Consider the following 57,671-nt stretch of genomic DNA (forward strand, 5'->3'; position numbering starts at 1 on the left):
GACGATCATATTCAATACCTTCGTGCTACTTATCCTAAAATAACTGATGACGATTGTATCTACTGCTGCCTGAAACTTTGTGAAATGGATGATCAGACTATTGCCTATTGTTTTGGCAATACAAGTAAGCAAATTGTGGTGCAGCGGCGTTTACGTTTAAAGAAAAAAATGAAAGAATCAAATGAATAAATCCTTTTTTTGAGATTTATAGAACATCAAAAGAGAAAAATGTTATCAGATGTGATCGCTTTATCTCTGTAAATTAGCTGTTTATAATAATATAAGTGTTATCTCTTTTCTCATTTTACTAAAGGGGAATAGAGTAACTTTGTCGTCAGAACAATAAACTTATATAACAATGAAAACAAAGATGATTGTATTGGGAGGATTACTATCTGCGCAAATAGTATTTCTGTCTAACAATGTTTATGGAGAGAATTCTATGATTGTAACTATTATGAAAAGTAGACATAGCGTGCATGTGATAACACATAAGAAGGAAAATCTGCAAAGAAGTACTTTACCTGTAGCTTGTGGCTATATCGAAGAGAACCAATTTGTCTTAAGTTTTAGTTTTTCTTTGGAGAATAGAAAGATACGGGTTGTTGACTCTGAAACCGGACAGCAAGTTTTTGATGATACGGTGACTGGTACTGCTGTCTCAATTCTTTTGGACAGAGATTCTAATAGTTTTGACGTTTATATTGGAAGTGAAAATTGATTTTAATTAAAAACTTAAAATAACACGAAATGAAAAGAATATTCAAATTAATATTGTTGTTATCTATATTTTGTGGATGTAATAAGAATGATGAAGAAACCATTGTGGATAACACAAATACAGAAGATATGTCTGAGTATAAAAGAGCTAAAGACTTGATATGCCAATTCAGTGAGAGGATAGATAAAGAGAAAGGTGGTACGAGAAGTAATACCTTGCAAATTACATTATCTTTAGCAGGTAAGAAAGCTATTGTCATTCCGAAAATGATTACAAGAGCTGGGGAGGTTAGTACAGATAGTGTGAATATGTTCGTATTTGATACAGAAAAGGATGGGAAATTGGGGTTTGCAATAGCCACCGGAAAAGCTGAAGTAGGAAGAGTCTATGCTTATGTGGAAAATGGAATGCTGTCAGATACTATAGAAAATGAAGGTATGGCTTATCTTGTTGGTCAGATTCCGGATATTATAAAACAGGATCAACTGAATTCTAGTCTGACAAGAAGCGGTGAACAGAGAACAACACATGTCTCTATACCATTGGTAAAGACCGAATGGAACCAGCATTATCCTTATAATGCTCAGATGCCTACGAATGGGAAGTGCTCTATGAGCTATTATTATGCAGGTTGTATTCCTATTGCAGTCGCTCAGGCAATTACTTATTATAGAAAATGTCCGATAGCTTATGATTGGGATGCATTTACTGTAAATACTGGGGTATACGATACTAATCTGATAGCTCCTGTATCTCAATTTGTGAGAAAGGTAGCGGATGGAATTAAGGTAAGCTATAGATGTGATGGGACAGGAACCAAAAACTTAGGCTCGACTAATGATTTTTTGAAAGGATGGGGATATAATGTCGAAAGACATAAGACGAATGATGTTGATAAGAATTTATTGTATCAATGTCTTATAACTAAAAACGTTGTTGTCTTTGTAGGAAAGAAAAAAAAGGGTACGGGACATGCTTGGTTGGTTGATGGTGGAGTTTTTGAATATTCAGGAAATGCCATGATTGGTTGTACTAATATACAGGTACAAGCGATTCATTGTAATTTTGGATGGAACACGTCTAATAATGGTTGGTATGCTATTAAAGACGGAGCTTATAATAGACCAGCTGATAATGCTTCTCAAGATGGTAATAATCCGACTAATGATAAAAATTCACCGAATGGTAATTATTACACAGATAATGATTATATTTATTTTCATGAAGCTATGGGGACTGAAATCTTATGGTAAAATATAAATTCATAATTATGAAAAAATTATTTTTTTTATGTTGTATATCTTTGGTGTGCATTTACGGATGCAATGATGATTCTGATAAATATTTTTCTAATTTTTTGAAGAGTAAAGAGGCGACTCTTGGTTCGGAGAGGGGGACCATTACGGTAGAAGGATGGGAGAAGTTTAAGCTGGTGCAGGCAAAGGAAATAGTAAATCAAGATACGATTTATACGGTAGATGAAATAAATGGCACTGATTATCAGGGAAGATGGTATCACGTAAAAGTCGATGAAAAACGGATGACTATAGATTGTGATAAGAATGAGACAGGGAATAAGAGAGTAGTTTCTTTACTTTTCCAGGGATCAGGTAATTCGTTTGATTGGTTTTCTCTGACCCAATCAGAATGATTCGGTTTATATATCATAGCTGAATGTATGTTACAATCGGATATTTTAGATATTTGGGATTACAGTTATATATTGAAAAATAAAAGATTAACCTAAAGCTGGATTTTAATTTAGGAGATAGAGTCAGCGTGTAAAAACTTATTCTATCTCCTTTTATCTTTTATTGTTTCCTTATAGCCAATGCCCTGTTTTCTGCCGCTTCCATGATTTCCCGCTCTCCGGGTCCCTTGTCATTAATGCCGCAAAGGTGGAGGATTCCATGAATGATGGTACGGTGTAATTCCTCGTCATAAGTCGTATTGAATTGCTCTGAGTTAGTCTTTACCGTTTCCAGGCTAATAAATAAATCTCCAGAAAGACGGTCACCCTGACAATAGTCGAAGGTGATGATGTCTGTATAGTAATCATGTTGCAAGTACTGGCGGTTTACTTCCAGTATTTTTTCATCCGAACAGAATATATAGGCGATTTCACCGATTCTTTTCCCATAAGTGGCAGCTACGGCTTTGATCCATTCGGTAGTCTCGCGTTTCTTGATATCGGGCATTTTGACACCCTCTGTTTGATAAGTTACGGCCATAATTGTTTTTATTTTAAAAGAAGAATAAATAACTGATTAGAATTGCTGCAATGATTCCGGCAAAATCGGCAATCAGTCCGCACGTCACCGCATTACGTGTTTTCGTGATGCCTACGCTGCCGAAGTAAACAGCCAGAATATAGAAAGTGGTATCGGAAGCTCCGCGAACCACACAGCTCACACGTCCGACAAATGAATCGGGTCCGAATTGCTTCATGGTATCGATCATCAAGCCATTGGCACCGCTTCCACTGAGTGATTTCATTAAGGCAGTCGGCAGTGCACCTACAAAACCGGTGTCAAGTCCACAGAATGCCACAATGGAGCCGATACCTCCAACGAGTATATCCATAGCCCCCGAAGTACGGAAAACCGCGATTCCAACGAGGAAGGCCACCAGGTAAGGAATGATGCGGACTGCTGTGGTGAAGCCTTCTTTGGCACCTTCTACAAAAGAATCGTATACGTTGATTTTTTTTCGAATGCCTGTGCCGATAAATAATATGATGACAGAAAACAGGATCACATTGGCTGTCAAGGTGGAATAAATTCCCATATCTTCGCGTGAAAGCGTAGCCGTCAGGTAAATGATTCCGCCAAAAAAAAGGCTCAGGCAACCCATAAGTGTCAATATCGCTTTGTTTATCAGATTGATGCGCTGGGAAATACTGACAGCGATGACTCCTACCAGTGTGGAGATAAAGGTACTTAGCAAGATGGGGATGAAAATATCCGTTGGCTGTGCAGCTCCCATCTGTGCCCGGTAGACCATAATGCTGATAGGGATGATGATCAATCCGGAAGTATTAATCACCAGGAACATAATCATGGGGTTACTGGCGGTGTCTTTCTTAGGGTTCAGTTCCTGTAACTCTTTCATGGCTTTCAGTCCCATGGGGGTAGCGGCATTGTCGAGTCCCAGCATATTGGCAGACATATTCATAAAAATAGAACCCATGACCGGATGTCCTTTCGGAATGTCCGGAAACAAGCGGCAGAAGACCGGACTCAGCCAGCGTGAAAGGGCATTGATCAGTCCGCTGTTTTCACCGATTTTCATTATTCCGAGCCAAAGGGACAAGACACCGGTGAGTCCGAGGGAAATCTCGAATGCTGTTTTAGAAGAGTCGAAAGTAGAATTGATAATCTCCGTGAATATTTGGGTATCGCCGAAGAACAGGAGTTTGCAGACGGCAACTACGAAAGCAATCACAAAGAACGCAATCCAGATATAATTTAGAACCATAAATATGCCCGTTAATTTTCCTACAAAATTAAGAATATGTTTCTATTCATTGTGGCTTTTTTGCCTATTTTTGTCAGGATGTAACTTTATAAACTCAATTGTCTCGATGAAATCGATAGAAATTCAAAAAGAACTGGAGACTTATGTTGATCCGGTGAAGCGGGAATATCTTCCCGGATTCTTTAAAACCGGAAAAGGGCAGTATGGCGAAGGTGACAAGTTTCTTGGGGTAGTAGTGCCCAATACTCGTATTGTGGCTAAAAGGCATAAGGACATCCCTTTTGAGGTAATGGCCGAATTGCTTCAGTCGGAGTGGCACGAATGCCGGTTGTGTGCATTGCTGATGATGGTGGAACGGTTTAAAAAGTCCGACGAGAAAGAGCGGGAGGCTATCTATCGTTTCTATCTGTCTCAAACGGAACGTATTAACAACTGGGATTTGGTAGACCTGTCGGCTCCTTATATTGTAGGCGAATATCTGAGAGATAAATCACGTGACGATCTTTATCGGCTGGCTGAGAGTAATCTGCTGTGGGAGCAGCGCATCGCGGTAGTGGCTACTGTTACTTTGATCAGAAATAACGATTTCACCGATATTCTTCGTCTGGCAGAGTTGTTGTTGCAGCATAAGCACGACCTGATGCAGAAGGCTATAGGCTGGATGCTCCGTGAGATGGGAAAGAAGGACCGGGACTTGCTGTTGCAATTCTTGGATAAATACAGGATGGTGATGCCACGAACTATGTTGCGTTATTCGATAGAAAAACTGACGGAAGCCGAACGAAAATATTACATGAAGCGTTAATTGGGGCATTGCAGGATTGGCTACAGGGATCCGGGGAACCGAGAGATTTAATCTCTTGCTTATAGGGATGTCATCCTCTGTGAACTCTGTGTCCTCTGTGGTGAACTTCTCGTTTCAAAGGAAAAACTCTGTGAAACGCTGTGCTACTCTGTGATGAAATCTATATCTTTGCTACCTATTTATAAAAAAGAAATGGAAGAAGATTTTAATATACGGGATCATCAACTGACCAGCAGAGAACGGGATTTCGAGAACGCCCTCCGTCCATTGAGCTTTGAAGACTTCAACGGGCAGGACAAGGTGGTCGATAATCTCCGCATTTTTGTCAAGGCGGCTCGCCTGAGGGGTGAAGCACTGGATCATGTATTGCTGCATGGACCTCCCGGATTGGGAAAGACTACTTTATCGAATATTATCGCTAACGAGTTGGGTGTGGGATTTAAGATAACTTCCGGACCAGTACTCGACAAACCGGGTGATCTGGCCGGGGTGCTGACCAGTCTTGAACCGAATGACGTGTTGTTTATCGACGAGATTCACCGTCTTTCACCGGTAGTGGAAGAATATCTCTATTCGGCCATGGAGGACTATCGTATCGATATCATGATCGATAAGGGGCCCTCGGCCCGTAGTATCCAGATTGATCTGAGCCCGTTTACACTGGTGGGGGCGACAACCCGCAGCGGTTTGCTGACGGCTCCTTTGCGTGCCCGTTTCGGTATCAACCTGCATTTGGAGTATTATGACGACGATATATTAAGTGGCATTATCCGCCGTTCGGCAGGTATACTTGACGTGCCTTGTTCGTCTCAGGCAGCCGGTGAAATAGCTTCAAGGAGTCGTGGAACCCCTCGTATAGCCAATGCGCTGCTGCGCAGGGTGCGCGACTTTGCACAGGTGAAAGGTTCGGGATCTATCGACACGGAGATTGCCAACTATGCGCTTGAAGCACTGAACATCGATAAATACGGACTGGATGAAATTGATAATAAGATTCTCTGCACCATTATTGACAAGTTTAAGGGTGGTCCGGTGGGATTGACAACGATTGCCACTGCCCTGGGTGAGGATGCCGGAACGATTGAGGAAGTATACGAGCCATTCCTTATCAAGGAGGGGTTCCTGAAGCGTACTCCCCGGGGACGTGAGGTGACGGAGCTGGCTTACAAACATCTTGGGCGCAGCCTTTACGATAGTCAGAAGACACTGTTTAATGATTAGATACACAAAAACAACATGGCCGGATTAAAGTCATTGGTAAAAGATACAGCCCTGTATGGGCTGAGTAGTATGGTTGGTAGGTTTCTGAACTATCTGTTGGTGCCGTTATATACAGCGGTCTTACCTGCCGCATCCGGCGGATATGGGGTTGTCACCAACGTATATGCCTGGGCGGGGTTGATTATGGTACTGTTGACGTTCGGGATGGAGACCGGTTTTTTCCGTTTTGCCAATAAGTCGGAAGAAGATCCGGCAAAAGTATATGCCAATTCACTGATCTCGGTAGGAGGTATTTCACTTATCTTTGCCGTCCTTTGTCTGACATTCCTTCAGCCTGTCTCTAATTTTCTGGACTATGGCGATCATCCTGACTTCATCGGGATGATGATAGTGGTCATGGCTCTCGATTCTTTCCTGTGCATCCCGTTCGCTTATCTGCGTTATAAAAAGCGTCCCATTAAATTTGTTGCCATTAAGTTCGTTTCCATCATTGCCAATATCGTTCTGAACCTGTTCTTCCTGTTGCTTTGCCCGTGGTTGCATGTGCATTTTCCCGCATCGGTGGATTGGTTCTATAATCCGACCTATCTGGTAGGGTACATCTTTGTCACCAATCTGATAACAACCTGTTTGCAACTTTTTTGCCTGATTCCCGAGCTTCGTGGCTTTGCCTATCGGGTGGACAAGGCACTGTTGAAGCGGATGCTTGTCTATTCTTTTCCGATATTGATTTTTGGCCTGGTAGGCATTTTGAACCAGACGGTGGATAAGATTATCTATCCTTTCCTCTTTACCGATCGTCAGGAAGGGCTGGTGCAACTCGGCATTTACGGTGCTGCCACCAAGATTGCCATGGTGATGGCTATGTTCACTCAAGCTTTTCGTTATGCCTATGAGCCGTTTGTATTTGGCAGGGAACGTGAAGGAGACAATCGCCGGATGTATGCCCAGGCGATGAAGTATTTCCTTATTTTTGCCTTGCTTGCCTTTCTGACAGTTATGTTCTATCTCGATATTTTGCGTTATATGGTGGCACCCGATTATTGGGCTGGACTTAGTGTGGTAGCCATCGTGATTGGCGCGGAAATATTCAAAGGCATCTATTTTAACCTCTCGTTCTGGTATAAGCTGATCGATGAAACTCGTTGGGGAGCTTATTTCTCCATGGTCGGATGTGCTATTATCGTGGGAATGAATGTACTGCTGGTTCCCACTTACGGATTCGTGGCCTCGGCATGGGCTTCGGTAGCCGGATATGGGGTAATTACGGTTCTGTCTTATTGGATCGGACAGAAAAAATACCCCATCCATTATGACTTGAAGCACCTCGGTATGTATGTGTTGCTTACAGCAGTGCTCTATGCGGCAGGAGAGCTGGTACCTATTCAAAATGTGGTACTTCGCCTGGCTTTCCGTACCGTTTTGTTACTGATATTTGTGGCTTATGTTATCCGGACGGATTTGCCATTGAGCCAGATTCCTGTGATTAACCGATTTATTAAGAAGAAATAGTTATGAAGGCAGACAATCGAAACATTTTTGCCGTTAAGGCATTTCTCAGAGAATATCTGGACCTGAGAAAGGACAAAGACAACGAACTGGCAACGGTTGATTCCATCCGGAAAGGTGTGGAGTTCAAAGGGGCTAACCTCTGGATTCTGATTTTTGCTATCTTCATGGCCTCACTCGGACTGAATGTCAATTCGACGGCCGTCATTATTGGTGCCATGTTGATTTCACCGTTGATGGGACCAATCATGGGAGTGGGGCTATCGGTAGGGCTGAATGACTTTGAGTTGATGAAACGCTCTCTGAAAAGCTTCCTGATTACTACGGCGTTCAGCGTGACGACGGCTACTATTTTTTTCCTGTTTACTCCCATTGCCGAAGCGCAGTCGGAGTTGCTGGCACGCACGTCACCGACAATTTATGACGTTTTCATCGCACTTTTCGGTGGACTTGCCGGAGTGGTTGCCCTTTCTACCAAAGAGAAAGGAAATGTAATTCCGGGTGTTGCCATTGCTACTGCATTGATGCCGCCTCTCTGTACGGCAGGTTATGGGTTGGCTTCCGGCAATCTGATCTATTTTCTGGGAGCATTCTACCTCTATTTCATCAATTCCGTATTTATCAGTCTTGCCACGTTTATCGGTGTACGGCTGATGCACTTCCAGCGGAAAGAGTTTGTAGACAAGAACCGTGAAAAGAAGGTACGTCAATATATCGTATTCATCGTGATTCTGACTATGTGTCCGGCTATTTATCTTACGATGGGAATTATCCGGAGTACCTTTTTCGAGACGGCGGCCAATCGTTTTGTCTCCGAACAACTCAACTTTGATAATACCCAGGTTCTGAATAAGAAGATCCATTACGAAGGAGATTCATGCGAGATCCGTGTCGTGCTGATCGGTCCGGAAGTGCCGGAAGCTTCCATCGCCATTGCCCGCAGCAAGATGAAAGACTATAAACTGGAAAATACGAAGCTGATTGTTTTGCAGGGAATGAACAATAACGATGCGATGGACCTCTCGTCAATTCGTGCCATGGTAATGGAAGATTTCTATAAGAATAGCGAGCAACGTTTGCAGGAACAACAAGTCAAGATAACCACACTCCAGAAGAGCCTTGAACGATATAAGTCTTACGATGAAATGAGCCGGAAAATCATTCCGGAACTGAAAGTACTTTATCCTTCGGTGACGGCTTTATCTATTTCGCATACGATTGAGACGACGGTCGATTCGATGAAAACAGATACAATTGCACTTGCCGTGCTGAAGTTTACCCGCCATCCGAAGAACGATGAAAAGGAGAAAATCAGTGCGTGGCTTCAGGCGCGGGTAGGAGCCAAGAAACTCCGGTTGATTGTTGAAGAATGACGGGAAGCATATGGCCGGAGAAAAGAAGATGAATAAACATGATTAATATAAATGAATAGAAACAAAGTAATTAACTCTTTCTGTAGCAGAAAGAGATGGGGGGAAGTTCTGTGTCTGGTTTTGCTTTTTCTCTACCCGGCTTCATTGCATGCCGATGAAGGTATGTGGATGCTGGGCAATCTGAATAAAGAAACCCGTAAAGCGATGAAAGAACTGGGATTGCAGATGCCTGCCGACCGGCTTTACAGTACGAAGCGTCCGTCGCTGAAAGACGCTGTGGTCAGTTTCGGAGGATTCTGCTCGGGAGTAGTCGTTTCCGAGGATGGCCTGGTATTTACCAATCATCACTGCGGGTTCAGCAGCATACAACAACATAGTTCGGTTGACCACGATTATCTGAAAGACGGGTTCGTGGCGCATAGCCGGGAAGAAGAGTTGCCCAATCCCGAGTTGTATGTCCGCTTCCTGCTACGTACAGAAGACGTTACCCGCCGGGTCCTGAAAGCTACAACACCCGGTATGACCGAAGCTGAACGAGGTTTAGCCATCGATTCGATGATGATATTAATAGGGGATGAAGTCTCGAAAAAGGACTCCACATTGGTTGGCATTGTAGATGCTTATTACGGAGGCAATGAGTTTTGGCTTTCCGTTTACCGCGATTTCAACGATGTGCGTCTGGTGTTTGCGCCACCGTCCTCTATCGGTAAGTTTGGATGGGACACGGACAACTGGATGTGGCCCCGTCATACAGGCGATTTCTGTGTCTTTCGCATTTATGCCGATAAGGAGAACCGCCCTGCGGACTATTCGCCCGATAACGTGCCCTATCACCCCGAATATGTAGCTCCGATTACGTTGGATGGATATAAAGAAGGTTCGTTTTGCATGACGTTGGGCTATCCCGGCAGTACAGAACGTTATCTTTCTTCGTTTGGTATCGAGGAAATGATGAACGGGATGAATCAGGCTATGATCGACGTCCGCGGAGTGAAACAGGCCATTTGGAAACGTGAGATGGACCGGAGAGATTCTATCCGTATCAAATATGCGTCGAAATATGACGAAAGCTCCAATTACTGGAAAAACAGTATCGGGACCAATAAAGCCATACGCAAACTAAAGGTGCTGGATAAGAAGCGCCAGGCGGAAGACGCGCTCCGAAAGTGGATTCAGAAGACTCCGTCAGAACGGGAGAAGTTGCTGCACCTGATGTCGTCGCTCGAACTGAACTACAAGGATCGTAAAGAGGTGAACCGGGCGATGGCCTATTTCGGAGAGTCGTTTATTAACGGTCCCGAATTGGTGCAATTTGCGCTGACCATCCTGAACTTCGACTTCGAAGCGGAACAGAAGCAGGTGGTGGCTCAGCTCCAGAAGTTGCTCGATAAATATGCAAACTATGATGTGACCATTGATAAAGAAGTGTTTGTAGCCATGTTGAAGGAGTATCGGAGCAAAGTGGACCGGGCATATCTGCCCGATCTTTACCAAACCATAGATACGCTTTACGGAGGCAATGAGCAGATGTATGTTGATTCATTGTATGCTCATTCTGAGATCACTTCTCCACGCGGCTTGAAGCGTTTCCTGGAACGCGATACTACTTTCCATATGGTCGATGACCCTGCAGTTTCGCTCGGCATTGATCTGATTGTGAAATTTTTCGATATGCGTAGTCAGATGGCTGAGGCTTCTGATAATATAGAAAAGGACGAACGCGAGTTTAATGCCGCCATGAGAAGGATGTATGCCGACCGCAATTTCTATCCGGATGCCAACTCGACAATGCGGCTGAGTTTCGGTACCATAGGCAGCTATTCACCTTACGACGGTGCCGACTATGACTATTATACCACGGTAAAGGGAATTTTCGAGAAGGTAAAGGAGCACAGTGGTGACCCCGACTTTGCTGTACAGCCGGAGGTCCTGTCCCTGCTGGCATCAGGTGATTTCGGACGTTATGCCGACGAAAAGGGAGATATGAATGTATGTTTCATCTCAAACAATGACATTACGGGTGGCAATTCCGGCAGTGCCATGTTCAACGGCAACGGTGAATTGCTGGGGTTGGCATTCGACGGGAATTGGGAAGCGATGAGTAGCGATATCGTTTTCGAACCCGAAGTACAACGCTGTATCGGGGTCGATGTACGATATATGCTCTTCATTATCGAAAAGTTCGGAAAAGCAAGCCAGCTGATACAAGAACTGAAAATAGAAGACCGAAAGAAGTAAGCCCTTACCCTAACGTCTCAGTATGATTACGATTACTGCTGAGATTATGAGCAGAATGCCGATTCCGATGCTCCGGGTAAAGGGTTCGCCGAACATAAAGATACCTACACAAACAGCTGTTACCGGCTCCATGGCTCCAAGTACGGAAGTGAGCGTGGAGCCGATGCTTTTTACGGCCTGTACTAATGCCAGGTTAGAGATTACGGTTGGAATCAATGCCAGCAGCAGCAGATTTCCTCCCGTATGCCAGTCGGGAATGGCTTGAATACCCGTGGTCGCGCCTATCCCCACCAGCAGGAAAAGCGTACCGAACAGAAAAACATAGAAAGTAAGCCTTAGCCCTTTCATCTGTCCGATCTTGAGTTGACTCACCGTAACCAGGTAAAGCGCATATCCCAAAGCCGACAGGAGAACGATGAACAATCCGATGGCAGTAATTCCACCGGAACTGTCGCCGTAAGAAAGGCAGGAGACACCGACTACGGCAAGAGCGATGGCGAAGAAGCGCCAGGCTGACTTCTTTTCGCGGAAAAAGATCATCATAATCAGCGTGGTCAGTACCGGATACATGAAATGGATGGTAGTGGCTACCCCGCTTGCCATGAATTTATACCCCCAGAACAAGAAGACTGCGGACATCAGATAGAGGAAGGCAAGTAGCGACAGCGAAGGGATTTCTTTGCGGCTGATACGGAAAGACTGTTTGTCGAGCAACAGGATACATCCCAAAGCTAAGCAGGCGAACAGGAACCGATAAAACAGGATGGATTCGAAGTGCATTCCCTCACGCATGGCAGGGATGGTGAAAAGAGGAATCAGCCCGAAGGAGGCCGATGAAAGCAGACCGTAAAGGAAACCATTAAATTTGTTCATACCCGAAAACTATTACCTGTTTTTTTTTAATTCACGCAAAGGTAGTGTTTTTGGGGACAATATAAATAAGAGAACCCTGACTTAATCTTTTCTTATCATTTTGACTTTTTGCTTTTCTGACCCTTCCAGAATCGTTTATTTCGGGCCTCTCTCCGGTTGGTGTGAAAAAAACGTCCGGAATTTGCATTAGGTTCGCAATGTGCTGTCTTTGATTCGCTTGATCTGCTTTCTATTTTTAGAGTATATCGGGTGATTGCAAACAAATAGTTGCTTAATCTCTTTGTTTGAGCTCTTTTGGGTAGTTTCCGGTTGCTGCTCTATTGAAATGAACCAGCTTGTGAACAGAAGCTTTTTCGGAAAAAGTGGGAATAAAGAAGGTCTCTTCCTCCGGTGGAGTAAGCATTTGCTCCGGATGGAGTAACCTTTCGGGGGAAATGCAGGTTGCATTTCGTCCGGAAGCCTGCTCTTCGGAGTGAGAAAGCCCGGCTCTTCACCCCGCTCAGACCGTTGCTAAGTGAAGTGAAGAGCCGGGCTTTCATCCGGCTTCTCTCCGAAAGAGAAATTTTATAAGAAAGGGAAGTAAGCAGGGAACGGCTAATCAAGTCTTTTTGAAAGTTGACAGGCCGTTCTTCCTATCTTTTTGTCCTTAGCTCTTCTTGGGTTTTCTTCTTGCCCATCCCTCTTCGCTGAAGTCGGGTTCGGCATCTTTAAAGAACTGCTTCCATTCATCTTTACCTTTGGGACCACGTGCTGCGGAATATCCGCGTTCCTCGCGGCTGGGCTTTTGGGCTTTCCGGGTGTCCGCCTGTTTTCCGTCTTTACCGGCTCTGCCTTTATCCTTGCGGTCGGCCGATGCGGCTGTATTTCTTCCTTTGCCGCCCTTGTCACTGCCTTCATTCCGTTTTCCGCGTCCTCTGCGTTCCGTAGGTGCTTCTTCTCCGGCAACCTCTACCGTAACCTTGCGTCCGTTCCAGTTTGTCCGGTTCAATGCTTTTACTACGTTCTGCGCTTGTTTCTCTTCTACTTCGAAGAACGAGAAGTTCTTCATCAGGTCGATACGTCCCAGTTCCACTCTTCCACGGGTGTTATTGTTGAGCAGGGTAATCAGTTCATGGGGGAAGAAGTTATCCATCTTACCCAGGTTGATGAAAAGTCGGGTGAAGCCCGGTTCAGCCTGGCGGCCACTCTTGCCGTCACGGCTTTTTACGGCACGTTCGCTGCGGCTGTCTGTCGGCACCTCTATTTCTTCACGATTGCGATAATAATCCACGAACCGGTTGAACTCGTGCGATACCATGCGCTTGATAAGGTCCTCCTTGCTCAGCCATTCCAGTTTACGATAAATTTCGGGCATGAAGTCGTTAATGTCTTCCTCGTTTACCTTTACTTTTTCAAGGTCATCGATCACTTTAAGAAGCTGTTTCTCGCAAATCTGTTTGCCGGTAGGCATTTCGCCGGCAATGAACTTCTTGCCGATGATACGCTCTATTTCGCGCATTTTTCCCTTTTCACGCAGGTTGATAATCGCAATCGATGTACCTGTCTTACCGGCACGTCCGGTACGTCCGCTGCGGTGTGTGTAGCTTTCCGTATCATCCGGCAACCCGTAGTTGATGACGTGTGTCAGGTCGTCTACGTCCAGTCCGCGTGCGGCAACGTCTGTGGCTACCAGTATCTGGAGGTTGCGAATACGGAACTTCTGCATCACCGTGTCACGCTGTGCCTGCGAAAGTTCTCCGTGCAGTGAATCGGCGTTATAGCCTTCCTGCATCAGTTTATCGGCAATCTCCTGGGTCTCTTTACGGGTACGGCAGAAGACGATACCGTAAATCTGCGGATAATAGTCTACGATGCGTTTCAGTGCAGCATATTTATCTTTTGCGTGTACGGTATATACCACATGCTTCACATTGCTCGTACTTTCGTTTTTGCGTCCGATGGTAATCTCTTTTGCATCGTGAAGGTAGTTCTTCGAAATACGGGCTATTTCGGGGCTCATCGTAGCCGAGAAAAGCAGTGTGTTGCGTTCCTGCGGAACATCGGCCAGAATAGCGTTTATACTCTCCGTAAAGCCCATGTTAAGCATTTCGTCCGCTTCGTCCATTACCACGTTGGTGACAGTGGCAAGCGATACTGTTTTGCGTTCCATCAGGTCGAGCAGACGTCCCGGTGTGGCAACAATGATGTGTACACCCCGTTTCAGGCTGCGTATTTGGCTGTCGATGGACGAACCACCGTATACGGGCAATACTTTCAGCCCGTCAATGTATTTGGAGTAATCGTTCAGATCGCCCGCTATCTGGAGGCAAAGCTCACGTGTAGGGCATAGAACGAGTGATTGGGGGATTCTGTTTTTTACGTTAATTTTTTGGATGAGGGGCAAGCCAAACGCTGCGGTCTTACCCGTTCCTGTCTGTGCAAGAGCTACTACATCATTGTTCTCTCCTAAAAGGTATGGAATCACTTCCTCCTGTACCGGCATGGGATTCTCGTATCCCATCTCTTCAATAGCTTTACGTATCTCCGGAGAAACGCCAAGCTCTTCAAATGTCTTCATTAAATCTCTGTATATCTTTATATTCGGGTGCAAAGATACGGATTAATTGTGAATTACGAATGATAACAATAAATAATGATGGACAAAAAATGCGTTATTCCAGCAAGATGTTGCGTAGTCTGTGTGTGTCCTCGGGCTGCAGACCGATTGCTTTCTGCAGATAAGTGGATACATCACCGTATTTGCGCTCTATCTCGTCTTTGGCTGCATTAAGGAAATCTTCTTTTGCCGAGAAAAGAGTGGTAATGGCCTCCTGCGAGTTGGCGGGCAGGTTATAAGCGTACTTGGACGCTTTGGGGATATTAAAGTAATCGTTGCTCAGACGGTAATCTTCCATAATGATATCCGCATTAATATCTAAAGCAGCCAGTATCAGGGCAGATACGATGCCGGTCCGTCCTTTTCCCGACGAGCAGTGAATCACTACCGGATAGCTGTTTTTGTCGAGCAGGATGTCGAATATTTCCTTGTATTCCTTCTGGTATTTTACCACCAGTTCGCGGTTCATCCCTTCCACCATGTGGTAAATGGTATCCGTCTTGATCTTCTCTTGTTGTATGCCGTGCAGGATATGTTCCATATCACCCGTACTGATAGGGATATGCACCACATTGAATCCTTTTTGCAAAGGAGGTGTATTATGGAGTTCGCTTTCGGAGCGCAGGTCCAGAATGGTTTTGATGCCCAGATTCTGTAGTTTTCTGAAGGCAAAGCAATTCAGGCTGTCTATCTGTGCCGAACGGTAGAGCTTGCCCCAGCGTATGTGCTTTCCTGTAGCGGATTTATATCCTCCCAAGTCGCGGAAGTTCTGTATGCCGGGCATATTTACATTGCGGGGAGCCACTTTTACACGGTATTTGTCATTGAATACCATTGTATAATAGGAGCGTTTGGAAGGATCGTTGGTCACAATCGTTATCCGTGCGTCGGAGATGTTAGCCATGGCGACGGGATTGTCTTCGGGTATGAACTCCGGATTGTCGGATGCATATACTTTCACCTGCCCCTTGATGAGAGGGGTTGTTTCCCATTTAAGAATACAGTTTCCTATATTATTCTCTTCGCAAACCACCGAAATGTTAGGAGACATATCTGTGCACGAAGGCAGAATAAGTAAAATAGTTAGTAAATTGAACAGGTTTTTGTACATAGTTCGTATTTGTCTGAGAGCACTATTTGCAAAGATATGGATTCTTGTTACATGGTATAATTACTTTGCTATAATTAGACAACGTTAATAGTAATTAGCTACGGGCTACACGCTACGGGTAATTATGCCGGATGATGCACATTTACTTGTTGCTTGTAGCTCGTAACTGACAAGCATTAACGGTAGTTTGCCGCAAACTCCTCCGATACGGAGTTGCTGAAACTCTTGCAGACTTCTGCGGAGAAATCCTGACCGCATTGTATCACCTTATCCCAGGTCTCCTCACTCAGGTTTTGCAAGTCGCGGTAACGGACGTCATATTTTAACATGCCGTAGATCAGGCCGGCATTGAAGTTGTCTCCTGCACCGATGGTACTGACTGCTTGCAACGGGGTGACAGGATACTCTTTCGATATTGTGTTGGTACGCAGCGAGATTTTCTCTGCTCCGGCTGTACAAAGGAATAGCGGACAATAAAACTTGATTTTATCCTTGTAGATCTTCTCTGCGTCTTTGATTCCGTACATGTAATAGAAGTCTTCCAGAGATCCCCTTACGATGTCGGCATATTCCAGATTCTCGATAATGGTTGGAGCTAACTTCATAGCCTCGTTCTTATGTGAAGAACGGAAATTGGGATCATAATATACAATCGCTTTTTTCTCTCTCGCTATGTCCAGCAGTTCCAGAATCTTGTCGCGTAAAACCGGATTCAGGGCATAGTATGAACCGATGACAATGATATCATCTTCGTTGATGGGAGGGAACAAAACGTCCAGCCGCTGTTTGGGATAGTCTTTATAGAAGATGTATTCCGCGTCGCTGTGTTCGTTCAGGAAAGCCAGGGATACGGGCGATTTGCCATCCGGGAACACATTGACGTGATCCGTCGGGATATGATTGTCACGCATGAATTGCAAGATGATGTTTCCAACATGGTCGTTGCCCGTTTCGCTGATGAAACATACATTGACTCCCATGCGTCCTAAAGAAACGATGCCGTTGAAAACAGAGCCTCCGGGAACGGCTGCCGAAGGCTGGTCGTTCCGGAAGATGATATCGAGTATAGTCTCTCCGATGCCGATTACTTTACGCATAGTTTTCTTGATTTTTCACCCAGATAACCACCGTGATGGCGTTTGGAGTATTCTTCGATAGTGAATTCAGTCCTTTTCATTGTTTGTACCACGAGGATATCGCCGATGACGGTCATTACCGTAGTCGAGGTAGTAGGGGTCATGCCCAGTGTACAAACCTCGGCAGGGTGCCCTGTACTCAGGCATACATCTGATTCGCTGGCAAGCGGACTGTCGGGGTTTCCGGTGATAACGATGAATTTAAGGCCCGGATTCAGGTTGTGGGCCAACTGCGTTAACTCTACGATTTCACGGGTTTTGCCCGAGTTTGAAATCAACAGCAACAGGTCGTTCTCTTGCAGGATGCCCAGATCGCCATGTTGCGCTTCGCTGGGATGCAGGAAGACAGAGGGAATACCGGTCGAACAAAACGTAGTGGCGATGTTCATCGCTATTTGTCCGGCTTTACCCATGCCGGAAGTTACAAGTTTGCCTTTTTTTCTGTGTATTTGTTCCACAATCAACTCAACCGCCTTTTCGTAGGCATTGGTCACGGGAATATTCAGCACGGCTTGTGCTTCCTTTTGCAGGAGTTCTTGAATCGATTCAATCATTATATCTTAGTTGTTAATTCATTAAATGTGTTTGCTACTTCATAATAGGAGGACAGCGGATGGCGGGCAAATCCTCTTGCCTGTAATTCGCTGAGTACGGCAAGCAACGGGCTATAAAAACCATTTGCGTTGTAGAAGATCACTTTCTTCTGGTGATAACCGATGGAAGCGGCTGCCATGACATGAAATACTTCATCCAGCGTGCCGATACCGCCGGGGAGAGCCACCAATACATCCGACTGTTGCAGGATGATATCCTTGCGGTCACTCAGATTGTGTGTGCGGATCATTTCATCGAGATATGTACTCACTTTGCCGTTCTCTTCAAGTTTGGAGGGTACTACACCGATGACACGTCCCCCGCTTTCTTTGACTGCCTTTGCCACACATTCCATGAGTCCGAGGTTGGCACCACCGTAGATAAGTGTCTTGCCGTTTCTTCCCATCCATTCGCCAATCTGATGGGCTGCATCGAAGAATGTCGGGTCGATGCTGTCGGACGCGGAACAGAAAATTCCTATCTTTTCCATAAGGGTTATTGATGTTATAGCTTACAAATATCTGCAATTTTCTATAAACGACAATAAGTTTTATTGTATTTTTGTATCCTCAACCTAACTTAATAGTAAGAATGAAGCAGTTAAGTACCCGTGCAGAAATGCAATATAATATACATACCCTGTCCAACGGTCTTCGCATCATCCATGAGCCTTCGCTTTCAAAGGTGGCTTATTGTGGATTTGCCGTAGATGCCGGCACCCGTGATGAGGCTGAAAACGAACAAGGAATGGCCCACTTTGTGGAGCACCTGATTTTTAAAGGTACCCGGAAACGGAAGGCATGGCATATCCTGAATCGTATGGAGAATGTAGGAGGCGACCTGAATGCATATACCAATAAGGAAGAGACGGTGATCTATTCGGCATTCCTGACCGAACATTTTGGGCGGGCACTGGAATTGCTGGCAGATATTGTTTTTCACTCCACTTTTCCGCAGAACGAGATAGAAAAGGAGACGGAAGTGATTATCGACGAGATACAGTCATACGAAGATACTCCTTCGGAGCTTATTTTCGATGACTTTGAAGATATGATTTTCCGGAATCATCCGTTGGGACGCAACATTCTGGGCAGGCCGGAATTGCTGAAGCAATTCCGAAGCGGGGATGCGGTTGCTTTTACTTCCCGGTTCTATCAACCTTCCAATATGGTATTCTTTGTTTTGGGCAACTTCAACTTTCAGAAAATAGTCCGCCAGGTGGAGAAACTGTTGGCAGACCTTCCGTTGATTGGAGTCGATAATCACCGTACTCCGCCTCCCCTTTACGTACCGGAGCATCTGGTTGTCCATAAGGAGACCCATCAGGCGCATGTGATGATTGGCAGTAGGGGATACAATGCTTATGATGATAAACGTACCGGCTTGTATCTGCTGAATAATATTCTGGGTGGTCCGGGGATGAACAGTCGCCTGAATGTTTCTCTCCGCGAGCGAAGAGGATTGGTCTACACTGTGGAGTCCAATCTGACATCGTATACGGATACGGGAGCTTTCTGCATCTATTTTGGAACCGATCCTGCGGATGTGGATACTTGTCTGCGGTTGACTTACAAAGAACTGAAAAGGATGCGGGATGTGAAAATGACCTCTTCGCAGCTGATGGCTGCTAAAAAACAACTGATCGGGCAGATTGGAGTTGCTTCGGATAATAATGAAAATAATGCGTTGGGGATGGCAAAGACCTTCTTGCATTACCACAAGTATGAATCATCTGAATCTGTTTTCCGGCGAATCGAAGCATTAACTGCAGAAGGGTTGCTGGAGGTAGCCAATGAGATGTTCGCAGAGGAATATCTTTCTACACTGATCTACAGATAAGAAGAAAAGGAAGAGGGTGCATCTGAGGATTGACATTACTATTAGACACACAATTAATACTTATATAAATCTTTACGATGCACTCTCTGACCTTGGAATATATAAACTAAAAAAACATCATAATCAAGGCTATGCCGAATCGCATAGACACCCGTAGTACAGAAAGTGCTAAATAAGAATATGCCTGAGCGCAAATACATAGTATTTGGGTGCAGGCTTAACTCTGTTATGAAGAGTATAAAAAGAAGTGTATTCTTTGAATGTTATTAATTTCTGAGAGTCCGTCTTGGCAGCCGGATGGAGGTTATTGCTTTGTTTATACGGGTTGGCCGAATCCGAAACAGCCTTTTTGACCAGTATCCCTTGATTAAAGTCGAATAGGTCGTGTCTTGAGTTATCAAAAGAAGGTATGTTGTGAGTATAGCTTTTTACGGCAGTAGTGACTGTCACCCCGTTATTGGCGGGTTGTAGAGCACTGCTTTTCTGGGTACCGAATACCAAAAATAACAGGCATAGCATTAATAGTTTGATGTATGCTGTCATAATTGGCGCAAATGTATGGATTAATACGGATCTTTACTTCGGGTGGCTTTGCTTTTTCTCGGGTTATTAATTATTTTTAATAATAGGAAATTGAACCGTCCAAAGGAGCTGACCGGCAGTGGGGCCATTAGTCACCTTGGATGGTTCAGTCTGCGGAGTTTGATTTATACTTTTAGTTTAATCTTAGCTTTGACCAGTAATCCTGTGATACCGACAATAATCAGTGAGAATATGGCCGATTTCATTAATCCCGGTATGCCGCTGCCCAATGCGGTGGGGTAGTGTAATCCAAGTAGTTGTTGCATTGCATACCAGATATATGGAATGATATAGCAGGTAAGGGTTGCGGTTCCTGCCGGTTTGATAATATCGAACCAGCCGGTTTTGCCTTTTATGTCAGTCAGCCAATAGAAGAAGCCGAATGACGGGAAGAAAGCTGCCGTACAGAAGAAGAACCAGCTTGGAGTGGCTTGTATCTTTGAGATAATCCAGAAAGGATGTGAGGCAAAGCCGGCTGCCAGCATAAGGAGGCCCAGACCGCATAATATCCCTATAAACTTTCCGGGGCATTCGGGGCTGGCATATTTCTGCATCAATAGTGAAGTTAGCATGCCCGATATTCCGAATGCGTGTAATGTCATATCACTTGGTATGAATGGAAGCGGCAGGATGTCTGCATGATTCAGCAATGCCAGAATGATAAACAGTACCCAGACGAAAAGGTTGCGTACCAGGTTTTCCCGGGTAAATAAATATACAGAGGCACAGATTACATAGGTCCAGCCAATAAGGCCCAGAATTCCCCACCATTTCTGCTGGAAAGGTGCTCCATGAAATCCTTTGTAGAGGATCAGGAAAGTCAGCAGTAAAATACCTGCTGTCTTCATTCCCGTATAGAGATATTTCTTTCGGGTGGTTATCGGTTGAGGGTATACTCCCCAGATCAGGAAGAAGCCAATCACCATAATGATAGAGAACCAGGGATGGGAGAGTCCTGCCACTCCTCCGCTGTTTACAGAGAAAAGTCCCATAACAACCAGTGCCACGGTTCGCCAGAAAATATGCATAATCACTTGGAGCGGTGAATCGCCCTTTTGGTATCGGTTTTGTACCGCAAACGAAATAGACATGCCCATGCAGAACAGGAAAGCCGGGAAAATAGTATCGGAGAAGCCTAACATGTCTTCTGTCATTGCTGCGTGTCCAAGCCAATGGGGGATGTTTCTGAGTCCGGGAATATCATTCACAAAAAGCATAAGGAACATGGTGAGTGCACGGAATACATCGACCGCAGCGACTCGTTGAGGGGATGAGGTTTTCATAATGTGTTAAATTAATCAGGAGTTATGCTCACAAAGATAGCGTAAAAATGTTTAAAGTCTGCTGTCTTCCGGCTTATTCCGCTTATCTTTGCCTGAAAACCTAAAAAATTATGATGACATTAAGCCGTATTACGAGTGCTGACGATTCACGTCTGAACCGTTTGATTCCTTTGTACGAGGAGTCTTTTCCCGAAAGTGAGAGAAGAAAAATCGGGCAGTTGAAACGAATGATTGAGAACCATACCCCCATGTATTTCAATGCTATTGAATGTGATGGAGAGTTGAGTGGAATGTTTGTATACTGGGATATGGGTGACTTCTACTATTTGGAACACCTGGCTGTATTCCCGGAAATGCGGAATAAAAAGATAGGGCAGCAGGTGCTTGATTATGTGGCCGGACACCTGAAAGGACTGCGCCTGCTGGAAGTAGAGCCTACGGAAGATGAAATGACTACCCGGCGCGTGAACTATTATCGGCGTAACGGATACAAGGTGCTCGATAAAACCTATGTACAGCCTTCTTATCATGCTATGGAGAACGCCTGTCCACTTTGGATTATGGGAAATGAAGATTCTCCCCGACTGTCTGAACAGGTGGAAAGAATTAAAGAGGAAGTGTATAGGCAGCAGATAGGATGAGGCCTTATAAATGTGTCAAAACTATCGCTGGCTCCACAGAAAAACAGAGATCGAGTAGGCTTCGGTCTTACTTTCTGTGTTAATCTGTGGAGGCAGCGGTGGGTGAAAAGGTCTTTTACTGCCTTTTCGTGTTTTTAAAAGATTGATTTTGCAATTCCCATTTCCAGTCCTCTTAGCTCGGCAAGTCCGCGCAGGCGTCCAATGCAGGAGTATCCCGGATTGGTTTTCTTCTTTAAATCGTCCACCATTTGGTGTCCATGATCCGGACGCATGGGGATAGATACTTTTCTTCTCTGTTGTAATTCAAGGAAAGCTTTCATGACCCGGTACATATCTACGTCTCCTTCCAGGTGGTTGGCTTCGTAGAAATTTCCTTCGGAATCTCGCTGAGTGCTTCGGAAGTGGACAAAATTGATACGATCGCCGAATTGTTTCATCATACCTTCCAGGTCGTTGGCACTGCTTACTCCAAGTGATCCGGTACAGAGACAAAGCCCGTTCGATTCATTAGGCACAGCATCGATCAGTGCCTGAAAATCGGCCGCACAACTCATGATACGCGGTAAACCCAGAATGGGGCAGGGTGGGTCATCCGGATGAATCACCAGCTTTACACCGGCCTCGTCTGCTACCGCAGTCACTTCTTTCAGGAAGTAGATTAAGTGGGCACGTAGCTTATCCGCGTCGATACCTTTGTAACGATTCAGTTCCTGTTGAAACTGCTCCAGCGTGAAACTCTCTTCCGAACCGGGAAGTCCGGCAATCATATTACGGACAAGGAGTTGTTTCTCCGTTGCGTCCATCTGTTCGAAACGAATTTTTGCTTTGGCTTTTTCTTCATCGGTATAGTCGTTCTCTGCACCCGGTCGTTTCAGTAAGAAAAGATCGAAAGCGATAAAAGCGGCACGTTCAAAACGAAGTGCTTTGGAGCCATCGGGTAGGGTATAGGCAAGATCGGTGCGAGTCCAGTCGAGTACGGGCATAAAATTGTAGGTAACGATATGAATTCCACATTTACCGAGGTTACGTAAGCTCTCTTTGTAGTTTTCGATGTATTTTCTGTAATCGCCTGTCTGGGTTTTGATGTGTTCGTGTACCGGGACACTTTCTACTACCGACCATCGCAGACCGACGGATTCGATCAGTTCCTTTCGTTTCATAATTTCTTCTACAGTCCATACTTCGCCATTAGGGATGTGGTGGAGAGCGTTGACAATTCCCGTAGCTCCGGCTTGTTTAATGTCCCAAAGGCTGACAGGATCATCCGGTCCATACCAGCGCCAGGTTTGTTCGGAAAGAAAGAGTTTATTCTTTGATGAAGTGATATAAGGTTGATTCATAAGTCATTTTTTACTTTTGAAAGTAGGTTTAATCATTCTGTTCGTTTTATCTCTGGGGAGGGAAGATGCATGGGAGAGGTCTCTTTACATTGCAAAAGCATTGAATCCGCCGTCCACTATGGCCACAGTGCCCGTTACGAAGCTTGCTGCGTCGCTGATCAGGTATTGTATTGTGCCGCATAACTCTTCAGCGCGTCCCATACGTCCGAATGGGGTTTGGCGGATGACATCCTGTCCTCGTTGAGTATATGTTCCGTCCGGATTGGTTAGTAAAGTGCGGTTCTGCTCTGTCAGGAAGAAACCGGGGGCAATGGCATTTATACGGATTCCTTCACCAAACTTTTTGGCTATTTCTGTGGCCATAAATGCGGTAAAGTTGGAAATGCCTGCTTTGGAAGCCGAATAACCGGCCACACGTGTCAAAGGCCGGAAAGCTGCCATTGAGGAGAAATTGACAATAGCTCCGCTTTTCTGCTCTGTCATCGGTTTTAGAAATACTTGTGTCGGCAATACGGTACCGGTCAGATTAAGATCCACTACCTTCTGAAATTCATCTATTTTCAGATCGAAGATGTCACTTGCCGGTGCAATCGTAGCTCCCGGCATATTGCCGCCTGCCGCATTGAGCAATGCGTCTACCCGCCCATAAGCTTTCAATATATCTGCCAGGTTCTGTTCAAGGATGTTCCGGTCGAGTACATTGGTTGCCAGGAACAGAGCTTCGCCCCCTTTGGCGCATATTGTTTTTACTATCTCGTTGCCCACTTCGGCTTTACGTCCGAGGATAACGACCTTGGCACCTTCTTCTGCCAGATGGACTGCAATTGTTTTTCCCAATACTCCTGTTCCACCGGTAATGACCACTACCTTATCCTTTACACTAAATAAGTTTGCCATACTATTATATTTTAAGTTTAAACTTCTTCTTCTATAGCTCCGTTATCGTACACGCAGCATGCAAATATAGTTATAAAGTTGATGGAACGGTTCAAAAAAGGAAGGAAATTAATTTTTGGTCAACTCCTTTTATCGGGGATTGGCTATTGTTTGTTGCAGTATTAACAAACTTTCCGGTCCCATATTGAATAAGAGGTCGATGATACTCAGGTTGGGCAGGAATCCGTGGCGGGTTTCGAAAACCTGATAGTAAGGTTGGGGAATAAATTCCGGATCGGCTTGGCGGAAATTCTTTTTGGGATGGATGGCTTCCCGGAAGTCTATTTCGTTCGGGGCGAAGTCCGCTTTATATTCGGTGGTTCGTTCCGTATCAGGTTGTATATCTATCAGCTTGCATACAAGCCGGCACAATTCTTCATTGAAATCTGTGAGGAATTCATATTTCTTTTCATAGAAAGGGCGAAAATCGTCTTTATAATATTCAAAAAAAGGGGTGCTGTTATAGGCCGATTCCATTGCATTCCAGTGCAGATGCCTCCAGTTGCCATGGTCGGAAATCCGGATATCCTTCATCGGACATTTCGGGTTTTCCGGTTTTACGGTAGGAACAGAAAGTGCCAGTTCTCCCTCCGGACCTGCAATAGTACAGCGGTTCCGGTAGGTCTGTTTCATGTAATGATCGTGCTGCTCGATGAATATTTTATCGTAATTCAACAGTTTACTATAATATTCTACGGGTGCCAGATAGGCAGAAGAGAGATAAGCGACTTTCATGGGTAGTTGATACTTTGTGATTACTTGGTTGCTGATATATAATTTGTGGTTTGTGGGACTGACTACTTCACCGGTTGGAAGAATCGGTTCCAGCGGTATCCGTTGAAGATTCCCGTATGGTCTTTCTTTGAGAACCAGATTCGCGAAGCTTTCCCAATGACATGATCTTGCGGCACAAAGCCGAACAAGCGGGAATCGGAGAGATTTACCGAGTTATTGGAAGCCATCCAGTAATAATCTTTGGTAAAATAGCAATGCTGTGAAGGGTGACCTTCAATGTAGAGCGTATCGTTCCGGATTTCCGCTTGTTTGCCTTCATGCAACACCAGCGTATTCCGCAACAGGGTCCTGTTCCACGGATAAACTCTGACGGCCTTTCCCTTGCCAGGGATGATGAGCGGTTTAGTTTCTTCCTGCCGGCTTTGGCTCAGAGGTTGTATCCAGCTTTTTCCGTTCATCGCCTGTTCAAGCAGATAATATTCGTAACGGCTGAAGCTTCGTACATTCTTGCCTTCATGCTGCCCCATCAGTTCATTGGAGCCGATGGAAAGAATGGAAAGTAGTGAGTCTAACTGCTGTTCCTTGGTCTGTGGATAAGTGTAGAGTTGTTTCCGGTCCGGTCCGAGTTGTGTGTTGCGGTCTACTACATTGAATAGTGAATCGATAAGCAAAGTATCTCCCGGTACACCGATACACCGGCTGATATAGATTTCTCTCCGGTCGATGACCGGTTCTTTGATAGCCGCGGGATTATTGAATACGACGATGTCGTCTTTATCAATGCGCCTTGGATTCCAGCGGTGGTAGGAGAACAGTGACATATAAGGTGCCCGAAGTCCGTAGCTCCACTTATTGACCAGAATACGTTCGCCTTGGAAAAGGGAGTTCTCCATGCCCGATGAAGGTATCAGGCATGAGGTAAAAGCAAAGCCGCGGAGCAATAATACGATAACTATTGCTCCGGCAAATGCTATAATCCATTTAAATCCCTTTCTCATTACTACTTAGTCTACCCACTTAAAGATGCGGTTCCAGCGGATTTTACCGTCAAACCAGCCACGGTCTTTATCCAATGACAGCCATACGACGATCGGTTTACCTACTACGTGGTCTTCGGGTACGAATCCCCAATAACGGGAATCAGCCGAATTATGCCGGTTATCACCCATCATCCAGTAATAATCCAACTGGAAAGTATACTGGTCTGTCTTCACACCGTTAATGTAGATTCCGTCTTCTTTCTGTTCCAGTTTATTGCCTTCGTAGGCAGTGATGCAACGTTCGTAGATAGGCAGATTATCCGGAGTCAGCGTGATAGTGGCTCCCTTTGCCGGAATCCAGATAGGGCCGTAATTGCTGCGGTTCCAGTGAGTATATAAATTCAGAGGATACATGTCTCCGGCATAATCTTCCGGCTCTATCACGATTTTGCTGATCAACTTTTTGTTGGCGGACAGAGTATCATACATTTTTTTTGTGAGCGGAAGGTGATATACAGGATTCAGCCTGCCTTGGGCGTTTCGTCCATCCATTCCTAACTCAACCAACCCTTCTTCATAACCTGCTCCTTCGGGAGTTAATCCCTGGTCGGCTTTACTGATCCCCAGTTCGCGGAACATCTCTTCTGTGATATACGGACCCGTAGTTTGCACAAAGTAGTTGAATTGCAGGTTCTCAGGGTTTTCTATTGCCTTCCCGTCAATCATCACCTGACCGTTGATAATTTGGAGTGTATCGCCCGGCAGCCCTACACAACGTTTTACGTAATTCTCCCGGCGGTCCACCGGACGGGTGACAACTTTGCCATACCGTTGGGGATTGGACATTATTTCTTTTCGTCCGGCATTGTAATATAAATCGTATACTGTTTTCTGTTGTTCCCGGGTCAGACTGTCCATATTGATCGGATTCGGATAAATCTGCTTCCCGATGTTGTATGCCAGTGTATAAAAGTCGGCATCCGGAAAGTTCAGCGCAACAGTGTCTCCTGCAGGGAAGTTAAACACTACAATATCGTTCAGTTTTACTTTACCGAACCCGGGCACACGTTTGTATTTCCACTGAGGCCACTCAATGTACGACTTGGTGTTCAGTATCGGCAGTGTATGCTGTGCCAATGGCATCGATAGCGGAGTATTCGGTACACGGGGACCATAGCTCATCTTGCTTACATACAGGAAGTCTCCCACCAGCAATGATTTTTCCAGTGAGGAGGATGGGATCTGATAATTCTGAAAGATATAGATGTTCACGAAATATACTGCCACCAAAGCGAAAACGATGGCATCTACCCAACTCATTACGCTTCGGACAGTCGGGTTCTTTGACTTCTTCCAGAATGACCAGGGGATTTTCTTGGTAATGTAAACATCGAAAATAAAAGGAACCACAATCAGTCCCCACCAGCTTTTCACCCAGATCAGAAAGATCAGATAAAGAAGAATGGCAATGGAACACTTTATCCATTGAGTACGTGTTGCTTTTCTCATGATGTTAGTCTTTTAAGAATGGGAATAAATCGCTCATACCCAGATAGCCTTCATGGGTTGCTGTGTATTCTGCGGCAAGTACCGCACCCAAAGCAAAACCTCCCCGGTTTTTGGCATCGTGGGTGATGGAGATACTGTCCGCCTCCGAATCGTAACGGATGGTGTGGATACCGAATACTTCGCCTTCACGGATGGAGTGAATCGGCAACTCGTTCGCTGAGTGTGCTTCCTCTTTTACCCAAACGTTTTTACGTTCCATGTTTTCAAGAATACCTTCTGCCAGCGTGATGGCCGTTCCGCTTGGTGCATCGAGCTTGTGCACGTGGTGGGTTTCACTCATGGTCACGTCATATGCTGGGAACTGGTTCATTATTTTAGCCAGATACTTATTGACTGCCGAGAAGATGGCTACGCCCAGGCTGAAATTGGATGACCAGAACAGGGTTTTTCCACCTTTGCTGCATAGTTCCTTTACTTCATCGCCGTGCTCTGCCATCCATCCGGTACTGCCCGAAACTAACTTTACACCTGCTTTGAAAGCTCTCATATAATTGCTGTAGGCTACCATGGGATTAGTGAACTCAATAGCCACATCTGCCGATTTAAACGCTTCGGATTCGAAATCATCCTGATTATTGATGTCGATAATGCTGACAATTTCGTGTCCGCGACTGAGGGCTACTTTTTCGATTTCCCTGCCCATTTTTCCGTAACCTATTAATGCTATTTTCATTGTTTTACTGACTTTATAGACTTTATATCCAAAATATTAGTCGCAAAGATAGGATTTTTATTACATTTGTCGAGCACATTAACGTCTTGTTAACAATGGAACACCTCCTACACTATGTGTGGAAACACAAAATCTTTCCTCTTCATGAACTGCAAACAACCACCGGGCTGCCTGTTGAAGTGATTGATACGGGACTGCCGAATCCTAATGCAGGCCCCGATTTTTTTAATGCCAAACTAAAGATTGACGGTACGCTTTGGGTAGGTAATGTCGAAATACATGCAGTCTCTTCCGATTGGTTCCGTCACGGGCATGATCATGATATAGCCTATGACTCAGTGATTTTACACATTGCCACGGAAATAGATTGTGAGATATACCGCACCAATGGTGAACCTGTCCCGCAACTCCGGTTGGCTTGTCCCCGCCGGGTGAAGGAACATTATGACGAGCTTTGCCGGGCAGACGTACATCCACCTTGCTATTCGATCTTGGAAACTCTTTCCAAACTAACGGTTCATTCCTGGCTGACAGCTTTACAGACCGAGCGTTTCGATCAGAAGAACCAGACCATATCCCGGCGGCTTCAGCGCTGCAACCAACATTGGGAGGACGCCTTTTTCATCACGCTGGCACGTAATTTTGGTTTCGGACTGAATGGAGATGCTTTTGAAGCCTGGGCGAATCTGCTTCCGTTCCGCTCCATCGATAAGCATCGTGACGACCTGACACAAGTGGAGGCTTTCTTCTTTGGACAGGCCGGTTTGCTGGAGGGAGAACCTGTTGACGATTATTTCAGTTGGATGCAGAAGGAATTCCGTTATCTGCAACATAAGTTTGAACTTCCGCCGGTGATGAATGCTTCTTTGTGGCGTTTTCTCCGTCTTCGTCCCGGCAATTTTCCACATGTGAGGCTGGCACAACTGGCTTCCCTATATTACAAAGAGCGTTCCCTGTTTTCACGTGTCATGGAAGCGCAAACCCTGAAAGAGTTAAAGTCGATCTTCTCCGGTCATACTTCTGCTTATTGGGAGGAGCACTTCATGTTTGGCAGGACCTCTCCCCGGAAGGAGAAAAGCATCGGTTCCGGTGCAAGGGAACTGATCATTATCAATACGGTCATACCTTTTCTGTATGCTTACGGTTTGCATAAGGCAGACGAAAGGTTGTGTGAACGCGCAGCTTCATTGCTTGAAGAGTTGAAAGCTGAAAACAACTACGTCACCCGCATGTGGAGCGAAGCCGGAATTCCTGTCCGGACAGCAGCGGACAGTCAGGCGTTGTTACAGTTACAGAAGGAATATTGCGACAAGAAGAAATGTCTTTATTGCCGCTTCGGATATGAATACCTGAAACATAAATAATTCTGTCCTTCCCGATTGGATATTAGGAAGATATATTATCTTTGCCCGCTGAAAATGCGGGGTGGGATTCCCCGTCTTAATAACCCATTCATTATGAAAGTGAAAAGATTTGTGCTTTGTCTGTTTATGCTTACCCTGATGGGAGGCATTTGCTTTATTTCCTGTGGAAATACTTCGAAAGCGAAGGCAGAGAGTGCCGCTACTGCGGAAACGGCTGATGAACCTTTCCAGACGTTTCTGAAGAAGTTCACCTCAAGTGCTTCTTTCCAGTATACCCGTGTGAAGTTTCCGTTAAAAACTCCCATCACTCTGATGACGGACGATGGAAATAGCGAGAAAACCTTCCCCTTTACACAAGAGAAATGGCCGTTGCTGGATGGCGAGACTCTAAAAGAGGAACGCATTACCCAGGAGGAAGGAGGAATCTATGTTTCTAAATTTACGGTGAACGAACCTACCCATAAAGAGTTTGAAGCTGGGTATGAGGAGTCGGAAGTTGACTTACGTGTGATATTCGACTTGATTGACGGTAAATGGTATGTAACCGATTGCTATACCGGGTGGTATGGATACGATCTGCCGATTGACGATCTGAATGAAACTGTGAAGCAGGTGAAAGAAGAGAATCAGACTTTTAAAGAATTGCATCCATAGAGAATCTGGTATCAGGGGGAGGATCACTCAGGGACTCCCTCTCTTTTAAAGAAAAGATAGGTTACTGCTCCAAGATATGCAAGTCGACTAACATCGCCGTGTACTGGTCAAGATTTTACGTACCGGAGTAAATGGCTTTACATGCCGACGTAAAAGCCTTTACATGTCGGGGTAAATGCTTTTACATCGAAAGGAAAATACAGGTAAATATAATTTGCTGACTATCAGTGGTAATGAAACGGATGCCAAACTACGCATTGTCCGGATGAACTTTCTGTCAGAATGCCGAACGGACGGCAATGTTGTATTTGGTGAGCGTAGTGCTTTTATGGATAGCTTTCCAACTTTTCCGGTCGATCTGTGGAGCCAGATACTCCCAGAATGTTTTCATCTTGGTTACCAGTTGCGCTTCGCCACCTTGTATCTGCTCTTCATAATGAAGGAAAACGGCTGTGTGCAGTGCCTTAAGCTTTTCATGCCACTCTTCGGGAGAAAGCTTTCTGCCTTCTTTGTACTCCCAGCCTAATGCAGGGTTTGTCAGTAATCCGCGTCCGATCATCACTCCGGCAAGGCTTGGGAACTTGTCGGTAATGCGGTGGATGTCTGTTACGGTCAGGATATCTCCATTATAGACTACGGGATGTCTGCATGCTTCGTAGAAAGAGGTAAATCCCTCCATGTCTACCTCACCTTTGTATTGCTGGATGCCCAACCGGGGATGGAGGGTGATTTCGGTCAGGGGAGCAGCGTTAAGCAACGGTATCAGTGACAGGCATTCATCCGGTTTTTCCCATCCCAGACGCATCTTTACCGAAAAGCGTATGTCGGGAAATTGTTCCGTTTGTTTTAGCAATGCCTCCACCTTGTCGGGATAAGGCAGCATGCCGGACCCGCATTGCCGTTTTGCCAACATCGGGAAAGGACAGCCGAGATTGATGTCTATCTCCCGATAGCCCTGTTCGATGAAGAGGGCGATCATACGCTCTGTTTTATCCGCTTCGGAGGCTATGAGTTGCGGGATAAGGCGGGCCACCCGGTTGTTTTCGGGTAGAATGTCTCGAACGTCTTTGTGGCGGAACTCTCCCCGGTCTACTCGTACAAAAGGAGTATGATAGACATCTATGCCGCCGAAAACGGCGGCATGGGCATTACGATAGGCTGCCTCGGTATATCCCTGAAGCGGAGCGAAGTGGATAGGTAATGTATTATTCATCTGTTTTTAAAACATAAACATGGCTACACCTACGATACGGTTGTTACCGATGGAATGTGTATCGATGATTTTGCCGTTTTTAAGATTCAGTGAACCGTAAGCAGCGGAAGTATAGGTATATTCCACTCCAAACTTCCAGTGATTGACGTTGTATGTCAGTTCGGCTCCGGCAGTTACTACCTGGTCTACATTGGTTCCTGTTCCGTACAGTTGACCGGATGCTAAAGCATCACTTGTCCCCAGATTCTTGACATATCCCAGGAAGATGCCCGGTTTCCATTTCTGTCCGTATACAACGTTCAGCCATGAACTGGATACCCGGATCGGTGTATATTTCTGTTCTCCGGTCTGCTTATCGATCGATTTGATTCCGAATCCACCGAGCATCGAAGTTTGTGTCAGATTAGAGCCCAATACGGTTTTGGCCCCTACAAACCAGTCTTTATTGCTGTATTTTACATGTCCTTCATAAGATAAAGTGGTGATGCGTTCGTTCACTTTATAAACTTTATCATCTATTTTAGACTCTGTACGGGGTTTCAGAGAGAGAAGTTCTATGCCTGCTCCGGCTATCCATCCGTTGGCTTTATAATCGAGTCCCAGATAGAATTCGGGGACACAGCTGTTCTTTATATAAGCCTGGCTCTTGCCCGCAATGCCTTGCGATAAATACTGCGATTGCCAGATTGCGGCTCCTGTCAGTTGGAATCCCTTATGTGTATAGCGATAGCGAATTTGAGGGGCACGGCTGAATGGCTGGAAAGGTGCACCCACCGAAAGATTCAGTATTTGTGGTGATACGTCACCGAACAGCGGATGCCAGGTTTGGCCGAGTAAGAGAGCTGAACGTCCCCAATCCAGGTTCAGGTAGGCATGGCGTAAGCGGATGGTGGAGTAGGAAGTTCCTGAGCCGCGGAAGTCCACTTCTACTTTGGCAGAAGTCATGGCACGTCCCAATTTAGGGCCGGCTACGTCTATTCCCAGGCGGGTATATAAGGTATAAAAGCTACCGTTGGCAGTTGCGTTCAGGTCCTTGCCGTTTTCATCGAGTACTTCGTCTTTGGGATACATGTAAAACAATCCGTCTACTGTCTCTTCGTTAGCACGGCTGTTGTAATAAAGGTCTGTGCGAATCTGTCCGTAAAACTTATAACTAAAGTCTTTCTTTTGAGCAAAACTGCTTACTGCCATCATCAGGCAGGCAGATAAAATTAGATGCTTCTTCATTTTTTGTGTTATTTGTTAGATACAATGGGGATTTACCCGTTGAAGTTATTATCTTAAATCAATGTAAGATGGTTGTTTCACGCTGCAAAGGTAAGGAAATCATCTGACTGACCATGAAAAAGGATACCCGAAAGTAAACGTTTTCGGAAAAGGTTGTAAAATAGCACCGGATGGAGAATGAAATACTGGAATAAAGTATATATTTTTGCAAGATAAAAATAGAATAGACCATGAAAGTAAAAAAGATCAGTATTGCTAATGTGGAGGTCGATGCACTTCCCGAATTACTGGATAAAGAAAAGATCGGTTTCCAGACTATTGATAATGTGAATTGGGAAGCTTATCCTTATCGTCCGAAAGTGGAGTTCCGTATAGCCCATAGCGATGATGCTGTTTTGTTGCACTTTAATGTGAAAGAGGCCAGTGTGAGGGCTAAGTACGGAGAGGACAACGGGTCTGTGTGGACGGACTCTTGCGTGGAGTTCTTTTCTGTGCCTGCCGGTGACGGTATTTATTATAACATCGAATGCAACTGTATCGGGACGATTCTTATAGGTGCCGGAGCAGAACGTAACGACCGGGAGCGTGCCTCTCAGGAAGTGATGGATCAGGTAAAGCGTTGGGCCAGCCTGGGACGCCAGCCGTTCAATGAACGCATTGAAGAGTGTAACTGGGAAGTGGCGCTGATCATTCCATATACAGCATTCTTTAAACACAATATTACTTCTCTGGACGGAAAAACGATTACTGCGAACTTCTACAAATGTGGAGACGAATTGCAGACCCCGCATTTCCTTTCATGGAATCCGATTAAAATAGAGAAACCGGATTTCCATCGTCCCGATTTCTTCGGTACCTTGGAGTTTGAATAGAATGAACCTGCCTGTGTAAAAGCATGGAAAATAATAAAAGAAAGGTGTAGCCATCCCAGGATGACTACACCTTTTCTTTATCGGCAGATGATTGTGCCTATTTTACGATTCCACGTTTTGACTCCTTGACGAATGCAACGATATTTTCTATCTCTTCGCTCATGGGAACCTGGTCTACAATTTTTTGTACTGCATCCTGCAGGCTGAAATTGCCCTGATAGATCAAACGGTAAGCATTGGCAATATGTCGCAAGACCCTTTCGCTCGTATTTTTATGTTGTTGTAATACTACAGCGTTTACTCCGTGATATTCTACCGGATTTCCGGCCATAATAACATAAGGAGGTACGTCTTTTGATATGCGGCAACCGCTCTGAATCAACGTCCATTGTCCTACATGGCAATATTGATGGAGTGTGACGTTTCCACTCAGGATCACGCAATCGTCCAAGGCACATTCTCCGGCAATTGTAGTACCGATACCGGCTACGCAATTGTCACCGATTTGTACGTCATGACAGACATGAACCTTGTCCATCAGGAAGTTGCCGTTGCCGATCTTTGTGGCGTTTCCGCCGAAAGTGGCCCGGCTGATGACTACATTCTCGCGGATATGATTGTTATCACCGATGATCAGTGAACTTTCTTCTCCTTTGTAATGGAAATCCTGTGGCTCCGCTCCGAGTACGGCGTGTTGATGCACTTTGTTACCTTTTCCCAGCTGCGTACCATTCAGTATGCTGGCATAAGACATAATGATGCAGTCGTCCCCTATTTCGACATTATCTTCAATGTAAGCGAACGGTTGAATGGTGACATTCTTACCGATTTTTGCCCCGGGGGCTATCGATGCTAATGGACTAATCATAATTGTATTGTATTTAAAGTTAATCTTCTCTTCCGCCGCCTAATGCCTGATAAAGGCTTACTACAGCCTGCATCCGGTCGAAAGTATCGTTTACCTGAGATAAACGGGCACTGAGCAAAGATTGTTCGGCCGACAATACCTCCAGATAAGTAGACGTCCCTAATTTAAACAATTCTTTTGTATATTCAGATGCTTTCTCTGATGATTCCACTTGCATTTTGCGGGAAGCCGTTTTTTCGGAAGCACTCTGATACTGGTACAGTGCATTGCTTACTTCACTTCCTGCATTCAGTATACTCTGTTGGAAGGCCAGTTTAGCTTCTTCCTGTTGTGCCTTGGCTATCTTCAGACGGGCGATGTTTGCACCCCGGTAGAACAGCGGCTGAGTAAGTGAACCAAGTACGGAGGCCAGCAGTTTACCCGGGTTGACAATGGCGCTACCGGCACTGTTGGTCCATCCGGCTGACCCACTGATTGTGATCTGCGGATAGAAGGCGGCACGGGCTGAGTTTGCATTGTAATAAGTGCTGGCCAGAGCCATTTCGGCTGCTTTTACATCCGGACGGTTAGAAAGTAGCTGCAAAGGAACACCTACTGAAAACTCTTCCGGCAATTGCTGTTCTTCAAGGACTCCCCGTTGAATAGTCTGCGGCGCCTGTGCCAGCAGCATAGACATGGCATTTTCGGTTTCGCGGATACTCTGCTGAATGGCTGGGATAGAGGCCAATACTTGTGCATAGGCAGCTTTGCTTTGTTCCACTCCGGCAGAGGTCGTGTTGAACATGGCGGCATCCTTCATAGCTTGCATCGTTTCAACATTACGTTTCATGATGTCGGCGGTCTGTTCGGTGATGTCGAGCTGACGGTCGAGCATTAATAGCGTGTAGTATGTATTGGCAATTCCCGAGATGATCTGGGTCTGTACAGCTTGGCGATATGCTTTCGTTTGTAACAATGCTACTTGTGCACCCCGTTTGGCATTCAGCAGTTTGCCGAACAAATCGATCTCCCAACTGGCAGTTGCAGGCAGTGAATAAGTTTTCGTTGCCGCATGTTTGTCGAAACTGCTGATGGTTCCTTGTGGTGACAATCCGAGTGAAGGAGCATAAGCCAAGCGGGCTGACATCAGCGATGCCTGTGCCTCTTTCACTTTCAGTGCGGCAGTCAGCAGGTCAGTATTGTGAGTCAGTCCCTGTTCGATTAACGCTTGTAACTGAGGATCTGTGAAGACCTCTCTCCAAGGCAGATTTCCGAAGTTGGCAGTATCGGATACCAAAGTATCGGCAACAGATACTGTATCCCGGTAAAGCCCGGAAGCTTCTATATCCTTAGGTCTGTCATATGATTTATAGATGTGGCAGCTGCTCAGGAGAGCAGTTGCACACAACATACCTATAATTTGTTTCTTCATATTCTTTTCTTTATTCCTATTTAGCGTATTGTTCAATTTCTGTTTCTGCATCTGTATTATCGATGTCTTCCCATTCGATAGGTTTCACCTTCTCCTGTAAATACTGGAAGAGAACGAACAAAGCAGGAACCACAAATATCTGGCATATCATACCGATAAACATACCGCCTACCGCAGCTGTACCCAAAGCACGGTTACCATTGGCACCTACTCCCATGGCAAGCATCAACGGAATCAAACCTACTACCATTGCTAAAGAGGTCATCAGAATAGGACGGAGACGTGCACCTGCTCCCAATACGGCAGCCCAGGTGATGCTCATACCCATCTTACGACGGTCGAGGGCAAATTCGACAATCAGGATCGCATTCTTTGCTAACAAACCTATCAACATAATCAATGCAATCTGCATATAAATGTTGTTGGTAGCTGCTCCTAAAATAGGGATGATATTATTGGCCAATCCCATCAGGTGGGCAAAGATGAAGCTGCCTGCCAGACCGAAAGGAATAGAAAGCAATACAGCCAATGGTAAAATATAACTTTCGTACTGGGCACTCAGCAACAAATAAACGAATACGAAGCAAAGAACGAAGATCATAGCTGTGGAGCTGCCACTGGAGCTTTGTTCTTCGCGGGTCATACCCGAGAATTCATAGCCATATCCTGTAGGTAAAGTCTGTTCGGCTACTTCCTGCATTGCCTGGATGGCTTGACCGGAACTATAGCCGTCAGCGGGAGAACCGTTGATGGTCATAGCGGTAAACATGTTGAATCGCTTGATATTATCCGGTCCGTAGATGCGCTTAATATTCATAAACTGAGTGATAGGCGCCATTTCGTTACCATTGCGTATCTTGATTGACTTCAGCGACTCGAGGTTGGTGCGACTGTTCGGTTCCGCTTGAATCATTACGCGATACATTTTACCGAAGCGGTTGAAGTTTGAAGAATACAAACCACCGTAGTAGCCTTGCAAAGTGGTCAGAATATCGTTAGGTGATAGTCCGGCTTTCTTACAGGCAGCTGCGTCGATGTCTATCATGTATTGCGGGAAGTTCGGATTGAACGATGTTTGCGCTGATTGAATTTCGGGACGGGCCTGCAATTTAGAGATGAAATCCTGAGCCACCTCATAGAATTTGTCAAGGCTACCTCCCGTTTTATCCTGTAGGTTCATCTCAAAACCGTTGGACACACTATAACCCGGAATCATCGGTGGAGCGAACAACAGTACACGGGCGTCTTTAATCACTTCACGAGCTTTGAGGTATAACATGCCCGAAACAAAGTCTGAACGTTCTTTGATGGATCGCTCATCCCAGTTTTTCAGTTTACAAATAAATGAACCGTAGCTGGGTCCCTGTCCTGCTATGAAGCTATAGCCTACAATCATCGTACGGCTGTCGATTGCCGACTCTGAAGCTATCAGGCTGTCTACCTGTTGCATCACCGCTTCGGTACGTTCTTTAGAACTACCCGGGGGCATGTCGACAACAGCCATGATGGTACCTGTATCTTCATTCGGAACCAAACCGGTCGGGGTGATATTCATCAGGAAAATCATCAGGGCAAAGCCGGCTACTACCGCACTGATTGTAAGCCAAGGTTTCTGGATGAAGAATAGTACCCTTTTCTTATATTTTTTCAAAATCGTATCGTATGCCGCATTGAATGAAGCATGGAAACGTTTGGCAAGCGTCACTTTTTCTTTTTTGTTCGGATCGTGTGGTTTCAGTAGGATGGCACACAGTGCAGGACTCAATGTCAAAGCATTCAAGGCCGAAAGTGCAATAGCGATAGCCATTGTCAGACCGAACTGGCGATAGAATGTACCGGAAGTACCGGACATGAAACTTACCGGAATAAATACAGACATCATTACCAATGTGATAGAAACGATGGCACCTCCCAATTCATTCATGGCGTCGATGGAAGCCAGACGGGCTGATTTATAGCCTTGGTCAAGTTTTGCATGGACGCCTTCCACGACGACGATCGCATCATCGACCACAATCGCTATGGCAAGTACCATGGCACATAGTGTCAGAAGGTTGATACTGAACCCAATCAGATATAAGACAAAGAACGTACCGATCAATGCAACCGGGATGGCGATAGCAGGAATCAATGTGGAGCGTAGATCCTGCAGGAAAATGTATACCACAATGAATACAAGAATAAATGCCTCGATCAATGTCTTGACTACCTCATGAATAGAGGCGAACAAGAAGTCATTGGCATTCTGTGATACATTTACTTTGACGCCCGGTGGGAAGGTAGAAGCTGACTTATCCAGTAAGGCGAGGATGTCGTTGATAATAGCTGTCGCATTCGAACCGGCTGTCTGGAATACGATGATGGTTACTGCCGGATGCCCGTTCACTTTATTGGTAAATCCGTAAGTCAGACGTCCCAATTCTACACTGGCGATGTCTTTCAGTCGAAGTACCTGTCCGTCTTCAGTAGCACGGATTACAATATTCTCAAATTCTTCTTGACTTTGCAGGCGCCCCTTGTATCTCAGAGTATATTGAAAAGTCTGGTTACCCTCTTCACCGAATGCTCCCGGAGCAGCCTCAATGTTCTGTTCGGCCAATGCTGCGGAAACATCGGTAGGCATCAGGTGATATTGGGCCATGATATCCGGTTTCAGCCAGATACGCATTGAATAGTCTGCACCAAGCACCATGGCGTCACCTACACCCGGTACGCGTTGCACTTCCGGCACCAGATTGATCTTGGCATAATTTTCCAGAAATTCGTTATCGTATTTGTCGTCGGAACTATATAAAGAGAATACCAGCAACATACTGGTCTGTCGTTTTGAAGTGATGACGCCTACTTTGGTTACTTCGGCGGGTAGCAGACCTTGTGCTTTGGCTACGCGGTTTTGAACGTTTACCGCGGCCATATCCGGATCGGTGCCTTGTTTAAAGTATACGTCAATACGGGCTTCACCGGTATTGGTTGCTGTGGAACTCATGTACATCATGTTTTCCACACCGTTGATTTGCTCCTCCAGCGGGGCGACTACACTGTTTAATACCGTTTGTGCATTAGCACCCTGATAAGTGGTCGAAACGCTTACCGTAGGTGGGGCAATATCCGGATATTGGGAAATAGGCAGCGAAATCAAGCCCAGAATACCCAAGATTACTATAACGATGGAGATCACCGTAGATAGTACCGGACGATTAATAAATCTATCTAGTTTCATATTTAACTTGCTATGCTGATTTTATTTTCCTTGTTTTTTCTCTTCAAGTGCTTGTTGGAAGTTGGCTTTAGCCTGTTCCGGAGTAACTGGTTTGATTGCCTGTCCGTCTTTCAGGGTGCTGGCATTATCCAAGACCACTTTTTCACCAGCTTTCAAGCCGGAAGTCACTACGTAATCGTGTCCGTTATCCACATTGAAAACATTTATTTCAGTCATCTTTACAGTATTGTCCGGCTGCAATACGAAAGCAAATTTCTTGTCTTGTATTTCCGTTGTAGCTTTTTGCGGAATAACAATTGCATTTTCCAGATGATAGGGTACGATCAGGTTGGCCATACCACCGCTTCTCAGCAAATGTTCTTTGTTAGGGAAAGTGGCCCGAATACTTACTGCTCCGGTATTTTGGTTGATGACACCACTAATGGTGGACATTTTACCTTTATCGGCGTAGGTGGTTCCGTCCGATAGTTCAAGCCCTACCTCCGGATAAGACTCTACAGCTGAAATCTGAGAACCGTCTTTACGTACCAGTGCCAATAGATCTTTTTCAGTCAGTGAAGAGTAGACATACATTTCGTTAATGTCCGAAACGATGGTCAGCGGAGTTTGGATAGAAGGGCTGACAAGGCTTCCCAGACGATAAGGAATTGTGTTGACAATACCATCTGAAGGGCTTTTTACATTGGTGAAGGTTAAATTTTGTTCTGCACTTATCAGTTGTGCCTGTGCGGAAGCCAGTTGTGCTTTGGCAGATGCCAGAGAGTTTTCTGCCATCGCCAGGTCGTAATCACTGATGATATTCTTTTTATTCAATTCACGTTTGTTGTTCACTGTGATTTCTTGTGTGTTCACTCCGGCTTTTGCAGTAGCTACAGCTGCTTTGGCCGAACGGACAGCGGCTTCATATTGTACCGGGTCGATGATGAACAATATCTGTCCTTTGCGTACCATAGAACCTTCGTCTACGCAAACTTTTGTGATGAATCCCGATACTTGCGGACGGATTTCTACGTCTTGTTTACCTTTGATAGTGGCCGGATAGGAACTCTTCAGATTTACTGTAGTGGGTTGCAGCACCTGCACTGCGCATTCCGGGGTTCCCCCGCTCAGGTCAAATCCCTTTTTGCCGCAACTCGACAGGAGGGCTAAACAAAATGCAAATAAAACAATTTTACTTTTCATACCTTCTTTATATTCAATTTATAATGATGTCCATTTTGTGGTAATGTGATTTATCGTGCTAACCCTTCAATGATAAGGGAGAGAAAACCGAATGTACTTAATCAGTTTTCTGCGCAAAAGTACTCTTTTTTCCATCTTGATGTTCTTTGAATAGCTGTTTTTTAACTATGTTTTTCTCTAATTAATATAGGTGTTGCGTAAAAAGCTGTCAAAAGGTATCTGTCATTCTCGTTGGAAAGACTGCATAAGCGGAGCGGGAAAGGTATATATAAAAACAGTGACCCGGAACACTCCGGATCACTGTTTGATTGTTGCTTTGAGGAGTTTCTTTTTAATTCCTTACATGTTGACTTTATGACGTACAGGTGTCAGGATGAAACTGAATTCATAATCCTGATAAGGTACGCGGTACTTTTCAAGCGGAAGTGTTCCCCAACTGTTGACACATCCTAATCCCATCTGCACCTTGTCAATGCACAGATTGGTGAAAGGAGCTTTCGGCACTTCAGGAGAGTGACGTTGGTCTTTCTGTGCTCCGTCATCCAAAGATTCGATGCTGTAGTTCAGGGCAGAAGCAGAGAAAGGAGTATCGCCTACGAACTGCAAGCCGTTTCCGCTGACGTTCAATACTCTCCACCAACGTAAATCGGTCTTGGTTCCGGTTTCCTGCGGTCGGATATATGGATAGAATTGTTCGGCAACTGTCTGGCGATATTTGCCAAGCATGGTAGAGTGATTACGGTCGGCGTAATTTTCTATCGGACCGCGGCCATAATATTCTACTTCATTAAAGTTCTCGGGCATTTGCATTTGCATGCCAAAGCGGAACATATCAGAAACTTTCTCTTCTTTGCCGGCTTCCATCTTTTGAGTTACTTTGATGGCGCCTTCATTGTTGATGACGTAAGTCAGGAACAATTTACCCTTTACGGCTTTCATGTCATATTCTGCCTGAATAACTGCCTGCTTGTTTTCAATATTCTGTTTCAGAGAAGTTAACTTCAGTCCCGGATTTTTCCATACGGCATACCGGTGCTGCAATCCTGCCCCATAGTCGTTGTCGGTAGGAGCACGCCAGAAGTTGGGAGTCAGTTGGGCTCCCTGATTCAATAACTGTATGCCGTCTGCTTCGTAGCGAGAAAGATAGCCATTGTGTTTATTGAATTCAATAATGAAGTTTTCACCTTCTACAATCAGGTAGTTATGATCGTTATCTTTGATAACCGGTACATGAACGGCAATGTTAGATGCCTTCCGGTTCTTTAATTCCGGAGTTTGGGCTTTGTACGGACGGATGGTCAACTGGTCATATGCCACTGTACTTCCTGCCGGCATCAATGTTTCGGCGGATTTCAGTTTGTAAGCAACGTTGAGTAGCAGTTCTTTGCATGGGCAGATATTTTCCGTATTCAGATTCAGTTTAAGGGTAGCTGTTTGTTGTGGAGCCACGTTCAGGTCCTGAATCACTCCGGCTTGCATTACTTCGCCGTCTGCCAGTAATTGCCACTCCATATAGTATGCAGACAAGTCGCGGAAGAAGTTTTCATTATATACTTTTATTTCTCCTTTGGCAAGGTCTGCGGGAGTGGTCCAGATGGACTGATAGAAATATCCTACTTCATGGGCATGCGGATTCGGACGGCGGTCGGGACTGATCAAACCGTTATTATTAAAGTTATTGTCCGAAGCGTCATATTTATTGAAATCGCCGCCGTATCCGTAAATATCTACACCGTCTTTATTCTTCCAGTGGTTGGCTTGGTCAACAAAGTCCCAGATGAATCCGCCCTGGTATTTCGGATATTTACGTATCAGATCCCAATATTCTTTGAAACCACCCTGTGAGTTACCCATGGCGTGGGCATATTCGCACTGAATCAGGGGTTTGTCTATGTTGCCTTCACAATATTTCTTGCAGGCATCATAATCGTAATACATCGGGCAGAAAATGTCTGTGAACTGATTGGTGCCTGCCTGTTCGTATTGTACGGCACGCGTTTTGTCTTCATTCTTGATCCATGTGTAGCATTGTTCGAAGTTCGGACCGTATCCGGCTTCGTTCCCTAAAGACCAGAAGATGATGGAAGGATGGTTATACCCTCTTTGTACGTTGCGTTGGTTACGTTCCAGATGTGCTTTTTTATAAGATGGATTTTTGGCAAGTGTCTCTTTGCCATATCCCATTCCGTGTGATTCTACATTGGCTTCCGCCACTACGTAAATGCCGTATTGGTCACAAAGGTCGTACCACAGATTGTCGTCCGGATAGTGACAGGTACGCACGGCATTGATGTTCAACTGTTTCATTCGTAAGATGTCTTGCAGCATGCGCTCACGTGAAACAACATATCCGCCGTCCGGATCTATTTCATGACGGTCGGCGCCTTTGAAAAGCACCGGCTGACCGTTTACCAGGATTTGTCCGCCTTTCAGTTCTATTTTGCGGAAACCTATTTTGACCGGGATCACTTCCAAGGTGGTATTGTTACCACTTTTCAATGTTGCAGTCAATGTGTATAAATTGGGTGTTTCTGCGGTCCATTTTGCGGGATTGTCTACGTTCATGCCAACAGACTTTTTACCGTTTCCGCTGACTTGGGCTGTGGCTACGTTTTTCCCTGTCGGATCTGCCAGATTCAGTTCTACCGTTCCGTTTCCGTTCAGGTTGAGTGCTATATCCAGTGTACCGTTTGTATAATTGGCGTCCAAATCAGGCGTTACACGGATGTCCTGAATATATTTCTTATTGCGGCTGTATAGGTAGCAGTCACGTCCTACTCCGGAGTAGCGGAAAAAGTCCTGATCCTCCAGATATGTTCCATCACACCAGCGGAATACTTGGAAAGCGATCAGGTTTTTACCGGGTTTCAGGTAATTGGTCAGGTTAAATTCGGCTTCCAGCTTACTGTCCTCGCTATAGCCTACATATTTGCCGTTGACCCATAAATACATATTTGAGGTTACCGAGCCGAAGTGAGCGAATATCTCTTTTCCTGACCATTCGGCAGGGATGATGATTTCTTTCCGGTATGAACCTACATGATTGTTTTCTATGGGTACAAAAGGCGGATTGTTTTTGTATTGGTTTCTCCAGGCATAACCTACATTCACATAAATAGGATCACCGTAACCGTTCATTTCCCATACACCGGGAACTTTCATTTGTCCCCATCCTTTGTCGTTATAGTCAGTCCGGTAGAAGTCGGTCGGACGCGCATCGGCATCTTTCACCCAGTTGAAGTTCCAGATTCCGTTCAGGGTTAAAAAGTTACTTGAGTTTTCTTTGTCAGCTTTCGCTGCTTCTTCACTTGAAGAGTAAGCAAAGTAATTGGTGTGCATCGGTGCACGGTTTACCGCATTAATTTCGGGGTTTTTCCATTCGTCATGTTGAGCCATGGTTGCGAGGCTACATATCGCCAGGCAGCAAGTCAGCAGTTGTCTTTTCATGGGGTTAATCTTATTAGGTTTGTAAATTGTTGGTCAAAGATACGTTTTTTGTCTTGTCAAGCAGACTCTTTTTGAATAAATTAGTGTAAAGTATAGCATTAATTAATGGATAAGGTTTATTTTTGCAGCATGTTAAAAGACAGTATACATAGAAAAAAACGATTCATCCGTAGTCTGTTGGGCGTCGCTATTTTGATGGCTACTCTTTATTCTTGTGCCAGTATGGGGCGTCCGGATGGAGGACCTTTTGATGAAACGCCACCCCGCTTCATCGGCAGTGCACCGGCAGCAGGAGCTGTAAATAATAAAAAGTCAAAGATTGTTCTTGATTTCGATGAGTTCATTAAGCTCGAGAAGGCTAATGAAAAGGTAGTGGTTTCGCCCCCCCAGTTGCAACAACCCGAAATAAAACCCGGAGGAAAGCGGATCACCGTAAATCTTCTCGACTCTTTAAAACCCAATACAACTTATACTATCGATTTCTCCGATGCCATTGTTGATAACAATGAAGGTAACCCGCTTGGTAACTTTGCGTTTACGTTCTCTACGGGAGCTTCCATTGATACGATGGAGGTGTCGGGCACATTACTTGAGGCTTCCGATCTGGAGCCTATAAAAGGTATGTTAGTGGGGCTTCATTCCAACCTGAATGACTCGGCTTTTACCAAATTACCTTTTGATCGTGTGGCTCGCACCGATAGTCGTGGGCATTTTACGATTCGTGGAGTTGCACCGGGTAAATATCGTATTTTCGGTTTGATGGATGCCGATCAGAACTTTTTCTATAATCAGAAAGCCGAAGCTGTAGCTTTCAATGATTCATTGATTATTCCCCGCTTTGAAGAGAGGATACGTCAGGATACCACATGGGTCGACTCACTGACTATCGATACTATTGTTGAACAGAAGTATACTTATTACCTGCCCGATAATATTGTGCTCCGTTCGTTCAAAACACCTTCTGTTTCACAATATCTGGTTAAGAGTGAACGCCTTACTCCCCAAAAGTTTTCTTTGTATTTTTCGGCTCCGGCGGACTCTTTACCTGTACTGAAAGGACTGAACTTCGATGAAAAGGACGCTTTTATTGTAGAAAAAACATTCCGTAACGATACTATCCATTATTGGATACGCGACTCGTTGCTCTATAAGCAGGATACACTTACGTTGAGTCTGAACTATTTGTACACAGATACGTTAAATCAGTTGGTCCCACGTACAGATACGCTGAGGTTGGCTGCGAAGAAAGTGAAGAAAGAAGAACCTAAAAAGAAAAAGAAGAAAGACGATGAGCCCGAACCTACCAAGTTTTTGTCGGTAAATACTCACGCGCCTTCATCTATGGACGTATTCGATTATATTACCCTGACTTTCGAAGAACCGGTCGCGCGCTTTGACAGTGCCGCTATCCATCTTCGACAGAAGGTAGATACGATATGGACGGATGTTTCTTTTGAGTTCGAACATGATTCACTGGATGTGCGCCGCTATAATCTCTATTATGACTGGGAACCCGGGGGAGAGTATGAGTTTGCCGTTGACTCTACAGCTTTTCATGGTATTTATGGTTTGTTTACCAATAAAATAAAACAAGCTTTCAAGGTTCGCCAGATCGAAGAATATGGTAACGTGTTCCTCAATATAACCGGAGCAGATTCTATTGCTTTTGTCGAACTGTTGGATAATCAGGATAAAGTGCTTCGACGGCGTCCGGTGGTTGACGGGAGGGCGGAGTTCTATTATCTGAATCCCGGCAAATATGGAGCCCGGTTGATTAATGACACCAACGGTAACGGAGTATGGGATCCCGGTGACTACGAAAAGGGTATACAGCCGGAGATGGTATACTACTATCCGCATATCATTGAATTTAAAGCGAACTGGGATGCCACTCAGGACTGGAATGTGACGGCTGTGTCTCTGGATAAGCAAAAGCCGGACGAACTTAAAAAACAGAAACCAGATGAAGACAAGAAGAAAAAGACCCGAGATAGTCAAAATGCTAACCGTAACCGCCGTAACAATTAGGCGGAAAGAGTTGGTATGTCTTATTATTGCTCTGCTTTTTGCTTTCCCATTGTCGGGTAACGCACAATGTGAAGCGAAAAACGATGCGTTTAAATCCGGTGAGCACGTCATGTACGAACTCTATTTCAACTGGAAATTCATCTGGAAGAAAGTAGGCTTGGCCAGTCTGACCACCAATTCCACAACGTATCATTCCGAACCTGCCTATCGGGTCAATCTGCTGGCCATCAGCAGTAAGGAAGCCGATTTCTTTTTTAAGATGCGGGACACCTTAACGAGTGTCATGACGGAGAAACTCGAGCCACGTTATTTCAGGAAAGGTGCCGAAGAAGGAAAACGTTATACCGTTGATGAAGCCCGTTTTTCTTTCCGGAACGGGATGTGCTACGTCAACCAGAAACGGGTGCGTAAAGATGGGAGTGTCACAGAGACAGAGCAAAGCGATACCCGGTGTATTTATGATATGTTGAGTATTCTGGCGCAGGCCCGTTCGTTCGATCCGAAAGATTACACCGTCGGCCAACGTATTCAGTTTCCGATGGCGACAGGGCGTAAGGTAGAAGAGCAGACCCTCATTTACAGGGGTATCAAGAAGATTACTGCCGAAAACGATACGACCTATCGCTGTCTGATATTCTCACTGGTAGAGTACAATAAAAAGGGAAAGGAGAAAGAGGTTATAACGTTTTATGTAACAGACGACCGGAATCATCTTCCGGTACGGTTGGATATGCACCTTAACTTTGGTTCGGCCAAAGCATTCCTGCGGAGTGTCAGCGGTTACCGTCATCCCCAGACCTCTATCATTACAAAGTAAACGGAACTTCGTCTTTTTTTCGGAATACGCTTGACTCAAAGGTGGCTATCAGCCTGCCTTCCTGATCGGTTACATCTATCTGATAGTAACCCGTACTGCGTCCTGTATAGCGTTCTCGTGCTTCGGCATAAAGCGTGTCGCCCGGTCCGCTGGCCCGTAAGAAGGTGATGTTGGAAGAAAGGGAGAAGGCCAGTGTGCCGTGTGAATTGGCTGCCGCTGCCAGTGCCAGGTCAGCCAAAGTAAAGATGGCACCTCCCTGTGTCCGTTGTCCTGCATTCAGATGTTCGGGCTTGATTTCCAGTTTTGCTTTACTGTATCCTTCCCTTATTTCAATCAACTCTACACCTGCGTTGGTGGCAAAAAGGTCATTTTTAAAGAATTCTTGTGCTGTCATTTTAATATCTGTTCCGATTTATTACAAAAGGACGCGGAGTATACAGAAAAAGTTATCAGTCCTGTTCCCTCCGCGTCCTTTGTGGTGCTTTTAAATAATTTTCTGAGATTTTATTTATTCAGTTTCCACTCAAATCCGTCCTTAGTATCTTTAATTTCGAATCCCAGTGCAGTCAGTTCGTTGCGGATCAGGTCACTCGTAGCCCAGTCTTTGTTAGCTTTTGCTTTCACCCGCTGTTCCAGCAGCATATCGACCACTTTCCCATAAGCGGCTTCACGTCCGTCCGACGAGCCGATTTCTTCTTTCAGGCCCAGGATATCGAAGCAGAATGTATGGAATACTTCTTTCAGTTCTTTCAGGTCATCGGCAGAGATGGTATTGTTTCCGGCAATGATATTATTGATCATCTTGGCTCCGTCAAAGAGATGTGAAATCACAATCGGAGTGTTCAAGTCATCATTCATCGCTTCAAAGCATTTCGTGCGCAAGCTTTTTACGTCGACGTTCGAAGTAGCTGCAGGAGTGATTTTCTCCAGACCATCCACTGCTTCCATCAGTCGGCTCAGTCCTTTTTCTGCTGCCTGTAATGCTTCGTTGCTGAAATCCACCGGACTGCGGTAGTGTGCCTGCAAGATAAAGAATCGTATGGTCATCGGGCTGTAAGCCTGAGTCAGCAATTTGTGTGAGCCGCTGAAGAATTCATCCAGCGTGATGAAGTTTCCGAGACTCTTGCCCATCTTGGTGCCGTTGATGGTGATCATGTTGTTGTGCATCCAGTAGTGAACCATATCGTCACCCTGTGAAGCTACCGACTGTGCGATTTCGCATTCGTGGTGCGGGAAGATAAGGTCCATGCCTCCTCCGTGAATGTCGAAGTGTTCGCCCAGATACTTACGTCCCATGGCTGTACACTCGGCATGCCAGCCGGGGAAACCGTCACCCCATGGCGAAGGCCAGCGCATGATGTGTTCCGGTTGTGCCCGTTTCCAAAGGGCAAAGTCGGCAGGATTATGTTTTTCTTCCTGTCCGTCCAGTTCGCGGGTTGTATTCAGTACATCGTCCAGATTGCGTCCCGAGAGTTTACCATAATGGTAGTCTTTATTGTATTTGGCTACATCGAAGTATACCGAACCCTGGCTTTCGTATGCATAGCCGGCATCCAGAATCTTTTTTACCAATTCGATCTGCTCGATGATATGTCCCGAGGCATGTGGTTCAATGCTGGGGGGAAGTACGTTCAGTGCCTCCATGGCTTTATGGTACCGGTTCAGGTAGTATTGCACTACTTCCATGGGTTCCAGTTGTTCCAGACGGGCTTTCTTGGCAATTTTATCTTCCCCTTCGTCTGCGTCATGTTCCAGGTGGCCTACGTCGGTGATATTACGCACGTATCGCACTTTATAACCCAACCGGGTGAGATAACGGAAGAGTACGTCGAACGTGATGGCCGGACGGGCATGTCCCAGATGTGCATCGCCATATACCGTCGGTCCGCAGACATACATGCCCACATGTGGAGCGTGCAAAGGCACAAACAGCTCTTTTTTTCTATCTAAAGTGTTGTAAATCGTCAGTTGATGTTCCATAACGTTTGAGATTTATTCTGTTTTAAACCACAAAGTTAGAATAAATAATTTGAATTGGGACGTGTTCTGCCGGATTATTCTCTGTAAGTATATGTGTCTGATGTAAGATCGGGCCACTCATACGAAAAATGCATTCCGATCTTCCATCTTCCACCTTTTTCTGTTTACTTATCTAATTATCAGCGAAATGAATGGGTGGAAGATAGCGTTTTCAAGCCGTTTATCTTCCACCTTTATCTTCCATCTTCCACCCACTGTTTTTGATGGATAAGGTATTGATATGTAATTGTATATAGCGTATTATCTATCTGTTTATGCCGTTTAAAGCATTTCCTTTTCCTTAGTATCTTTAGTGAAAATGGTCCGGACTTTATCTCGTCCCGCATGCCCGGGCCCATAAGCCCGCATACCTGTGCCCATGAGCCCGTATACCCGGGCCCACCGGCCCGGGTATACGGGCTGAGATAAGTTTAGTATGATGAATGATAATATACTTATATATAACGCGTTAATATCATGGAGAAATCAACCTGCTTTCTTATTAATTTCTGTGTTTAAACTGTTGTCTCCCCCTTCTCGGGTGCTTTTGTAAAGAACTTGTTTACGACCGCAGCTACACCGTCCTCCTCGTTGCTAAGGGTAATGTAGTCGGCGGCTTTCTTTACCGGTTCCTGTGCATTGCCCATGGCTACACCCAATCCGGCAAATTGAATCATTGAAAGATCGTTGTAGCCGTCGCCTACAGCCACCATCTCTTCCCGGTTCATGTTCAGCTTGTTAAGTAAGGCAGATAAAGATTGTGCCTTGTCTATTCCCTGTGGCACCAGTTCGAGGAAGAAGGGCTCCGAGCGGTAAACACTCAGTTGACCTTGCAGTTCTACCGAAAGTTCGGCTTCAATGGGAATCAGACGATGTGGCTCACCCACAATCAAGCACTTAGGAAGCGGCAGACGGATATCTTTCAGAAAATCCTTGGAAGGATATATCTGCATTTTATTGAGGAAAGCCTCTTTCCGGACATACACGTCATCGGGATATTCAGTGATGATATATTGCCGGTCGTAAGTCAGGATAGGGAGTTGGTTGCGTGTGGCGCATTCGTATAGCCGAGGTATCACTTCGTCCGGCAATACATTGGCATAAACGATCTCTCCGGTACTCCAGTCGATAATTTCTCCGCCGTTATAGGAGAGGATAAATCCGCCGAACTCCTTCATGCGCAGTTCGTTGGCCAAGGGTGCAATACCAAAGGTAGGACGTCCCGATGCAAGTATCAGTTTCACACCCTGTTGTTGTACACGTATCAGTGCTTCTCGGTTGCGTGGAGTTATCTCTTTTTTAGCGTTGGTCAGTGTTCCGTCCAAGTCGAGTACGAGGAGTTTGTATTTCATCAGTCGCTTTTGTTTGGGTTTTGAGGGTGCAAAGGTAGTGGTTTTGGGTATATCACCAAACAGGATGCGAGTAAATAAAGAATGAATGATACGTAGTCTGTTTGATGCGCTTTGATACGTTTATGCTATTGGGGAATTTATTGTCTTGAAATTTTTCTTTATTTTCTTTAAAACCAGAAATAAATACACGATATTTGTATAAATAGAGAATTAGATATGAGGCCGATAAAACTAATTTGGGGTATTGGAGGGATACTATTGGTAGCTTTATTAATAGGTTGTTATTTCTATCAGAGAAGTAATGAGATGATGCGTGTGGAATCAAAAAATCTATTCATACAGGCATTAAAAGGCGAAATGCTGCGAATGGAAAGGGAACTGGATCTACCATGTGTGTCTATGAATGTATCGGGTGCAACGGCTCCTTGGACCAGACTTTCTGTGAAAACTGAGTTTGGTACAAAAGATTATGTTGTAGATGTAAAAAAGGATTTGAAAAATATATCTTCTGATTTTAATGAGCGTTCTTTGCATTCTGTTGTTTGTATGGAGAAGCAGCTTTCTGCTGATACTTTGAATCGGATTTGGGCAGATAGTTTGAGAATGCGGCATATTGTCGCTAAAACCTCTGTACAGGTAGTTACTGCCGATTCAAGTAAATGTATTCGTTCTGAAGGGAGTTGTGGCAATGATTGTTTTGTATCGCCCATTTGGATTGCCTATGTCGGGAACGAGTGTGAGGTAGAGGTTGCCGGTTTTTTATCTTCTACTTGTTGGTCGGTGATTCGATACTCTTCTTCTTCATTTGTCCTTATTGTTGGAGTGACTTTTATACTTATTGCTTTTTTCTACTATGTGTATAAGGTGAAAAAACGTTTGTCTGATTCGGAGGTTGAAGAAGAGCTTCTAAAGGAAAGGCTGGAGAAGGAGAGAGAGCGGTATCAAGATTTAGAAGAGAAACGCAGGCAATATGAACAACAATTGAATTTGCTTCAACAAGAAGAAAAAATGCGGATAAGAGAACTGAGTGATCTACGGGAGAAGCATAAACAAAAAGAAGCTCAGATTGAAATATTGTCAGTAGAGAAGAAACGTAGCAAAGAACAGCAAAGTATTCTTGCAAAGGAATGTCAAGAGGGTATGCTCCAAATAACGATGCTTTCCGATAAATTGGAAAAGGAAAAGATAGACCGGGGAGAGCTTCAACAAAAGTTGGCTGCATGCGAACTGCAAATAGCAGAACTGAGAAAAATAAAAGAAATGTTTGGTGAAGAATTAGTCATTTATAAACTCTGTTCAGGGTTGACTTTTGATCCTCGAAATCATGTTTTGGATTGTGCCGGAAACCGGATAAAACTGGATGCTCAGGGTAGCCGGCTTTTACTCCTTTTTTTAGAGGCCTCTGAAAATAAACTATCATATGAAGAACTGCTTGAAATGATGTGGGCTGATCGTCGAAAGGATAAGAATCGTTTATGGACGGCTGTTTCTCGTTTGCGTAAAGCTTTAGCGCCTACTCGTGTTATCATAAAAATGGAAAATGAAGGTGGGTATCAGTTGGTGCTGCCTAAGAAGAGTGATGACTTCTCGCAGAGAGAACTCTTTTGATATAAGTTCTGGTAAGGGGGCATTTTATTGATTTTCAACTTGTAAGTTTTAGTAAGGAACGTTTTCTTAATAGACAGAAGAAATCGTCTATATTTGTTATGTGTTACTAAAACAACCGAGTATATGAAAAAGTATTTAAAATCAATTGGCTGTTTTGCCATTTTCGTATTGGCTGTATTCTCGTATTTCAGAGAGCAATCTTATAAGTTGGATTCTTTGTCATTGCAGAATGTTGAAGCATTGGCTGAAGGTGAGGAATATACACATATTTCTTGTATAGGTGTAGGCTCTTTGGATTGTCCTGTTAATCATAGTGGTGTGAAATATATATTTAAAGGATATTAAATATTTAATTGGGTTGGGAAGGGAGTGGAACGATGCATGCTCTGGAAAAGTTTAGAATCGTCCACTCCCGGAAAAACCTTCAAAAGAAAGGAGGTTTATAGGTTACAAAGGTAATGAATTTAAGTAAGAATCAGTAGGTGCATCATTTACTTTTTCTGCGGGTGGGTGATTCCCCGAAAAAGAGACACAAGAAACAACAAAATTATTAACCTCATAAAAAGGTGTGAAAATTATGAGTAAGAAAATCTTCGCGGCCCTGATAGTCGCTGTAGTCGCAACTTTTGCAGGCTACAATATATATCAGTCACAGAAAACAGAGAAAATAGTTTCAGACTTGGTGATGGCTAATGTCGAAGCATTGGCAGGCGATACTGAGGGTGGTGCTACTATCACTTGCTCCCGTACGTGTTCTGATGGAGTAGGACGTTGCTACAAGGTTTATGATGATTGGGGAAACTGTCATTTTGACGGTAGTCAAATATATTCTTGTACCTGTTAACTATTAAGCAGAAGTTATACCAAATGTTTAGAGTTTCTTCATTTCCTTTTTTAAAATACAGGAGAGGAGATGATTACTACAAATTTCTTGGTATAACTTCCTGCATTGTTAATCTAATCTAATAAAGTTATGAAGAATATCTTGTTACCACTTCTCTTGTTTGTACTTTTTTCATGTAAAAGTACTGGAGATAAAACCGACTGTGAAGTATTACATGTCGATTTGGTTGAACGCCCTGTTCCAATGGAAGAATTATTTTCTAAAATATCTGTCATTCCATTGGAAACCAATGATAGTTCCTTTCTTGTAAGGCCTGTGAAAGTTATTATTAAAGATAACAGATATTATATTGTCGATGAAGGGGTTCCGGCTGTGTTTTCTTTTGATGAAGAAGGGCATCTTTTGCATAAAATAGGTAAAAAGGGACAAGGTCCCGGAGAGTATCGTGAAATATACGATGCCGTTATTAAAGAAAAAGAAAATGCAGTGTATATGCTATCTCCATTTGGCTCTCTTTATGTGTATTCTCTGGATGGAAAATTCATAAAAGAAATAGAACTGCCAACGAGGGCAAATTATCAATTGATAGAGGAGCTGGAGAGTAAGTATTTCGTTACATGGACACTACCTGCCTCTGAGAATGATAATTGTATCAGCGTTATTTCTAAAGAGTCTTCCAAGAATGTGAAAGAATTTTGGCATGTTCCTCCCGTTCTCACTACTCTGAATTCTAAACCTTTTTATAATTATGAACATAAAGTATATTTTTCCAATCCTTATCAAAATGAAGTATATGAAGTAAGGACAGATAGCTTACGGGTTGCATACCGTTGGGATTTTGGAAAAGATAATCTTGATTTGAAGGAGTATGGATTCACTTTATTAGAGGATAAAAAGGTTGAAGAATATAAATTAATGTTGCAGTATTTACGTGATTCTACTGTGCCTTATTTATTAAGGCATCAATTTCAGAATAAAAAATATTATTATACCATGTTGACGTTTGGCTTTCGGCATCGGATAAATCTTTTTTATCGAAAGGATGACGGCAAGAGTTTCTTTTTTGAGAAAACAGCGGAAGGTGTTTTGCTCCATCCTTTAGCCTTTAATGAAGATTTCCTGACTTGTATTGTTTTCAATGAAGACTTTCCAAACTATGAAAAAGTGCTTCCTCCAGAGGAATATAAGAAGCTGGAAGAGCGTTTAGAAGATGATAACCCCTGTTTAATCAAATTTTATTTTAAATGAAAAATCTTATATTTATACTGGGTTGCTTTCTCTTTCTAATCTCATGTCAGCAGACCGAGAAGGAAAAACTTGAAGAACTTGTTAAAAATTGGAATGGGAAGGAAGTACAATTTCCGACAAATCTTAGTTTTACGTTATATGGAAAAACTCCTGTCGATTTTAAAATCCCTGCTTCGGATTATAAAATCGTGACCTATGTCGATTCGTTGGGTTGTTCCAGTTGTAAATTGCAATTGCCTAAATGGAAGGATTTTATGAAATATGCGGATTCTATAGTAGGCTATCAAATACCGGTTCTTTTTTTTCTTCATCCTGCTAATGTTCGCGAGATGAGGTCTGTGTTAAAACAAAATCGTTTTGATTATCCTGTTTGTATGGATACGGAAGATACTTTTAATAAAGTGAATAAGTTTCCTTCACAGCTAAATTTTCAAACTTTTTTATTAGATAAAAACAATCATGTAATTGCGATAGGAAATCCGGTTCATAATTACGATGTAAGAGAACTCTATATCCATCTTATTTCAGGAGGAATAGATGGAGATTCTCTTTCAAATATGCGAACTGTGATAAAAATAGAGAAAGATATGGTTGATTTGGGGAGTTTTGATTGGAGGCGAGAGCAGCATATAACTTTTGAGATACACAATATTGGTGATAATAATTTGGTCGTTTATGATAATAAGACATCTTGCGGATGTACTTCTGTTGAATACTCCAAAGAACCTGTTCAGCCCGGAAAGTCTTTAGCAGTTAAAGTAACTTATAAAGCAGACCATCCGGAACACTTTAATAAAACTATTATACTATATTGCAATGCTTCCGCTTCTCCTTTGGAGTTAAAGATAACTGGAGATGCCAAATAACTGGAACATATAATGAAATAAATTTCTATAGGGCGAGTGCTGCCAGTTGTCTTATTTGTCCTTGATAGTCGCTGTAGTCACAACTTTTGCAGGCTACAATATATATCAGTCACAGAGAGCGGAGGTGACAATATCGGATTTGACGATGGCTAATGTAGAAGCATTGGCAAGATATGAGTTACCTGAAGTTGAGATCGTTTGTAATGGTGGCTCTTATGGAATGTGTCAATATTGTCGGCGATATGATATATATGATCCTTATTATGGTTGGGGATATGCCTATGAATGCATAAAAACTGGTGATCAGGAGGATTGGTGTGCAAGTGGTTGTGACAGCCATGGAGGAGGTTCTTTCCCCGGTTAATTAGCCAAACGATGTGGTTGTATCACATTTTTGTGACACAACCACTCTAACTTTAAAGTATAGATAAAATGAAAAATACAATAAAATTCTTCATATTGTTAGTTGTAGGTATTTGTTACAGTTGTAATAACAGTCGTGATAAATCATTGACAAAAAATATGTGTAAAACAATGTTATCCGTTGATTTGGATTTAGAGAATAGCCAAGTTTCATTTTATGATTTATTTGATAATGTATCTCTAATTCCCCTCGAAACAAAAGAAGAGTCATTTTTGCATCGTATTGATAAAATTATTTTTTATAATGATTCTATTTTTATAATGGATAAAAGGCAGGGAACTATATTTCTGTTTGATTCAAATGGAAAATATCTGAGTAAGTTATTTAAGCAGGGAGGAGGACCGGATGAATATTTTGATTTATCTGACTTTACCATAAACCCATATACGAATAATTTGGAACTGCTTTCTGCGTATAAAGGTATTTATTGTTATGATTTGAATTTTGACTTTATTGAAAGAATACCTGTTCTTGATAAGGGAAGTCTTGTTCATCGCTTTGCAGTCGTGGACTCTTGTACAAGAGTTTTGTTTAATGTTGTTAGAATGCATAATATAGAGGTATATGATATTTGTGATAAGAAAATTCAGGGTAAATATTTTGAAGTTCCTGCAAATATACGTCGTAATACACCTTTGGGGGGACCTTTTTTATTGGAATGCATAAAAAAGGGAGAAGCTCTTTTTACTCAGCCATTTAGCAATACGGTTTATTCAGTATCTCGGTCATCTTTTACTCCGCGCTATAAATGGGATTTTGGGAAGTATAATTTTAATATTAATAAGTTAAAGCCCAATTTATCTCAAAATGAATATGATGATATTTTGGGGAGCGATTCCTTTTTAGCAAATAACGTATACTCTTTCTTGTCAAATGCGGAGAATGAACTGTTTTATCTTGTACAATTTAGTTTTGGAAAAAGACATGACATATTTACAGTTATATATGAAAAGGGTAGTGGTCAGTATAAAAAAATCAGAGAACTGGAAGAAGGGATTGCCTTTCCATATTACCCTGTTCTAACCGAGGATTTTATGTATACAATAGCTCGTGACACTTCAGTTATTAACAAATACTTGAATGAAAAAATTAAAAAAGAAAATAACATTGTATTGGATAAATTAGGTGGAGAACGGAATCCTGTTATTCTAAGATATAAATTAAAAAAATAGAATATTTCAATGATGACAATGAATTGTTGTACCAAAATATATCTTATAAAGATACTATATCTCATTATTACATGTTTTATTGGGGGAATTCTTCTAACCTCATGTAGGGAAAGTAAACAAGATAAAATGATGCGTTTAGTAAAAAAATGGAATGATAAAACAATTGTTTTTCCACAACAGATGACTTTTACAGCTTTTAGGGGTGACTCTGTTGTAGAATGTAAAAAGAAATATTCTACCTATGCTATAGTTACTTATGTTGATTCTATCGGGTGTATGAGTTGTAAATTGAAGTTGTCAGAATGGGGAGATTTTATGTCTATTGTTGATTCTATATCAAAAAGACAAGTACCTTGTCTGTATTTTTTTCATCCTAAAAAGAAAAGTGAACTTATTTCTTTATTGAAGAGAACGCGTTTTACTTACCCTATTTGCATTGATGAAAATGATTCTTTAAATATTCTGAATGGTTTTCCTTCTGATATGATGTATCAGACATTTTTGATTGATAAAGATAATAAAGTCTTAGCAATAGGAAATCCTGTTCATAATCCTATGGTGAAAGATTTATATATTAATATAATCTCAGGAAAGCAGCCGGAATCTACAAAAAAACAGCGGAAGACAGAGGTAATCATTTCTGAAAATCTGATTGATCTTGGGGAATTTTTTTTAACCATTCCCCAACATTGTACTTTCACTTTAAAGAATGTTGGGGACGATTTGCTTGTGATTGATGATGTAATTACGTCATGTGGTTGCACTTCAGTAGTATACTCCAGAGAGCCTGTTCAACCAGGAAAGTCGTTGGATTTGGCTGTAACCTATAAAGCGGATCATCCGGAACACTTTAATAAAACCATTACAGTATATTGTAATGTTCCTGATTCTCCTCTACAACTGAAAATAACTGGAGATGCTCAATGATTTAGAGAGGATAAAATGATTGGTATAAGGCTGTTTCAAATGATTTCTTAGATGATAACCCTCTAAAAAAGAAGAAAATAAGTTCTCCTTAAACAAAAAATACATATATTTGTCGGGTAAGTAACTATAAAAACACAAAAATATGAAAACTCAGGCATTACGAAGCAATCTATACTTTATTTTACTGGCTACAGCCTTTCTGTTAGGTATGGCGGGCTGTGATAAGGAGGAATCCGATCCGTTGAGAGTCGGGGATGATTCATTTAATAATATTGAAAATGGTGTCTGGACTGCTTATTATCCGAATACAAATCAGACGTGCATTACTATTTATGGTGGGGAAAGACCTTATACGGTAAGTAGTAATTCTGATATTCTCAAAGTGAATATGGATAAATTCCTGAATGCTTTCAACTACGAAATTCTGGGCGTTGGCGATGCGGAAGTGACAATTACCGATGCGAAAGGAGAATCTGCAGGTCTAAAAGTGAAAATAGACTATTGGTCTGATAAAATGAAGATTGTTAAGCAGGATGCCTATGTAAAAGGCGACGGGATGACGGTGGCTGCACAAAAGGAATTGAAAGAAAAAGCTTTGGCTTCCATTCCTGTAAAAGTAGGGGGTGGTTATCGATTTATATATACAAAGGATCAAGGAGGAACTGCGTATGTCTAT

General features: G+C 43.8%; 51 protein-coding genes (2 of these 51 running past the window's edge). 25 read left to right on the forward strand and 26 right to left on the reverse strand.

Features of this window, described 5'->3' with window-relative positions; all coding sequences use genetic code 11:
* The 4 genes from QK890_RS14575 to QK890_RS14590 form a co-directional block, all read left to right on the forward strand.
* Window positions 1–189 carry the 3' end of a hypothetical protein gene (locus QK890_RS14575; protein WP_005812341.1) on the forward strand. The gene continues 1,503 nt to the left of window position 1, outside the view, so the window shows 189 of its 1,692 coding nt (coding positions 1,504–1,692); the start codon falls outside the window, past its left edge; the stop codon is at window positions 187–189.
* A gap of 169 nt (window positions 190–358) precedes the next feature.
* On the forward strand, window positions 359–721 hold the full coding sequence (locus QK890_RS14580) for a hypothetical protein (protein WP_005779625.1): 363 nt from the start codon (window positions 359–361) through the stop codon (window positions 719–721).
* Between the two features lie 29 nt (window positions 722–750).
* Window positions 751–1,974: a C10 family peptidase gene (locus tag QK890_RS14585; RefSeq protein WP_005779623.1), complete on the forward strand. Its 1,224-nt coding sequence runs from the start codon at window positions 751–753 to the stop codon at window positions 1,972–1,974.
* Between the two features lie 17 nt (window positions 1,975–1,991).
* On the forward strand, window positions 1,992–2,372 hold the full coding sequence (locus tag QK890_RS14590; protein ID WP_005779621.1) for a hypothetical protein: 381 nt from the start codon (window positions 1,992–1,994) through the stop codon (window positions 2,370–2,372).
* Window positions 2,373–2,532: 160 nt separating this feature from the next.
* Here the strand turns inward: QK890_RS14590 and ybeY are convergent, their stop codons facing one another.
* Window positions 2,533–2,952 (reverse strand): rRNA maturation RNase YbeY, encoded by a 420-nt coding sequence (gene ybeY / locus QK890_RS14595; RefSeq protein ID WP_005779618.1) that lies wholly within the window; start codon window positions 2,950–2,952, stop codon window positions 2,533–2,535.
* 13 nt (window positions 2,953–2,965) lie between these two features.
* A complete protein-coding gene (locus tag QK890_RS14600; RefSeq protein ID WP_005812336.1) occupies window positions 2,966–4,198 on the reverse strand; it encodes a nucleoside recognition domain-containing protein in 1,233 nt (410 codons plus the stop codon).
* A gap of 106 nt (window positions 4,199–4,304) precedes the next feature.
* Here QK890_RS14600 and QK890_RS14605 point away from each other — a divergent pair, with 106 nt between their 5' ends.
* From QK890_RS14605 to QK890_RS14625, 5 genes are all read left to right on the forward strand, one after another.
* On the forward strand, window positions 4,305–5,003 hold the full coding sequence (locus tag QK890_RS14605; protein WP_005812333.1) for a DNA alkylation repair protein: 699 nt from the start codon (window positions 4,305–4,307) through the stop codon (window positions 5,001–5,003).
* Window positions 5,004–5,195: 192 nt separating this feature from the next.
* Window positions 5,196–6,224 (forward strand): Holliday junction branch migration DNA helicase RuvB, encoded by a 1,029-nt coding sequence (gene ruvB / locus QK890_RS14610; RefSeq protein WP_005779612.1) that lies wholly within the window; start codon window positions 5,196–5,198, stop codon window positions 6,222–6,224.
* Between the two features lie 15 nt (window positions 6,225–6,239).
* Window positions 6,240–7,736 carry an oligosaccharide flippase family protein gene (locus tag QK890_RS14615; RefSeq protein WP_005812331.1) on the forward strand — a complete coding sequence of 499 codons (1,497 nt, stop codon included), beginning with the start codon at window positions 6,240–6,242 and terminating at the stop codon, window positions 7,734–7,736.
* 2 nt (window positions 7,737–7,738) lie between these two features.
* Complete coding sequence (locus QK890_RS14620; protein WP_005779608.1) at window positions 7,739–9,106, forward strand: TIGR00341 family protein; 1,368 nt, start codon at window positions 7,739–7,741, stop codon at window positions 9,104–9,106.
* A gap of 51 nt (window positions 9,107–9,157) precedes the next feature.
* Window positions 9,158–11,344 (forward strand): S46 family peptidase, encoded by a 2,187-nt coding sequence (locus QK890_RS14625; RefSeq protein WP_005812328.1) that lies wholly within the window; start codon window positions 9,158–9,160, stop codon window positions 11,342–11,344.
* Between the two features lie 9 nt (window positions 11,345–11,353).
* Here the strand turns inward: QK890_RS14625 and QK890_RS14630 are convergent, their stop codons facing one another.
* From QK890_RS14630 to QK890_RS14655, 6 genes are all read right to left on the reverse strand, one after another.
* The gene (locus QK890_RS14630; RefSeq protein WP_005779605.1) at window positions 11,354–12,217 is read right to left on the reverse strand and encodes a DMT family transporter; all 864 of its coding nucleotides are present in this window, start codon (window positions 12,215–12,217) and stop codon (window positions 11,354–11,356) included.
* Window positions 12,218–12,863: 646 nt separating this feature from the next.
* Window positions 12,864–14,774 carry a DEAD/DEAH box helicase gene (locus QK890_RS14635; RefSeq protein ID WP_032541107.1) on the reverse strand — a complete coding sequence of 637 codons (1,911 nt, stop codon included), beginning with the start codon at window positions 14,772–14,774 and terminating at the stop codon, window positions 12,864–12,866.
* A gap of 94 nt (window positions 14,775–14,868) precedes the next feature.
* Window positions 14,869–15,924, reverse strand: a complete 1,056-nt coding sequence (locus tag QK890_RS14640) for a tyrosine-protein phosphatase (protein WP_032542261.1) — start codon at window positions 15,922–15,924, stop codon at window positions 14,869–14,871.
* A 176-nt stretch (window positions 15,925–16,100) separates the two neighbouring features.
* The gene (locus tag QK890_RS14645; RefSeq protein ID WP_005779597.1) at window positions 16,101–17,021 is read right to left on the reverse strand and encodes a carbohydrate kinase; all 921 of its coding nucleotides are present in this window, start codon (window positions 17,019–17,021) and stop codon (window positions 16,101–16,103) included.
* Window positions 17,009–17,614 carry an SIS domain-containing protein gene (locus tag QK890_RS14650; RefSeq protein ID WP_005779596.1) on the reverse strand — a complete coding sequence of 202 codons (606 nt, stop codon included), beginning with the start codon at window positions 17,612–17,614 and terminating at the stop codon, window positions 17,009–17,011. Before QK890_RS14650 ends, QK890_RS14645 begins: the two co-directional genes overlap by 13 nt.
* On the reverse strand, window positions 17,614–18,144 hold the full coding sequence (locus tag QK890_RS14655) for a TIGR00730 family Rossman fold protein (protein ID WP_005812321.1): 531 nt from the start codon (window positions 18,142–18,144) through the stop codon (window positions 17,614–17,616). Before QK890_RS14655 ends, QK890_RS14650 begins: the two co-directional genes overlap by 1 nt.
* A 128-nt stretch (window positions 18,145–18,272) precedes the next feature.
* On the opposite strand from QK890_RS14655, the gene QK890_RS14660 reads away from it, so the two are divergent.
* Window positions 18,273–19,493: a pitrilysin family protein gene (locus QK890_RS14660; protein ID WP_005779593.1), complete on the forward strand. Its 1,221-nt coding sequence runs from the start codon at window positions 18,273–18,275 to the stop codon at window positions 19,491–19,493.
* A gap of 168 nt (window positions 19,494–19,661) precedes the next feature.
* On the opposite strand, the gene QK890_RS14665 is transcribed toward QK890_RS14660, so the two are convergent.
* Window positions 19,662–20,036, reverse strand: a complete 375-nt coding sequence (locus QK890_RS14665; RefSeq protein WP_032541106.1) for a hypothetical protein — start codon at window positions 20,034–20,036, stop codon at window positions 19,662–19,664.
* A 164-nt stretch (window positions 20,037–20,200) separates the two neighbouring features.
* Window positions 20,201–21,358, reverse strand: a complete 1,158-nt coding sequence (locus QK890_RS14670) for a DUF5009 domain-containing protein (RefSeq protein ID WP_367627435.1) — start codon at window positions 21,356–21,358, stop codon at window positions 20,201–20,203.
* A gap of 110 nt (window positions 21,359–21,468) precedes the next feature.
* Here QK890_RS14670 and QK890_RS14675 point away from each other — a divergent pair, with 110 nt between their 5' ends.
* The gene (locus QK890_RS14675) at window positions 21,469–21,999 is read left to right on the forward strand and encodes a GNAT family N-acetyltransferase (RefSeq protein ID WP_005779586.1); all 531 of its coding nucleotides are present in this window, start codon (window positions 21,469–21,471) and stop codon (window positions 21,997–21,999) included.
* A gap of 134 nt (window positions 22,000–22,133) precedes the next feature.
* On the opposite strand, the gene uxuA is transcribed toward QK890_RS14675, so the two are convergent.
* From uxuA to dapB, 6 genes are all read right to left on the reverse strand, one after another.
* Window positions 22,134–23,339, reverse strand: a complete 1,206-nt coding sequence (gene uxuA / locus QK890_RS14680; RefSeq protein ID WP_032541103.1) for a mannonate dehydratase — start codon at window positions 23,337–23,339, stop codon at window positions 22,134–22,136.
* Window positions 23,340–23,423: 84 nt separating this feature from the next.
* Window positions 23,424–24,236: an SDR family oxidoreductase gene (locus QK890_RS14685; RefSeq protein ID WP_005779582.1), complete on the reverse strand. Its 813-nt coding sequence runs from the start codon at window positions 24,234–24,236 to the stop codon at window positions 23,424–23,426.
* Window positions 24,237–24,365: 129 nt separating this feature from the next.
* Window positions 24,366–25,010: a WbqC family protein gene (locus QK890_RS14690; protein ID WP_032541098.1), complete on the reverse strand. Its 645-nt coding sequence runs from the start codon at window positions 25,008–25,010 to the stop codon at window positions 24,366–24,368.
* A 62-nt stretch (window positions 25,011–25,072) separates the two neighbouring features.
* The gene (gene lepB / locus QK890_RS14695) at window positions 25,073–26,008 is read right to left on the reverse strand and encodes a signal peptidase I (RefSeq protein ID WP_032541096.1); all 936 of its coding nucleotides are present in this window, start codon (window positions 26,006–26,008) and stop codon (window positions 25,073–25,075) included.
* Between the two features lie 6 nt (window positions 26,009–26,014).
* Window positions 26,015–27,499 (reverse strand): S26 family signal peptidase, encoded by a 1,485-nt coding sequence (locus QK890_RS14700; protein ID WP_005779578.1) that lies wholly within the window; start codon window positions 27,497–27,499, stop codon window positions 26,015–26,017.
* A gap of 4 nt (window positions 27,500–27,503) precedes the next feature.
* Entirely contained in the window at window positions 27,504–28,232 is a 729-nt protein-coding gene (dapB, locus tag QK890_RS14705) for a 4-hydroxy-tetrahydrodipicolinate reductase (RefSeq protein ID WP_005812312.1), read from the reverse strand.
* A gap of 95 nt (window positions 28,233–28,327) precedes the next feature.
* Between dapB and QK890_RS14710 the strand changes: the two genes are divergently transcribed.
* Both QK890_RS14710 and QK890_RS14715 read left to right on the forward strand, forming a co-directional pair.
* The gene (locus tag QK890_RS14710; protein WP_032541095.1) at window positions 28,328–29,596 is read left to right on the forward strand and encodes a DUF2851 family protein; all 1,269 of its coding nucleotides are present in this window, start codon (window positions 28,328–28,330) and stop codon (window positions 29,594–29,596) included.
* 93 nt (window positions 29,597–29,689) lie between these two features.
* Window positions 29,690–30,250 (forward strand): DUF4348 domain-containing protein, encoded by a 561-nt coding sequence (locus tag QK890_RS14715; protein WP_005812309.1) that lies wholly within the window; start codon window positions 29,690–29,692, stop codon window positions 30,248–30,250.
* 277 nt (window positions 30,251–30,527) lie between these two features.
* Here the strand turns inward: QK890_RS14715 and QK890_RS14720 are convergent, their stop codons facing one another.
* On the reverse strand, window positions 30,528–31,463 hold the full coding sequence (locus QK890_RS14720; protein WP_032541094.1) for a tRNA-dihydrouridine synthase family protein: 936 nt from the start codon (window positions 31,461–31,463) through the stop codon (window positions 30,528–30,530).
* Between the two features lie 6 nt (window positions 31,464–31,469).
* On the reverse strand, window positions 31,470–32,690 hold the full coding sequence (locus QK890_RS14725; protein ID WP_005812304.1) for a hypothetical protein: 1,221 nt from the start codon (window positions 32,688–32,690) through the stop codon (window positions 31,470–31,472).
* A gap of 230 nt (window positions 32,691–32,920) precedes the next feature.
* On the opposite strand from QK890_RS14725, the gene QK890_RS14730 reads away from it, so the two are divergent.
* Window positions 32,921–33,562, forward strand: coding sequence for a carbohydrate-binding family 9-like protein (locus QK890_RS14730; protein WP_005779568.1), 642 nt, complete (start codon window positions 32,921–32,923; stop codon window positions 33,560–33,562).
* Window positions 33,563–33,659: 97 nt separating this feature from the next.
* Here the strand turns inward: QK890_RS14730 and lpxA are convergent, their stop codons facing one another.
* From lpxA to QK890_RS14755, 5 genes are all read right to left on the reverse strand, one after another.
* Window positions 33,660–34,430 (reverse strand): acyl-ACP--UDP-N-acetylglucosamine O-acyltransferase, encoded by a 771-nt coding sequence (gene lpxA / locus QK890_RS14735; protein WP_005779566.1) that lies wholly within the window; start codon window positions 34,428–34,430, stop codon window positions 33,660–33,662.
* Window positions 34,431–34,449: 19 nt separating this feature from the next.
* On the reverse strand, window positions 34,450–35,841 hold the full coding sequence (locus QK890_RS14740) for an efflux transporter outer membrane subunit (protein ID WP_005779564.1): 1,392 nt from the start codon (window positions 35,839–35,841) through the stop codon (window positions 34,450–34,452).
* 16 nt (window positions 35,842–35,857) lie between these two features.
* Window positions 35,858–39,061 (reverse strand): efflux RND transporter permease subunit, encoded by a 3,204-nt coding sequence (locus QK890_RS14745; protein WP_005779563.1) that lies wholly within the window; start codon window positions 39,059–39,061, stop codon window positions 35,858–35,860.
* Window positions 39,062–39,082: 21 nt separating this feature from the next.
* Complete coding sequence (locus QK890_RS14750; protein WP_005812297.1) at window positions 39,083–40,243, reverse strand: efflux RND transporter periplasmic adaptor subunit; 1,161 nt, start codon at window positions 40,241–40,243, stop codon at window positions 39,083–39,085.
* Window positions 40,244–40,582: 339 nt separating this feature from the next.
* Entirely contained in the window at window positions 40,583–43,690 is a 3,108-nt protein-coding gene (locus tag QK890_RS14755) for a glycoside hydrolase family 2 TIM barrel-domain containing protein (protein WP_032541091.1), read from the reverse strand.
* A gap of 105 nt (window positions 43,691–43,795) precedes the next feature.
* Between QK890_RS14755 and QK890_RS14760 the strand changes: the two genes are divergently transcribed.
* Window positions 43,796–45,718 (forward strand): Ig-like domain-containing protein, encoded by a 1,923-nt coding sequence (locus QK890_RS14760; protein ID WP_005822637.1) that lies wholly within the window; start codon window positions 43,796–43,798, stop codon window positions 45,716–45,718.
* Complete coding sequence (locus QK890_RS14765; RefSeq protein WP_032530739.1) at window positions 45,654–46,535, forward strand: DUF3108 domain-containing protein; 882 nt, start codon at window positions 45,654–45,656, stop codon at window positions 46,533–46,535. The genes QK890_RS14760 and QK890_RS14765 overlap by 65 nt, the downstream gene beginning before the upstream one ends.
* On the opposite strand, the gene QK890_RS14770 is transcribed toward QK890_RS14765, so the two are convergent.
* The 3 genes from QK890_RS14770 to QK890_RS14780 all read right to left on the reverse strand — a co-directional run bounded on the left by QK890_RS14770 (window position 46,525) and on the right by QK890_RS14780 (window position 49,906).
* Window positions 46,525–46,929 carry a PaaI family thioesterase gene (locus QK890_RS14770; RefSeq protein ID WP_005779558.1) on the reverse strand — a complete coding sequence of 135 codons (405 nt, stop codon included), beginning with the start codon at window positions 46,927–46,929 and terminating at the stop codon, window positions 46,525–46,527. The genes QK890_RS14765 and QK890_RS14770 overlap by 11 nt on opposite strands.
* A gap of 110 nt (window positions 46,930–47,039) precedes the next feature.
* A complete protein-coding gene (cysS, locus tag QK890_RS14775; protein WP_005812284.1) occupies window positions 47,040–48,515 on the reverse strand; it encodes a cysteine--tRNA ligase in 1,476 nt (491 codons plus the stop codon).
* Between the two features lie 554 nt (window positions 48,516–49,069).
* Entirely contained in the window at window positions 49,070–49,906 is an 837-nt protein-coding gene (locus tag QK890_RS14780; protein WP_032541090.1) for a Cof-type HAD-IIB family hydrolase, read from the reverse strand.
* A gap of 216 nt (window positions 49,907–50,122) precedes the next feature.
* On the opposite strand from QK890_RS14780, the gene QK890_RS14785 reads away from it, so the two are divergent.
* From QK890_RS14785 to QK890_RS14825, 9 genes are all read left to right on the forward strand, one after another.
* A complete protein-coding gene (locus QK890_RS14785; RefSeq protein WP_032541088.1) occupies window positions 50,123–51,514 on the forward strand; it encodes a winged helix-turn-helix domain-containing protein in 1,392 nt (463 codons plus the stop codon).
* 123 nt (window positions 51,515–51,637) lie between these two features.
* The gene (locus QK890_RS14790) at window positions 51,638–51,859 is read left to right on the forward strand and encodes an NVEALA domain-containing protein (RefSeq protein ID WP_032541087.1); all 222 of its coding nucleotides are present in this window, start codon (window positions 51,638–51,640) and stop codon (window positions 51,857–51,859) included.
* Between the two features lie 232 nt (window positions 51,860–52,091).
* Entirely contained in the window at window positions 52,092–52,358 is a 267-nt protein-coding gene (locus QK890_RS14795; protein WP_005797066.1) for an NVEALA domain-containing protein, read from the forward strand.
* Window positions 52,359–52,487: 129 nt separating this feature from the next.
* Window positions 52,488–53,606, forward strand: coding sequence for a 6-bladed beta-propeller (locus tag QK890_RS14800; protein ID WP_032541086.1), 1,119 nt, complete (start codon window positions 52,488–52,490; stop codon window positions 53,604–53,606).
* Window positions 53,603–54,472, forward strand: coding sequence for a DUF1573 domain-containing protein (locus QK890_RS14805; RefSeq protein WP_137569998.1), 870 nt, complete (start codon window positions 53,603–53,605; stop codon window positions 54,470–54,472). The genes QK890_RS14800 and QK890_RS14805 overlap by 4 nt, the downstream gene beginning before the upstream one ends.
* Window positions 54,473–54,518: 46 nt before the next feature.
* On the forward strand, window positions 54,519–54,836 hold the full coding sequence (locus QK890_RS14810) for an NVEALA domain-containing protein (protein WP_080715598.1): 318 nt from the start codon (window positions 54,519–54,521) through the stop codon (window positions 54,834–54,836).
* Window positions 54,837–54,904: 68 nt separating this feature from the next.
* Window positions 54,905–56,068 (forward strand): 6-bladed beta-propeller, encoded by a 1,164-nt coding sequence (locus tag QK890_RS14815; RefSeq protein WP_080715597.1) that lies wholly within the window; start codon window positions 54,905–54,907, stop codon window positions 56,066–56,068.
* An 18-nt stretch (window positions 56,069–56,086) separates the two neighbouring features.
* Window positions 56,087–56,995 carry a DUF1573 domain-containing protein gene (locus QK890_RS14820; protein WP_032540448.1) on the forward strand — a complete coding sequence of 303 codons (909 nt, stop codon included), beginning with the start codon at window positions 56,087–56,089 and terminating at the stop codon, window positions 56,993–56,995.
* Between the two features lie 142 nt (window positions 56,996–57,137).
* A protein-coding gene (locus QK890_RS14825; protein ID WP_032540446.1) for a hypothetical protein crosses the window boundary here: on the forward strand, window positions 57,138–57,671 show its 5' portion. 18 nt of this gene lie beyond the right edge of the window; 534 of the gene's 552 nt are visible here — the first part of the coding sequence; it begins with the start codon at window positions 57,138–57,140; the stop codon falls past the right edge of the window.

It is taken from the genome of Bacteroides sp. NGMCC 1.200775 (genome assembly GCF_040798045.1).
GTDB classification, from domain to species: Bacteria; Bacteroidota; Bacteroidia; order Bacteroidales; family Bacteroidaceae; genus Bacteroides; species Bacteroides hominis.

Excerpts from the sequence above, each read along its gene's own strand:
- QK890_RS14580 (WP_005779625.1), top strand. The coding sequence starts at position 359 with ATGAAAACAAAGATGATTGTATTGGGAGGATTACTATCTGCGCAAATA.
- QK890_RS14585 (WP_005779623.1), top strand. The coding sequence starts at position 751 with ATGAAAAGAATATTCAAATTAATATTGTTGTTATCTATATTTTGTGGA.
- QK890_RS14590 (WP_005779621.1), top strand. The coding sequence starts at position 1,992 with ATGAAAAAATTATTTTTTTTATGTTGTATATCTTTGGTGTGCATTTAC.
- ybeY (WP_005779618.1), bottom strand. The coding sequence starts at position 2,952 with ATGGCCGTAACTTATCAAACAGAGGGTGTCAAAATGCCCGATATCAAG.
- QK890_RS14600 (WP_005812336.1), bottom strand. The coding sequence starts at position 4,198 with ATGGTTCTAAATTATATCTGGATTGCGTTCTTTGTGATTGCTTTCGTA.
- QK890_RS14605 (WP_005812333.1), top strand. The coding sequence starts at position 4,305 with ATGAAATCGATAGAAATTCAAAAAGAACTGGAGACTTATGTTGATCCG.
- ruvB (WP_005779612.1), top strand. The coding sequence starts at position 5,196 with ATGGAAGAAGATTTTAATATACGGGATCATCAACTGACCAGCAGAGAA.
- QK890_RS14615 (WP_005812331.1), top strand. The coding sequence starts at position 6,240 with ATGGCCGGATTAAAGTCATTGGTAAAAGATACAGCCCTGTATGGGCTG.
- QK890_RS14620 (WP_005779608.1), top strand. The coding sequence starts at position 7,739 with ATGAAGGCAGACAATCGAAACATTTTTGCCGTTAAGGCATTTCTCAGA.
- QK890_RS14625 (WP_005812328.1), top strand. The coding sequence starts at position 9,158 with ATGAATAGAAACAAAGTAATTAACTCTTTCTGTAGCAGAAAGAGATGG.
- QK890_RS14630 (WP_005779605.1), bottom strand. The coding sequence starts at position 12,217 with ATGAACAAATTTAATGGTTTCCTTTACGGTCTGCTTTCATCGGCCTCC.
- QK890_RS14635 (WP_032541107.1), bottom strand. The coding sequence starts at position 14,774 with ATGAAGACATTTGAAGAGCTTGGCGTTTCTCCGGAGATACGTAAAGCT.
- QK890_RS14640 (WP_032542261.1), bottom strand. The coding sequence starts at position 15,924 with ATGTACAAAAACCTGTTCAATTTACTAACTATTTTACTTATTCTGCCT.
- QK890_RS14645 (WP_005779597.1), bottom strand. The coding sequence starts at position 17,021 with ATGCGTAAAGTAATCGGCATCGGAGAGACTATACTCGATATCATCTTC.
- QK890_RS14650 (WP_005779596.1), bottom strand. The coding sequence starts at position 17,614 with ATGATTGAATCGATTCAAGAACTCCTGCAAAAGGAAGCACAAGCCGTG.
- QK890_RS14655 (WP_005812321.1), bottom strand. The coding sequence starts at position 18,144 with ATGGAAAAGATAGGAATTTTCTGTTCCGCGTCCGACAGCATCGACCCG.
- QK890_RS14660 (WP_005779593.1), top strand. The coding sequence starts at position 18,273 with ATGCAATATAATATACATACCCTGTCCAACGGTCTTCGCATCATCCAT.
- QK890_RS14665 (WP_032541106.1), bottom strand. The coding sequence starts at position 20,036 with ATGACAGCATACATCAAACTATTAATGCTATGCCTGTTATTTTTGGTA.
- QK890_RS14670 (WP_367627435.1), bottom strand. The coding sequence starts at position 21,358 with ATGAAAACCTCATCCCCTCAACGAGTCGCTGCGGTCGATGTATTCCGT.
- QK890_RS14675 (WP_005779586.1), top strand. The coding sequence starts at position 21,469 with ATGATGACATTAAGCCGTATTACGAGTGCTGACGATTCACGTCTGAAC.
- uxuA (WP_032541103.1), bottom strand. The coding sequence starts at position 23,339 with ATGAATCAACCTTATATCACTTCATCAAAGAATAAACTCTTTCTTTCC.
- QK890_RS14685 (WP_005779582.1), bottom strand. The coding sequence starts at position 24,236 with ATGGCAAACTTATTTAGTGTAAAGGATAAGGTAGTGGTCATTACCGGT.
- QK890_RS14690 (WP_032541098.1), bottom strand. The coding sequence starts at position 25,010 with ATGAAAGTCGCTTATCTCTCTTCTGCCTATCTGGCACCCGTAGAATAT.
- lepB (WP_032541096.1), bottom strand. The coding sequence starts at position 26,008 with ATGAGAAAGGGATTTAAATGGATTATAGCATTTGCCGGAGCAATAGTT.
- QK890_RS14700 (WP_005779578.1), bottom strand. The coding sequence starts at position 27,499 with ATGAGAAAAGCAACACGTACTCAATGGATAAAGTGTTCCATTGCCATT.
- dapB (WP_005812312.1), bottom strand. The coding sequence starts at position 28,232 with ATGAAAATAGCATTAATAGGTTACGGAAAAATGGGCAGGGAAATCGAA.
- QK890_RS14710 (WP_032541095.1), top strand. The coding sequence starts at position 28,328 with ATGGAACACCTCCTACACTATGTGTGGAAACACAAAATCTTTCCTCTT.
- QK890_RS14715 (WP_005812309.1), top strand. The coding sequence starts at position 29,690 with ATGAAAGTGAAAAGATTTGTGCTTTGTCTGTTTATGCTTACCCTGATG.
- QK890_RS14720 (WP_032541094.1), bottom strand. The coding sequence starts at position 31,463 with ATGAATAATACATTACCTATCCACTTCGCTCCGCTTCAGGGATATACC.
- QK890_RS14725 (WP_005812304.1), bottom strand. The coding sequence starts at position 32,690 with ATGAAGAAGCATCTAATTTTATCTGCCTGCCTGATGATGGCAGTAAGC.
- QK890_RS14730 (WP_005779568.1), top strand. The coding sequence starts at position 32,921 with ATGAAAGTAAAAAAGATCAGTATTGCTAATGTGGAGGTCGATGCACTT.
- lpxA (WP_005779566.1), bottom strand. The coding sequence starts at position 34,430 with ATGATTAGTCCATTAGCATCGATAGCCCCCGGGGCAAAAATCGGTAAG.
- QK890_RS14740 (WP_005779564.1), bottom strand. The coding sequence starts at position 35,841 with ATGAAGAAACAAATTATAGGTATGTTGTGTGCAACTGCTCTCCTGAGC.
- QK890_RS14745 (WP_005779563.1), bottom strand. The coding sequence starts at position 39,061 with ATGAAACTAGATAGATTTATTAATCGTCCGGTACTATCTACGGTGATC.
- QK890_RS14750 (WP_005812297.1), bottom strand. The coding sequence starts at position 40,243 with ATGAAAAGTAAAATTGTTTTATTTGCATTTTGTTTAGCCCTCCTGTCG.
- QK890_RS14755 (WP_032541091.1), bottom strand. The coding sequence starts at position 43,690 with ATGAAAAGACAACTGCTGACTTGCTGCCTGGCGATATGTAGCCTCGCA.
- QK890_RS14760 (WP_005822637.1), top strand. The coding sequence starts at position 43,796 with ATGGATAAGGTTTATTTTTGCAGCATGTTAAAAGACAGTATACATAGA.
- QK890_RS14765 (WP_032530739.1), top strand. The coding sequence starts at position 45,654 with ATGAAGACAAGAAGAAAAAGACCCGAGATAGTCAAAATGCTAACCGTA.
- QK890_RS14770 (WP_005779558.1), bottom strand. The coding sequence starts at position 46,929 with ATGACAGCACAAGAATTCTTTAAAAATGACCTTTTTGCCACCAACGCA.
- cysS (WP_005812284.1), bottom strand. The coding sequence starts at position 48,515 with ATGGAACATCAACTGACGATTTACAACACTTTAGATAGAAAAAAAGAG.
- QK890_RS14780 (WP_032541090.1), bottom strand. The coding sequence starts at position 49,906 with ATGAAATACAAACTCCTCGTACTCGACTTGGACGGAACACTGACCAAC.
- QK890_RS14785 (WP_032541088.1), top strand. The coding sequence starts at position 50,123 with ATGAGGCCGATAAAACTAATTTGGGGTATTGGAGGGATACTATTGGTA.
- QK890_RS14790 (WP_032541087.1), top strand. The coding sequence starts at position 51,638 with ATGAAAAAGTATTTAAAATCAATTGGCTGTTTTGCCATTTTCGTATTG.
- QK890_RS14795 (WP_005797066.1), top strand. The coding sequence starts at position 52,092 with ATGAGTAAGAAAATCTTCGCGGCCCTGATAGTCGCTGTAGTCGCAACT.
- QK890_RS14800 (WP_032541086.1), top strand. The coding sequence starts at position 52,488 with ATGAAGAATATCTTGTTACCACTTCTCTTGTTTGTACTTTTTTCATGT.
- QK890_RS14805 (WP_137569998.1), top strand. The coding sequence starts at position 53,603 with ATGAAAAATCTTATATTTATACTGGGTTGCTTTCTCTTTCTAATCTCA.
- QK890_RS14815 (WP_080715597.1), top strand. The coding sequence starts at position 54,905 with ATGAAAAATACAATAAAATTCTTCATATTGTTAGTTGTAGGTATTTGT.
- QK890_RS14820 (WP_032540448.1), top strand. The coding sequence starts at position 56,087 with ATGAATTGTTGTACCAAAATATATCTTATAAAGATACTATATCTCATT.